General features: G+C 65.9%; 49 protein-coding genes and 1 riboswitch (2 of these 50 running past the window's edge). Of the genes, 36 read left to right on the plus strand and 13 right to left on the minus strand.

What is annotated here, in order from left to right:
* The 3 genes from AB5S05_RS05075 to AB5S05_RS05085 all read right to left on the minus strand — a co-directional run.
* Positions 1 to 919, minus strand: partial view of an HD-GYP domain-containing protein gene (locus tag AB5S05_RS05075; RefSeq protein ID WP_369286400.1) — the 5' portion only. The gene continues 332 nt to the left of window position 1, outside the view; the window shows 919 of its 1,251 coding nt (coding positions 1-919); the start codon lies at positions 917 to 919; its stop codon lies beyond the left edge, outside the window.
* Positions 920 to 1,005: 86 nt separating this feature from the next.
* Entirely contained in the window at positions 1,006 to 1,653 is a 648-nt protein-coding gene (gene msrA / locus AB5S05_RS05080; protein ID WP_369286401.1) for a peptide-methionine (S)-S-oxide reductase MsrA, read from the minus strand.
* 63 nt (positions 1,654 to 1,716) lie between these two features.
* Positions 1,717 to 4,338: a putative bifunctional diguanylate cyclase/phosphodiesterase gene (locus AB5S05_RS05085; RefSeq protein WP_369286402.1), complete on the minus strand. Its 2,622-nt coding sequence runs from the start codon at positions 4,336 to 4,338 to the stop codon at positions 1,717 to 1,719.
* Positions 4,339 to 4,415: 77 nt separating this feature from the next.
* On the opposite strand from AB5S05_RS05085, the gene AB5S05_RS05090 reads away from it, so the two are divergent.
* From AB5S05_RS05090 to AB5S05_RS05110, 5 genes are all read left to right on the plus strand, one after another.
* Complete coding sequence (locus tag AB5S05_RS05090; RefSeq protein WP_369286403.1) at positions 4,416 to 4,946, plus strand: hypothetical protein; 531 nt, start codon at positions 4,416 to 4,418, stop codon at positions 4,944 to 4,946.
* Positions 4,947 to 5,082: 136 nt separating this feature from the next.
* Positions 5,083 to 5,505, plus strand: coding sequence for an archease (locus AB5S05_RS05095; RefSeq protein WP_369286404.1), 423 nt, complete (start codon positions 5,083 to 5,085; stop codon positions 5,503 to 5,505).
* A gap of 20 nt (positions 5,506 to 5,525) precedes the next feature.
* Complete coding sequence (locus AB5S05_RS05100) at positions 5,526 to 6,956, plus strand: RtcB family protein (protein ID WP_369286405.1); 1,431 nt, start codon at positions 5,526 to 5,528, stop codon at positions 6,954 to 6,956.
* Positions 6,957 to 7,072: 116 nt separating this feature from the next.
* Complete coding sequence (locus tag AB5S05_RS05105) at positions 7,073 to 7,462, plus strand: DUF3775 domain-containing protein (protein ID WP_369286406.1); 390 nt, start codon at positions 7,073 to 7,075, stop codon at positions 7,460 to 7,462.
* Positions 7,463 to 7,576: 114 nt separating this feature from the next.
* Entirely contained in the window at positions 7,577 to 7,864 is a 288-nt protein-coding gene (locus AB5S05_RS05110) for a GYD domain-containing protein (RefSeq protein WP_369286407.1), read from the plus strand.
* Between the two features lie 19 nt (positions 7,865 to 7,883).
* On the opposite strand, the gene polX is transcribed toward AB5S05_RS05110, so the two are convergent.
* The 4 genes from polX to aceE all read right to left on the minus strand — a co-directional run bounded on the left by polX (position 7,884) and on the right by aceE (position 14,665).
* On the minus strand, positions 7,884 to 9,635 hold the full coding sequence (gene polX, locus AB5S05_RS05115; RefSeq protein WP_369286408.1) for a DNA polymerase/3'-5' exonuclease PolX: 1,752 nt from the start codon (positions 9,633 to 9,635) through the stop codon (positions 7,884 to 7,886).
* Positions 9,636 to 9,641: 6 nt separating this feature from the next.
* A complete protein-coding gene (locus AB5S05_RS05120) occupies positions 9,642 to 10,100 on the minus strand; it encodes a CBS domain-containing protein (RefSeq protein WP_369286409.1) in 459 nt (152 codons plus the stop codon).
* 240 nt (positions 10,101 to 10,340) lie between these two features.
* On the minus strand, positions 10,341 to 12,008 hold the full coding sequence (gene aceF / locus AB5S05_RS05125; RefSeq protein ID WP_369286410.1) for a dihydrolipoyllysine-residue acetyltransferase: 1,668 nt from the start codon (positions 12,006 to 12,008) through the stop codon (positions 10,341 to 10,343).
* 11 nt (positions 12,009 to 12,019) lie between these two features.
* Complete coding sequence (aceE, locus tag AB5S05_RS05130) at positions 12,020 to 14,665, minus strand: pyruvate dehydrogenase (acetyl-transferring), homodimeric type (RefSeq protein ID WP_369286411.1); 2,646 nt, start codon at positions 14,663 to 14,665, stop codon at positions 12,020 to 12,022.
* A 270-nt stretch (positions 14,666 to 14,935) separates the two neighbouring features.
* Here aceE and glnE point away from each other — a divergent pair, with 270 nt between their 5' ends.
* From glnE to AB5S05_RS05210, 16 genes are all read left to right on the plus strand, one after another.
* Positions 14,936 to 17,881 (plus strand): bifunctional [glutamate--ammonia ligase]-adenylyl-L-tyrosine phosphorylase/[glutamate--ammonia-ligase] adenylyltransferase, encoded by a 2,946-nt coding sequence (gene glnE / locus AB5S05_RS05135; protein WP_369286412.1) that lies wholly within the window; start codon positions 14,936 to 14,938, stop codon positions 17,879 to 17,881.
* A gap of 71 nt (positions 17,882 to 17,952) precedes the next feature.
* Positions 17,953 to 18,876: a branched-chain amino acid transaminase gene (locus AB5S05_RS05140; RefSeq protein ID WP_369286413.1), complete on the plus strand. Its 924-nt coding sequence runs from the start codon at positions 17,953 to 17,955 to the stop codon at positions 18,874 to 18,876.
* Positions 18,877 to 19,012: 136 nt separating this feature from the next.
* Positions 19,013 to 20,047, plus strand: a complete 1,035-nt coding sequence (waaF, locus tag AB5S05_RS05145) for a lipopolysaccharide heptosyltransferase II (RefSeq protein WP_369286414.1) — start codon at positions 19,013 to 19,015, stop codon at positions 20,045 to 20,047.
* Position 20,048: 1 nt separating this feature from the next.
* Complete coding sequence (gene waaC, locus AB5S05_RS05150) at positions 20,049 to 21,050, plus strand: lipopolysaccharide heptosyltransferase I (RefSeq protein WP_369286415.1); 1,002 nt, start codon at positions 20,049 to 20,051, stop codon at positions 21,048 to 21,050.
* Positions 21,050 to 22,171: a glycosyltransferase family 4 protein gene (locus AB5S05_RS05155; RefSeq protein WP_369286416.1), complete on the plus strand. Its 1,122-nt coding sequence runs from the start codon at positions 21,050 to 21,052 to the stop codon at positions 22,169 to 22,171. Before waaC ends, AB5S05_RS05155 begins: the two co-directional genes overlap by 1 nt.
* Positions 22,168 to 22,989 carry a lipopolysaccharide core heptose(I) kinase RfaP gene (gene rfaP, locus AB5S05_RS05160; RefSeq protein WP_369286417.1) on the plus strand — a complete coding sequence of 274 codons (822 nt, stop codon included), beginning with the start codon at positions 22,168 to 22,170 and terminating at the stop codon, positions 22,987 to 22,989. The genes AB5S05_RS05155 and rfaP overlap by 4 nt, the downstream gene beginning before the upstream one ends.
* On the plus strand, positions 22,989 to 23,723 hold the full coding sequence (locus AB5S05_RS05165; protein WP_369286418.1) for a lipopolysaccharide kinase InaA family protein: 735 nt from the start codon (positions 22,989 to 22,991) through the stop codon (positions 23,721 to 23,723). Before rfaP ends, AB5S05_RS05165 begins: the two co-directional genes overlap by 1 nt.
* Positions 23,720 to 24,466 (plus strand): lipopolysaccharide kinase InaA family protein, encoded by a 747-nt coding sequence (locus AB5S05_RS05170; RefSeq protein WP_369286419.1) that lies wholly within the window; start codon positions 23,720 to 23,722, stop codon positions 24,464 to 24,466. The genes AB5S05_RS05165 and AB5S05_RS05170 overlap by 4 nt, the downstream gene beginning before the upstream one ends.
* On the plus strand, positions 24,463 to 25,932 hold the full coding sequence (locus AB5S05_RS05175) for a lipopolysaccharide kinase InaA family protein (protein WP_369286420.1): 1,470 nt from the start codon (positions 24,463 to 24,465) through the stop codon (positions 25,930 to 25,932). The genes AB5S05_RS05170 and AB5S05_RS05175 overlap by 4 nt, the downstream gene beginning before the upstream one ends.
* Positions 25,933 to 25,944: 12 nt before the next feature.
* On the plus strand, positions 25,945 to 27,699 hold the full coding sequence (locus AB5S05_RS05180; protein WP_369286421.1) for a carbamoyltransferase family protein: 1,755 nt from the start codon (positions 25,945 to 25,947) through the stop codon (positions 27,697 to 27,699).
* Positions 27,686 to 28,807: a glycosyltransferase gene (locus AB5S05_RS05185; RefSeq protein ID WP_369286423.1), complete on the plus strand. Its 1,122-nt coding sequence runs from the start codon at positions 27,686 to 27,688 to the stop codon at positions 28,805 to 28,807. The genes AB5S05_RS05180 and AB5S05_RS05185 overlap by 14 nt, the downstream gene beginning before the upstream one ends.
* Positions 28,808 to 28,809: 2 nt before the next feature.
* Entirely contained in the window at positions 28,810 to 29,694 is an 885-nt protein-coding gene (locus AB5S05_RS05190; RefSeq protein ID WP_369286425.1) for a DUF6625 family protein, read from the plus strand.
* Positions 29,695 to 29,696: 2 nt separating this feature from the next.
* A complete protein-coding gene (locus tag AB5S05_RS05195) occupies positions 29,697 to 30,944 on the plus strand; it encodes a CDP-glycerol glycerophosphotransferase family protein (protein ID WP_369286427.1) in 1,248 nt (415 codons plus the stop codon).
* 49 nt (positions 30,945 to 30,993) lie between these two features.
* Positions 30,994 to 31,722, plus strand: coding sequence for a glycosyltransferase family 25 protein (locus AB5S05_RS05200; protein ID WP_369286428.1), 729 nt, complete (start codon positions 30,994 to 30,996; stop codon positions 31,720 to 31,722).
* Between the two features lie 179 nt (positions 31,723 to 31,901).
* Positions 31,902 to 32,639: a glycosyltransferase family 32 protein gene (locus AB5S05_RS05205; protein WP_369286429.1), complete on the plus strand. Its 738-nt coding sequence runs from the start codon at positions 31,902 to 31,904 to the stop codon at positions 32,637 to 32,639.
* A gap of 163 nt (positions 32,640 to 32,802) precedes the next feature.
* A complete protein-coding gene (locus tag AB5S05_RS05210) occupies positions 32,803 to 33,498 on the plus strand; it encodes a CatB-related O-acetyltransferase (protein ID WP_369286430.1) in 696 nt (231 codons plus the stop codon).
* 30 nt (positions 33,499 to 33,528) lie between these two features.
* Here AB5S05_RS05210 and AB5S05_RS05215 read toward each other — a convergent pair whose 3' ends face one another.
* Positions 33,529 to 34,149 carry a lipopolysaccharide kinase InaA family protein gene (locus AB5S05_RS05215; RefSeq protein WP_369286432.1) on the minus strand — a complete coding sequence of 207 codons (621 nt, stop codon included), beginning with the start codon at positions 34,147 to 34,149 and terminating at the stop codon, positions 33,529 to 33,531.
* A 35-nt stretch (positions 34,150 to 34,184) separates the two neighbouring features.
* Here AB5S05_RS05215 and msbA point away from each other — a divergent pair, with 35 nt between their 5' ends.
* The 4 genes from msbA (at position 34,185) to hldE (ending at position 39,771) form a co-directional block, all read left to right on the plus strand.
* Positions 34,185 to 35,975, plus strand: a complete 1,791-nt coding sequence (msbA, locus tag AB5S05_RS05220; protein WP_369286434.1) for a lipid A export permease/ATP-binding protein MsbA — start codon at positions 34,185 to 34,187, stop codon at positions 35,973 to 35,975.
* On the plus strand, positions 35,975 to 36,871 hold the full coding sequence (locus AB5S05_RS05225; RefSeq protein ID WP_369286435.1) for a GNAT family N-acetyltransferase: 897 nt from the start codon (positions 35,975 to 35,977) through the stop codon (positions 36,869 to 36,871). The genes msbA and AB5S05_RS05225 overlap by 1 nt, the downstream gene beginning before the upstream one ends.
* A 2-nt stretch (positions 36,872 to 36,873) precedes the next feature.
* Positions 36,874 to 38,268, plus strand: coding sequence for a PIG-L deacetylase family protein (locus AB5S05_RS05230; RefSeq protein WP_369286436.1), 1,395 nt, complete (start codon positions 36,874 to 36,876; stop codon positions 38,266 to 38,268).
* Positions 38,269 to 38,349: 81 nt separating this feature from the next.
* Positions 38,350 to 39,771, plus strand: a complete 1,422-nt coding sequence (gene hldE / locus AB5S05_RS05235; RefSeq protein ID WP_369286437.1) for a bifunctional D-glycero-beta-D-manno-heptose-7-phosphate kinase/D-glycero-beta-D-manno-heptose 1-phosphate adenylyltransferase HldE — start codon at positions 38,350 to 38,352, stop codon at positions 39,769 to 39,771.
* Between the two features lie 13 nt (positions 39,772 to 39,784).
* Here hldE and AB5S05_RS05240 read toward each other — a convergent pair whose 3' ends face one another.
* The 4 genes from AB5S05_RS05240 to AB5S05_RS05255 all read right to left on the minus strand — a co-directional run bounded on the left by AB5S05_RS05240 (position 39,785) and on the right by AB5S05_RS05255 (position 43,164).
* Positions 39,785 to 40,738, minus strand: a complete 954-nt coding sequence (locus AB5S05_RS05240) for a metal ABC transporter ATPase (RefSeq protein WP_369286438.1) — start codon at positions 40,736 to 40,738, stop codon at positions 39,785 to 39,787.
* Positions 40,739 to 40,775: 37 nt separating this feature from the next.
* Positions 40,776 to 41,594 carry an aldo/keto reductase gene (locus AB5S05_RS05245; protein WP_369286439.1) on the minus strand — a complete coding sequence of 273 codons (819 nt, stop codon included), beginning with the start codon at positions 41,592 to 41,594 and terminating at the stop codon, positions 40,776 to 40,778.
* Positions 41,594 to 42,766 carry an FAD-dependent oxidoreductase gene (locus AB5S05_RS05250; protein WP_369286440.1) on the minus strand — a complete coding sequence of 391 codons (1,173 nt, stop codon included), beginning with the start codon at positions 42,764 to 42,766 and terminating at the stop codon, positions 41,594 to 41,596. The genes AB5S05_RS05245 and AB5S05_RS05250 overlap by 1 nt, the downstream gene beginning before the upstream one ends.
* Positions 42,767 to 42,831: 65 nt before the next feature.
* Positions 42,832 to 43,164, minus strand: coding sequence for a DMT family transporter (locus AB5S05_RS05255; protein ID WP_369286441.1), 333 nt, complete (start codon positions 43,162 to 43,164; stop codon positions 42,832 to 42,834).
* Positions 43,165 to 43,251: 87 nt separating this feature from the next.
* On the opposite strand from AB5S05_RS05255, the gene AB5S05_RS05260 reads away from it, so the two are divergent.
* The gene (locus AB5S05_RS05260; RefSeq protein ID WP_369286442.1) at positions 43,252 to 44,136 is read left to right on the plus strand and encodes a LysR family transcriptional regulator; all 885 of its coding nucleotides are present in this window, start codon (positions 43,252 to 43,254) and stop codon (positions 44,134 to 44,136) included.
* Between the two features lie 57 nt (positions 44,137 to 44,193).
* Entirely contained in the window at positions 44,194 to 45,486 is a 1,293-nt protein-coding gene (gene waaA / locus AB5S05_RS05265; RefSeq protein ID WP_369286443.1) for a lipid IV(A) 3-deoxy-D-manno-octulosonic acid transferase, read from the plus strand.
* A gap of 87 nt (positions 45,487 to 45,573) precedes the next feature.
* Here waaA and AB5S05_RS05270 read toward each other — a convergent pair whose 3' ends face one another.
* Positions 45,574 to 47,010 (minus strand): TolC family outer membrane protein, encoded by a 1,437-nt coding sequence (locus AB5S05_RS05270; RefSeq protein WP_369286444.1) that lies wholly within the window; start codon positions 47,008 to 47,010, stop codon positions 45,574 to 45,576.
* A 219-nt stretch (positions 47,011 to 47,229) separates the two neighbouring features.
* Positions 47,230 to 47,359, plus strand: a riboswitch (TPP riboswitch).
* A 103-nt stretch (positions 47,360 to 47,462) separates the two neighbouring features.
* Here AB5S05_RS05270 and thiC point away from each other — a divergent pair.
* The 9 genes from thiC to parC all read left to right on the plus strand — a co-directional run.
* Complete coding sequence (gene thiC, locus AB5S05_RS05275; protein WP_369286446.1) at positions 47,463 to 49,361, plus strand: phosphomethylpyrimidine synthase ThiC; 1,899 nt, start codon at positions 47,463 to 47,465, stop codon at positions 49,359 to 49,361.
* 81 nt (positions 49,362 to 49,442) lie between these two features.
* Positions 49,443 to 50,042, plus strand: coding sequence for an NUDIX domain-containing protein (locus AB5S05_RS05280; RefSeq protein WP_369286447.1), 600 nt, complete (start codon positions 49,443 to 49,445; stop codon positions 50,040 to 50,042).
* Entirely contained in the window at positions 50,033 to 50,485 is a 453-nt protein-coding gene (locus tag AB5S05_RS05285; RefSeq protein ID WP_369286448.1) for a DUF1249 domain-containing protein, read from the plus strand. The genes AB5S05_RS05280 and AB5S05_RS05285 overlap by 10 nt, the downstream gene beginning before the upstream one ends.
* A gap of 131 nt (positions 50,486 to 50,616) precedes the next feature.
* Positions 50,617 to 51,432 carry a 3',5'-cyclic-AMP phosphodiesterase gene (gene cpdA / locus AB5S05_RS05290; RefSeq protein WP_369286449.1) on the plus strand — a complete coding sequence of 272 codons (816 nt, stop codon included), beginning with the start codon at positions 50,617 to 50,619 and terminating at the stop codon, positions 51,430 to 51,432.
* 62 nt (positions 51,433 to 51,494) lie between these two features.
* Positions 51,495 to 52,142: a YqiA/YcfP family alpha/beta fold hydrolase gene (locus AB5S05_RS05295; RefSeq protein WP_369286450.1), complete on the plus strand. Its 648-nt coding sequence runs from the start codon at positions 51,495 to 51,497 to the stop codon at positions 52,140 to 52,142.
* Positions 52,120 to 54,018, plus strand: a complete 1,899-nt coding sequence (parE, locus tag AB5S05_RS05300; protein WP_369286452.1) for a DNA topoisomerase IV subunit B — start codon at positions 52,120 to 52,122, stop codon at positions 54,016 to 54,018. The genes AB5S05_RS05295 and parE overlap by 23 nt, the downstream gene beginning before the upstream one ends.
* A complete protein-coding gene (locus AB5S05_RS05305; RefSeq protein WP_438943542.1) occupies positions 54,018 to 55,004 on the plus strand; it encodes an esterase-like activity of phytase family protein in 987 nt (328 codons plus the stop codon). Before parE ends, AB5S05_RS05305 begins: the two co-directional genes overlap by 1 nt.
* Positions 55,001 to 55,525: a retropepsin-like aspartic protease family protein gene (locus tag AB5S05_RS05310; RefSeq protein WP_369286454.1), complete on the plus strand. Its 525-nt coding sequence runs from the start codon at positions 55,001 to 55,003 to the stop codon at positions 55,523 to 55,525. The genes AB5S05_RS05305 and AB5S05_RS05310 overlap by 4 nt, the downstream gene beginning before the upstream one ends.
* Before the next feature lie 7 nt (positions 55,526 to 55,532).
* Positions 55,533 to 56,961 carry the 5' portion of a DNA topoisomerase IV subunit A gene (gene parC / locus AB5S05_RS05315; RefSeq protein WP_369286455.1) on the plus strand. 830 nt of this gene lie beyond the right edge of the window, so the window shows 1,429 of its 2,259 coding nt (coding positions 1-1,429); its start codon is at positions 55,533 to 55,535; its stop codon lies off the right edge, out of view.

A 56,961-nucleotide genomic window follows, 5' to 3' on the forward strand; every position in this document is an offset into this window, starting at 1 on the left:
CGAACATCCTCGACAGCGCCTCGTGCGGGTTGAGGGCGTCTTCCAGCCTGAGCGGGTTGCACAGGTTGTCGAACTGGTTGGTGATGCACACCAGGCGGCTGAGGCGGCCGATATCGGCCTCGCGCAGCTGGCGCGGGTAGCCGCTGCCGTCGCAGTACTCGTGGTGCTCGGCGATGATCCGCAGCACCTCGTCATCGAGCATCAGGCGCTGGCCCATGCGCAGGCCGAACTCGGTGTGCAGTTGCAGCAACTGCAACTCGGGACGGGTCAGCGGCTCGCTCTTGAGCAGCACCTTGCTCGGTACCTCTAGCTTGCCGATGTCGTGTAGTAGTGCGCCCAGGCCGAGGACGTGAATGGCTTCGGCGTCGAGGCCAAGCTGGCGTCCCAGCAGCATGGCCAGCACCGTGACGTTGAGGGTGTGGGAGTGGGCCTGTTCGGCGGCCTTGCCGGTGATGGTGTGCAGCACCACCTCATGATCGCCGCACAGGGCCTCGACCAGCCCGCGCACCACCTCGCCCGCCTGCTGGATGGCGTGCTCGGGCTGGCCGCGCAGGGTCTGGTTGAGGCTCTTGACCTGCTGGCCGGCCTTGAGGAAGCGCTTGTCGACCTCGGCCAGGCGCTTGCGCAGGGCGCGCAGGGTGTCGGCGCGGGCCTGGCGCGCCGCTGCCTCGGCATCCACTGGCGGCGGCTGCGGCGCCGCCGCGGGGGCGGCCGTCGGCAGCGGCAAGGGTTCGCAGTCGCTGCGCGCCGGGTCATAGCGCAGGCGCTCCAGGCCCAGGGCGCGCAGGGCGTCGATCTGGCCCCGGTCCTTGATCTTGAAGCTGCTGCGGGCAAAGCCGTGTTGCCACCAGCTCAGGTCGAGCTGGACGAACAGGCCGATGCACAGCTGTTCGGGGCGAATATGCGGGTGCTCGGTCATGCGGGCTCGCGGGAGGCGCTAATGGCTAATGGCCAGGGAGTATATCCCCTGGCCTTGGCGCCGAATCAAGCCTGTCGGCTGGCCCTTCACGCCGGCAGGCACACCCCGGTGCCGCCCAGGCCGCAGTAACCGCCGGGGTTCTTCGCCAGGTACTGCTGGTGGTAGGCCTCGGCGTAGTAGAAGGGCGGCGCCTCGCGGATCTCGGTGGTGATCGGGCCGAAGCCGGCCTTCTCCAGTTCGGCCTGGAAGCGCGCCTGGCTGGCCTGGGCCGCCGCCAGCTGCTCGGCGCCGTAGCAATAGATCGCCGAACGGTACTGGCTGCCGACGTCGTTGCCCTGGCGCATGCCCTGGGTCGGGTTGTGCGCCTCCCAGAACAGCTTGAGCAGCGCTTCGTAGCCGATCTGCTGCGGATCGAACACCACCAGCACCACCTCGGCGTGGCCGGTCAGGCCCGAGCAGGTTTCCTCGTAGGTCGGGTTGGGCGTGTGGCCGCCGGCATAGCCGACCGCGGTGGTCCATACCCCCGGTTGCTGCCAGAAGCGCCGTTCGGCGCCCCAGAAGCAGCCGAGGCCGAAGACCGCCTGTTGCAGGCCGGCGGGAAACGGGCCCTGCAGCGGGTGGCCATTGACGTAGTGGGCCGCGGGCACCGGCAGGGGCGTGTCGCGTCCGGGCAGGGCCTGTTCGGCGCTGGGCAGCTCGAGTTTGTGGGCGAGTATTTGCGAACGCAGAGCCATAAGCCATTTCCTCAATTGGGGTATCTCGGTAGACCGCGCAGCAGGCGCGCCGTTACAGGCCGGTCATTGTAGCGGGCGGCAGGGGTAGCGCCTGAGGCTGTTGAGCAGCTCGCCCCCGGCGATGGGCCGGTCGAACAGGTAGCCCTGGCCGATATCGCAGTGCTGGCGGCGGAGGAAGGCCAGTTGCGCGGCGGTTTCGACGCCCTCGGCGACCACCTCGAGCTTGAGCTTGTGGGCCATGGCGATCACCGCCGAGGTGATCTCCATGTCGTCCTGGTTCTCCGGGATGTCCTTGATGAAGCTGCGGTCGATCTTGATCACGTCGATGGGAAACTTCTTCAGGTAGCTCAGCGACGAGTAGCCGGTGCCGAAGTCGTCCATCGCCAGGGTCAGGCCCAGGCTCTTCAGGTGGCTCAGCTGCTGGCGGGTGTCGTCGCTGGCTTCCAGCAGCAGGCTCTCGGTCAACTCCAGCTCGAGCTGGGCCGGGGCGAGCTGCTCCTCGCGCAGGATCGCGGCGATCGAGCCGACCAGGTCGGGGTCGGAGAACTGCTTGGGCGACAGGTTGATCGCCACCTGCAGGGTGCCGAGGCCGGCGGCGCTCAGCTGCTTGCTCATGCGGCAGGCCTGACGCGCCACCCACTTGCCGATGGGGATGATCAGCCCGGTTTCCTCGGCCACGCCGATGAACTGGTCGGGGCCGATCATGCCTTTCTCCGGGTGGAGCCAGCGCAGCAGCGCCTCCAGGCCGACCAACTGGCCGCTCTTCAGGCACAGCTTGGGTTGGTAGAACACCTGCAGCTGGTTCTGGGTCAGGGCGCGGCGCAGGTTGCTCTCGACGAACAGCTTGTTGTCGGCCTCGGCATTCAGCGCCTCGGTGAACACCTGCAGCTGGTGCTTGCCGTTGGCCTTGGCCTTGTGCAGCGCCAGGCCGGCATGCTTCATCAGGGTCTGCGGGTCGTGGCCGTGCTCCGGGGTGCAGGCCAGGCCCACCGAGCCGGTAACGCTGATCAGCTGGTTGTCGACGAACAGCGGCTTGTCCAGGGTGCTCAGTACCAGGCGGGCCAGTTGCTGGGCCCGGGGCAGGTCGGCGCCGGGCTGGAGGATGGCGAATTCGTTGCTGGCGAAACGGGCGATGATGTCGTCGGCGCCGAGGCTGTTGCGCAGGCGCCGGGACAGGCTGACCAGCAGCTTGTCGCCGGTCTGGTGGCCGAGGCTGTCGTTGATCCGCTTGAAGTTGTCGATGTCGACCAGCAGCAGGCTGATCGGACGCTGGTCGGCGGCGGCGAAGCGATTTTCCAGGGCGCGGATGAAGGCGTAGCGATTGCCCAGGCCGGTGAGGTTGTCGGTGAAGGCCAGGTGCTCGATGCGTTGCTGGGCCTGATGGCTCTCGGTGACGTCCTCGTAGATGCCGATATAGTGGGTCAGGTTGCCGTCCTGGTCGTGCACCTTGGACAGCGACAGCTGCCCCCAGTAGGGCTGCAGGTTCTTGCGCCGGCACTGGAAGCCGCCCTGCCAGCTGTTGTGCTGGGACAGGTTGGCGTGGGCGTCGAACAGCAGGTCGGCGAGGTTCTCCAGGGCCGGCAGCTCCGACAGGCGGCGGCCCTGGACCTCGTCGGCGCTGTACAGGGTGATGGCGGTGAAGCTGGGGTTGACGTACTCCACCCGGCCATCGCGATCGACCAGGATAAAGGCGCTGGCGCTCTGCTCCACGGCACGCTGGAACAGATGCAGGGAGCTGGCCGCCGAACGCCGTTGCTGGTCGTTGAGAACCTGGGCGTATTGATCGGCCAGCTCGCCGGCGAAGGCGATTTCGTCCGCCTGCCAGGCGCGCGGGGGGCCGACGTGTTCCAGGCAGAGCACGCCCACGACTTCGCCGCCGACGCGGATGCTGGCGTCGAGCAGGGCGCCGATGCCCTGGGGTTCCAGGTAGTCCTCGCGCAGCTCGCGGGTGCGCGGGTCGCGCCAGGCATCGTCGGCGTCGATCGCACGGCCGTCCTGCAGTGCCCGCAGGTAGGCCGGGTAGGCGCAGGCGGGGATCGGTGGCGGCGCTTCGTGGCTGGCGCTGTCGCTGCGGTAGAGGGTGACCGGGCTGAGGCTGCCGCCGGACAGCGTCCAGATGCTGGCGCGGGCCACCGCACAGGTCTCGCAGGCGCTGCGGGTGATCAGCTCGGCGGCCTCCAGCAGCGGGTCGGCGCTGCTGTAGCGGTGGCGCGCCAGCTGCAGGATCTGCTGTTGCTGGTCGCGCGCGCGTTGTTGATAGTCCTGCTGATCCTGCTGCGCGGCGGCCAGGGCTTCGTCACCAATCAGCAGGTAGCCGCGCAGCAGGTGGCGGCCATGCTGCTTGAACGGCTCGCCCAGCTCCAGCAGGTCGAGCGCACCGAGCGGGGTGTGCAGGCGGTAGCGCACCCGATAGTGCCCGGCCTGCGCCAGTTGCAGCTGGATGGCGTCATGCAGGCGGTAGCGCACCGCCGGTTCCATCAGGCTGGCGTAGGGCGAGTCGATCAGGGCGCAGAGCCCGCTGGCGCTGACGCCGAGCTGGCGATCGCAGGCGGGGTCGAGATAGAGCAGGGTCCAGCTGGCCTCGTTGAGTCGCTCGAAGCGCAACAGGCCGAGCTGGGTGGGCACTGGCAACTGTGTCACAACCTCGGCCGCAAACTGGCTTGCGGCATCGGGACGGCTTTTCATTGGGCGGCTGGCTTCCAGTATGCTGGACGGGTCGAACTTTCGGCCTACGTCACTACCGAGTCGAGTAAGGGTGCATGATGGCAATGCGACTGACAAGAAATCTACTGCCTGCCCTGCTGTTGGGTGCCTGCCTGGGGGGCACCCCGCTGTTGGCCGCCGAGCCGGCGTCGGGTTTGAGCGGCGGTGAGCAGGCCGGCTACCTGGCCGAGCTGAAGCGCCTCTATCTGACCCAGAACGAGCGCCAGGCGCTGCTCGCCCACAGCAACGACCTGCTGCGCACCTATGCCCTGCGCGCCGCCTACCAGGTCGGCCAGGCGCAGCGCCAGGACCTGCTGTATCAGCTGCGCGTGGACAGCCCCGGCGAGCTGCTGGTGCGCGAGCAGATCGGCGATCCGCAGAGCGGCGATGTCGCCGTGCACAATAGGCGCATCAGCCTGTTCGGCGTCGACCCCTTCATTCGCTACGACTGCCCGCCGAGCGGCATCAGCTGCGTGTTCTATCACCCGGCCGATGGCAGCCCGCTGCTGACCATAGTGCGCGACCACCAGGGCGCTGCCGAGTTGGCCAAGGCCCTGAGCTTCCTGATCCGCAACCTGCAGAAGGGCTGAGCGAAGCCTGTCGACTTGATGCACATCAATGCCGTCCGGCGCCGCTTTGCTCCAATGACAGGCAGAGGATTGGTTTCGACCGGCTGGCGCGGGTCGCAGCGGGCCGGTGTCCTCGCTCGACGCGGAGGGACGCTGCATGGCGCAGCCCTGTTGGCAGCACCTCGAGCACGGCGCCGATATCGGCGTGCGCGGTTGCGCCGACTCGCTGCCCGAGGCATTCGCCCAGGCGGCGCTGGCGCTGACCGCCTTGATCACCGAGCCGGCGGCCATCGTCGAGCGTGAGGCGGTGCGCATCGATTGCCGCGAGGCCGATCCGGAGCTGCTGCTGTACGACTGGCTGAACGCGCTGGTCTATGCGATGGCCACCCGCGGGCTGCTGTTCGGCCGCTTCCAGGTGAGTATCGAGGCGGACCACCTGCAGGCGACGGCCTATGGCGAAGCCGTGGACCGCCAGCGCCACCGCCCGGCGGTCGAGGTCAAGGGCGCCACCATGACCGGCCTCCAGGTGCGACCGGCCACGCCGGGAGGCTGGATCGTCGAATGCATCGTTGACGTCTGAACCGGCGGAGGTGGACGACGATGGATATGCACAGGCTCGAGGCTCTGAACGACTACAGCTGGCGCATCCCCCGGCAGGGCGCGATGCGCGTGCCGGCGGTGATTTTCGCCAGTGGCGCGCTGATCGAGGCCATGGATGACAAGGTCTGCGAGCAGGCCAGCCGGGTCGCCGCCCTGCCGGGCATCGTCGAGGCCGTCTATGTCATGCCCGATGCGCACTGGGGCTATGGCTTCCCGATCGGCGGTGTCGCCGCATTCGACGCCGAGGCCGGGGGCGTGGTCTCCGCCGGCGGCGTCGGCTTCGATATTTCCTGTGGGGTCCGTATGCTGCACACCGGGCTGGTGGCCGACGACATCCTCGGCGTCCAGCCAGCCCTGGCCGATGCGCTGTTCCGTGACATCCCCGCCGGGGTCGGCAGCCATGGCGTGTTACGCCTCGGGGCCAAGGCGATGGAGGCGATGCTGCGCGGTGGCGCCCGCTGGGCGGTGGAGCAGGGCTTCGGCACGCCCGAGGACCTGCCGTTCATCGAGGAGCATGGTTGCCTGGACGGCGCCGACCCGGCGGCGGTCTCGGTGCAGGCCAAGCGCCGACAGCGCGACGAGATGGGCACCCTGGGCTCGGGCAATCACTACCTGGAGGTGCAGCGGGTGGTGCAAATCTTCGATAATGACCTGGCGCAGGCCTTCGGCGTGCACCTGGGCGATATCAAGCTCAGCATCCACTGTGGCTCGCGTGGCTTGGGGCATCAGATCGGCACCGAGTTCCTGCGGCGCATGGCGGTGGCCGCCGCCGACTTCGGCATCCACCTGGCCGACCGCGAACTGGCCTGCGCGCCCATCGCCGCCGACCTCGGCCAGGAGTACCTGGGGGCGATGCGGGCCGCCGGCAATTGCGCCCTGGCCAACCGCCAGATCATCACCAGCCTGGCCCGCGAGACCTTCGCCCGGGTGCTGCCCAAGGCCCGGCTGAGCCTGCTGTTCGACGTGTCGCACAACACCTGCAAGCGCGAGACCCACAGCGTCGACGGCCGCCCACGGCAACTCTATGTACACCGCAAGGGCGCTACCCGGGCCTTCGGTCCGGGCCACCCGAGCCTGCCGCCGGTCTACCGCGCCGCCGGCCAGCCGGTGATGATCGGTGGGACCATGGGCACCGCCTCCTACCTGCTGGCCGGTACCGTCATGGGCATGGCGCGGGCCTTTGGCAGCGCCTGTCATGGCGCCGGGCGGGCCATGAGCCGGCGCCAGGCCGCCCGCCTGTGGAGTGGCGAGCGCCTGCGTGACGAGCTGGCCGCCCGCGGCGTGCTGATCCGTAGTCCGTCCTGGCGCGGCGTCGCCGAGGAGGCGCCGGCGGCCTACAAGGATGTCGACGCGGTGGCCGAGGCCGCCGAACGGGCCGGCCTGGCGCAGCGCGTCGCGCGTCTGCAACCGATGGTCTGTATCAAGGGATAGCGACGCGCGTGCGGTGGCAAATCGCCCCGGGTTGATTTCGATCAACACGGGCGGGCGGCGATGCTCCGCACTATGGTTCAAGGCCTGCGAGCCACCTCTGACCCACAGGGGAGAACATGCATATGCTCAACGTCAATCCCGATACCGTGTGCCGCCTGATCGCCCTGGCCCATGTGTTTCACGCCAAGGAGGCGGTGGTGATCCCCGAGGAGCCCACCAGCCCCAGCGATGACTGGGCGCGGCAGGTGCTCGCCGACCACGCCGACGATGAGGTGTTCCAGGAGTTCCGCTCGATCATCGAGGACCTGGAACCCGATCAGCAGCAGGAAGTCGTGGCCCTGCTCTGGCTGGGCCGGGGCGATGCGGCCCTGGACGACTGGGCGGGCCTGCTGGTGCAGGCGCGTGATGACTGGAATCCGCGCACGGCCGAATACCTGATTGCCCATCCATTTCTCGCCGAGCACCTGCAGGAAGGCCTGGATCTGCACGGCTATGCCTGCGACTGAGGCGTTCGCGGGGCGACGGTTCGACGATTCGACGCTGCGACGGGGTAACGCTGCGGCCAGCGCGGCAGCGGCCAGTTCCTGCGTGGCGGCAATTCAAACGAGGAGGGACTGCAAATGGCGACCTATATCATGCTCAGTCAGGCGGCCGCGGGGACCTTTGCCTCGCCCCAGGAATTCAAGCGGATGGCCGACGACGTGTCGGAGCGGATCAAGCGCGAATGCCCGGATGTGATCTGGGGCCAGAGTTTCTCCACCCTGGGCCAGTTCGATGTGGTCGATATCATCGAATCGGATGATCCGCTGCAGGTCGAGAAGGCGGCGATGATCATCCGCGCCTATGGCAAGGCCAATACCCAGACCCTGGTGGCCACGCCCTGGCGCGACTTCCTCGCGGCACTCTGACTCGACCGCGGGCGCCGAGTCAGCGCAGCAGGCGCCGCAGCTGCGCCAGGCTGCGGCTGTTGAGCGCGTCGGCCGCTTCCAGGCAGCCGCGCCGGGCCTGGCCGATGCCGAACTCGAGCAGGTCGAAGTCGCTGGCGCGGTGGGCATCGGAAGCGATGCTCAGGAGCACGCCCTGGTGCTTGGCCAGCCGGCAGCAGTGGTCGTCGAGGTCGAGGCGTTGCGGCTGCGCGTTGAGTTCCAGGAAGCAGCCGCGCTGCTTGGCATGCGCGATGACCCGTTCGATATCCAGCGGGTAGGGCTCGCGCTGCAGCAGCAGGCGCCCGCAGGGGTGGGCGAGGATGTTGAAGTGCGGCGAGTCCATGGCCCGCTGCAGGCGAGCGGTCTGTCGCGCCCGCGACAGCTGGTAATGGCTATGGACCGCGCCGACCACGATATCCAGGCGCGCCAGCAGCTCATCCGGCAGGTCCAGGCTGCCGTCGGCGAGGATCTCGACCTCGATTCCCTTGAGCAGGGTCAGGCCGTGCAGCTCGTCATTGAGCCGGTCGATCTCATCGAGTTGCCGTAGCAGGCGATCGGTGTCCAGGCCATGGGCAACGCTCAGGCGCCGCGAATGCTCGGTGATGGCCAGGTACTGCCAGCCACGTCGCTGGGCGGCCAGGGCCATCTGGCGCAGGCTGTCGTGACCATCGCTGGCGTTGGTGTGGCAGTGCAGGTCGCCGCGCAGGTCGTCCAGTTCGATCAATCGCGGCAGGCGGTTGTGCTCGGCGGCGTCGATTTCGCCGCTGTCCTCGCGCAACTCCGGGGGAATCGGCGGCAGGCCGAGCGCCTGGTAGATGTCCGCCTCGTTGCGCCCGGCCAGCTTGTTGCCGTCGCGGAACAGGCCATATTCGTTGAGCTTGCAGCCTTGCGCCTGGGCCCGGCGGCGCAAGGCGATGCCATGGGCCTTGCTGCCGGTGAAGTACTGCAGCGCCGCGCCGAAACTGTCGGCCGCGACGATTCGCACGTCGACCTGCATGCCGCCGCGCAGGCCCAGGCTGGCGCGGGTCGCGCCCGAGGCGAAGACCTCGGCGATGGCTGGAAAGCGCAGCACCGCGGCCATCGCCTGGCCGTCCTGGGCATCGGCCTGGAGCAGCACGTCGAGGTCGCCGACGGTATCGCGTCGACGTCGGTAGCTGCCGGCGATCAGGGCGCGCTCGACCAGCGGCAGTTGCTTCAGGTAGTCCAGCAGCGGACCGGCCTGGGCGGCCGCCTGGGGCAGCAGGTAGCGCTGCTGGCCGCTCGTGCGGCTGGCGAGCGCCCGGCGCAGCTTGTCCTCCAGGGTGCGACCGAAGCCGGACAGCCGGCGCACCCGGCCGCCGGCCACGGCCTCACGCAGAGCGGCCAGGGAGTCGACGCCCAGTTCGTGATAGAGCTGATGGGCGCGCTTGGGGCCGATGCCGGGCAGCTGCAGCAGCTCGCCGAGCCCGGGCGGGACTTCCCGGCGCAGCCGATTGAGCAGCTGGCACTCGCCGCTGCGCGCCAGCTCCGTGATCTTCTCCGTGAGGTCGTGACCGATACCGGGCAACTTGGGGAGTGCCTGGCCGGCGGCGATCCGCTCGGCCAGGGGGTGTTCCTCGCCACGCAGGGTGCGCGCCGCATTGCGGTAGGCGCGTATGCGGAACGGGTTGGCGTCCTGCAGCGCCAGCAGCTCGGCAATCTCCTCGAACACCTCGGCGATCTGCTGATTGTCCACGCCGATGGGCAATCCGGCCGCCTTGGCTGGGGCCGACATGGGCTGCTACTCGGGCCGCAGGCTGGACTCCTGCTGGCCCTGGTAGGTCGTCAGGCGCGCCAGGTCCTGCAGGCCCTCGGCGAGCACCCCGACCAAGTCGTCGGCGGCGATGATGCCGGCCAGCAGACCGCGGTCATCGACCACCGGCAGCCGGCGTACGCCGGCCTGGCGCATCTTGGCGATGACCGCGAAGACGTCTTCCTGCTCGTGCACCGTCAGCAGTTCGCGGCGCTGCAAGTCGCCGACGGCGATGCGCGACAGATCGCCTTCAGTGTTGGCGATCAGGTCCAGGACGATGTCGCGGTCGGTGATGATGCCTACCGGGAGGAAGCCCTGGTTGTCGGTGGGTTCGACCAATACTAGGTCGCCGACGTGGTGCTCGCGCATCAGGCGCGCCGCCACCAGGACGGACTCGCTGGGGGTGATGGCGACGATTTCGCGGCAGCAGTATTCGCCGATGGCCATGGTGTCGTCTCCTCGCGCCCGCTGGGTGGCGCATCTGCCGATGGGTACTTCGTACAGTGGCCGGCTACCCGGACGGATGCTTTGATCTGCATCAGCCAACGCCGAATCGATTCGCTGCGGCTGCCGTGTGCTCGTCGCCAGGCTTGCCAGGCGCAAAAAAACCCCGCCAGAGGGCGGGGCTGAGGTACGAGCGTGGCGTGCTCGAATACGGCTTGAGGCGGCGTACAGCCGCCCCGGGTGTTACAGCAGCAGGGTGCGGATATCGGCCAGCACGTCGCCCAGGCGCTTGGTGAAGCGCGCGGCAGCGGCACCGTTGATCACCCGGTGGTCATAGGACAGCGACAGCGGCAGCATCAGCTTGGGCTGGAAGGCCTTGCCGTCCCAGACCGGCTGCATGGTCGCCTTGCTCACGCCGAGGATCGCCACTTCCGGCGCGTTGACGATCGGCGTGAAGCCGGTGCCGCCAATATGGCCGAGGCTGGAGATGGTGAAGCAGGCGCCCTGCATGGCGTCGGCCGAGAGCTTCTTGGTCCGCGCCTTCTCCGCCAGTTCGGCGGCCTCGGCGGCCAGCTGCAACAGGCTCTTCTGGTCGACGTTCTTGATCACCGGCACCAGCAGGCCGTCCGGGGTGTCCACGGCGAAGCCGATGTGCACGTACTTCTTGCGGATGATCGCCTTGCCGCTTGGCGCCAGCGAGCTGTTGAAGTCCGGCAGTTCCTTGAGCAGGAAGGCGCAGGCCTTGAGTAGCAGCGGCAGTACGGTGAGCTTGACCCCGGCTTTCTCGGCCACGGCCTTCTGGGCGACCCGGAAGGCCTCCAGCTCGGTGATGTCGGCGGAGTCGAACTGGGTCACATGGGGCACGTTGAGCCAGCTGCGGTGCAGGTTGGCGGCGCCGACCTGCATCAGGCGGGTCATGGCCACTTCTTCCACTTCGCCGAAACGGCTGAAGTCCACTTCCGGAATCGGCGGAATGCCGGCGCCACCGCTGGCAGCGGCTGCCGGCGCTTCCTTGGCCTTGTGCATCATGGCCTTGACGTAGGCCTGTACGTCTTCCTTGAGGATCCGGCCTTTCGGACCGCTGCCGCTGATGGCACCGAGCTCGACACCGAAGTCGCGGGCCAGCTGGCGCACCGCCGGGCCGGCGTGCACCTTGCTGCCGGGGGAGGGCGCCGGGCCGCCGGTCACCTGGGCGGCGGCGGCCGCCAACTTGGCGATGGCATTGACCTCGGCGGCCACTTCCGGGGCGGCGCCGGCCGGCGTGCGATGCACGGCCGGAGCGGCTTCGGCCTTGTCCTCGGACGGTTTGGCGGCTGGCGCTGCGCCTGCGACCTTGAGCTTGAGGATCGGGTCGCCGGTGCCGACTTCGGCGTCCAGCTGGACCAGCACTTCCTCCACCACGCCGGCGGCCGGCGAGGGGATTTCCATGCTGGCCTTGTCCGATTCCAGGGTGATCAGCGACTGGTCGACCTCGACCTTGTCGCCGACCTTGACCAGTACTTCGATGACCTTGGCCTTGGCGGCCGAGCCGATATCCGGAACCTGGATGTCCTGAACCGAATCGCCAGGCGCGGCAGGTGCTTCGTCCTTTTGCGCCGGCTTGGCCTCGTCCTGCTTCTTGGTGGCTTCCTCGGAAGCCTGCTCGGACTTTTCGGACTTTTCGTCGTCCTGGTCGGCCCCCTCGGTCTCCAGCTCCAGCAGCTCGTCGCCTTCCTTCAGGCGATCGCCCAGCTTGACCTTCAGGCTCTTGATCACCCCGGCCTTGGGGGCCGGAATTTCCATGCTGGCCTTGTCCGACTCGAGGGTCAGCAGGCTCTGCTCGGCCTCGATGCGGTCGCCGACCTTGACCAGCAATTCGATGACTTCACCCTCACCACTGCCGATGTCGGGTACGCGGATTAGTTCGCTCACAATGCGTCTCCTTAGCAGTCCAGGGGGTTTTGTTTTTCCGGGTCGATGCCGAACTTGGCGATGGCCTCGGCCACTACCTTGGGTTCGATATCGCCACGGTCGGCGAGGGCTTCCAGGGCCGCCAGGACCACCCAGTTGCGGTCCACTTCGAAGAAGTGGCGCAGCTTCTTGCGGCTGTCGCTGCGGCCGAAGCCGTCGGTGCCCAGGACCTTGTATTCCTTGCACGGTACCCACTGGCGGATCTGGTCGGCGAACAGCTTCATGTAGTCGGTGCTGGCCACGACCGGGCCGCGGCGGCCGCCCAGGCACTGCTCGACATAGGTCTTGCGTGGCTTCTGTTCCGGGTGCAGGCGGTTGTGCCGCTCGACGGCCAGGCCGTCGCGACGCAGTTCGTTGAAGCTGGTAACGCTCCATACATCGGAGCCGACGTTGTACTGCTCGCGCAGGATCTTCGCCGCCTCGCGCACTTCGCGCAGGATGGTGCCGCAGCCCAGCAGCTGGACGTGGTGGGCGGCTTCCTTCTTGTCTTCCTCGAGCAGGTACATGCCCTTGATGATGCCGTCCTCGATGCCTTCGGGCATGGCCGGCTGCTGGTAGGACTCGTTCATCACGGTGATGTAGTAGTAGATGCTCTGCTGCTCTTCGATCATCTGCCGCGTGCCTTCGCGGATGATCACCGCCAGCTCGTAGCCGTAGGTCGGGTCGTAGCTGCGGCAGTTGGGGATGGTCGACGCCAGCAGGTGGCTGTGGCCGTCCTCGTGCTGCAGGCCTTCGCCGTTGAGCGTGGTGCGTCCGGCAGTACCGCCGATCAGGAAGCCGCGGGCGCGGCTGTCGCCGGCGGCCCAGGCCAGGTCGCCGATGCGCTGGAAGCCGAACATCGAATAGAACACGTAGAACGGCAGCATCGGCTGGTTGTGGCTGCTGTAGCTGGTGCCGGCGGCGATCCAGCTGGACATGGCGCCGGCCTCGTTGATGCCTTCCTCGAGGATCTGGCCCTTCTTGTCCTCGCGGTAGAACATCACCTGGTCCTTGTCGACCGGCTCGTACAGCTGGCCGACCGAGGAGTAGATGCCGAGCTGGCGGAACATGCCTTCCATGCCGAAGGTGCGTGCCTCGTCCGGGATGATCGGGACGATACGCTCGCCCAGTTCCTTGTCCTTGACCAGCTGCGAGAGGATGCGCACGAAGGCCATGGTGGTGGAGATCTCACGGTCGCCGGAGCCGTCGAGGATGGCCTTGAGGGTATCCAGCGGCGGGGTCGGGATGCTCACGCTCTTGACCCGGCGCTGCGGCACGAAGCCGCCCAGGGCGGCGCGGCGCTTGGCCAGGTACTTGGCCTCGGCGCTGCCTTCCTCGGGTTTGAAGAACGGCAGCTTCTCCAGGTCTTCGTCCTTGACCGGGATGTCGAAGCGGTCGCGGAATTTCTTCAGGCTGTCGACGTCGACCTTCTTGACGTTGTGGGCGATGTTCTTCGCCTCGCCACTGCCGGTGCCGTAGCCCTTGATGGTCTTGGCCAGGACCACGGTAGGCTGGCCCTGGTGGTTGACCGCCTGGTGGTAGGCCGCATAGACCTTGTAGGGATCATGGCCGCCACGGTTGAGCTTCCAGATTTCCTCGTCGGAGAGGTCTTCGACCATCGCCTTGAGTTCCGGCGAGTTGAAGAAGTGCTCACGCACGAAGGCGCCGTCTTTGGCCTTGTAGTTCTGGTACTCGCCGTCGACCACCTCGTCCATCCGGCGCTGCAGGATGCCGTCGCTGTCCTTGGCCAGCAGCGGGTCCCAGAAACGACCCCAGACCACCTTGTTGACGTTCCACTGGGCGCCACGGAACACGCCTTCGAGTTCCTGGATGATCTTGCCGTTGCCGCGCACCGGGCCGTCCAGGCGCTGCAGGTTGCAGTTGATGACGAAGATCAGGTTGTCCAGCTTCTCGCGGCCGGCCAGGGAGATGGCGCCGAGCGATTCCGGCTCGTCGCACTCGCCGTCGCCCATGAAGCACCAGACTTTCTGCTTGCCGGCAGGGATGAAGCCGCGGCTTTCCAGGTACTTCATGAAGCGTGCCTGGTAGATCGCCTGGATCGGGCCCAGGCCCATGGACACGGTGGGGAACTGCCAGAAGTCCGGCATCAGCCAGGGGTGCGGGTAGGACGACAGGCCGTTGCCATCGACTTCCTGGCGGAAGTTGTCGAGTTGCTCTTCGCTGATCCGGCCTTCCATGAAGGCGCGGGCGTAGACGCCCGGCGAGGCGTGGCCCTGGAAGAAGATCAGGTCGCCGCCGTGTTCCTCGGTGGGGGCCTGGAAGAAGTAGTTGAAGCCGACGTCATACAGGGTGGCGCTGGAAGCGAAGGTGCCGATGTGGCCACCAAGATCCGGGTCCTGCAGGTTGGTGCGCATCACCATCGCCAGGGCGTTCCAGCGGACCAGCGAGCGAATGCGGCGTTCCATGAACAGGTCGCCGGGCATGCGTGCTTCGTGAGTCAGCGGGATGGTGTTGCGGTAGGGCGTGGTGATCGCGTAGGGCAACTGGGAGCCACTGCGGGTGGCCAGTTCGCCCATACGGGTCATCAGATAATGTGCGCGGTCTTCACCTTCACGGTCGAGGACGGATTCAAGGGCGTCCAGCCATTCCTGGGTTTCGACGGGATCGAGGTCTTGCATGGCTTGCTCCAGGGCGGAAAGGCTTCCAGAATCGGAGGCCAGGGGTTCGTGGCCGGCTTCGTGAGCGGGGCACGTGAATTCTTGGATTTACCGGGGGTAGGACCGGCTCCGTGTAGTTTTACTACATATGGACGCCAATTTCAGCCCTTCGGATACATTCTTTAGTAGCAAAACTACAATTAATTTAACTGCCCGCTGTACGCCTCACGCCTAAGTGCCGAGCTGGCTGGTTTTGCGCGTAGCGAGTGCAGCCGCAAAAAAGGATAGACCATGAGCCTGCCCGCGCTGGCCTGTTTGCCTGCCGTCCTCGAGCCCCTGGCAGTCGCTGCCGAGCAGTCCCTGCAAGGGGCATTCGCGCAGCTGTCTGCCGCCGCCGTGCAGGCATTCCTCGCCTGGCCCGAGGAGCGTCGCAGCGCCCTGCGGCGGGTGGCCGCGGCCAGCGATTTCGTCCTCCAGCAGGCCCTGCGCGATCCGCAGATGCTGCTGGATCTGGCCGGCTCCGGTGAGCTGGAGCGTTCGCTGCAGGCCGGTGAGCTGCGCGGCCAGCTGGCCCAAGTGCTGGCCGACTGCGACAGCGAGGACGAGCTGGGCCGGCGCCTGCGGCGTTATCGCAACCGCCAGCAGCTGCGGATCATCTGGCGCGACCTCGGTCGCCTGGCCGACCTCAAGGAAACCTGCGGCGACCTCTCGGACCTGGCCGATGCCTGCATCGACCTGGGGTATCACTGGCTCTATCCGCACCATTGTGCGCAGTTCGGCACCCCGATCGGCCGGCGTAGCGGTCAGGCGCAGCACATGGTGATCCTCGGCATGGGCAAGCTCGGCGCTCACGAGCTGAATCTGTCCTCGGACATCGACCTGATCTTCGGCTACCCGGAGGGTGGCGAAACCGAAGGGGTCAAGCGTCCGCTGGACAACCAGGAGTTCTTCATCCGCCTCGGCCAGCGCCTGATCAAGGCCCTGGATGCGATCACCGTCGACGGTTTCGTGTTCCGCACCGACATGCGCCTGCGCCCCTATGGTTCTTCCGGGGCCCTGGTGTTCAGCTTCAACGCGCTGGAGCAGTACTACCAGGATCAGGGCCGCGACTGGGAGCGTTACGCCATGATCAAGGCGCGGGTGGTTGGCGGCGACCCGCAGGCTGGTGCGCAGCTGCTGGAGATGCTGCGCCCGTTCGTCTATCGGCGTTACTTGGATTTCTCCGCCATCGAGGCGCTGCGCAGCATGAAGCAGCTGATCCAGCAGGAGGTGCGGCGCAAGGGCATGGCCGAGAACATCAAGCTCGGTGCCGGCGGCATTCGCGAGGTCGAGTTCATCGCCCAGGCCTTCCAGCTGATCCACGGCGGCCGCGACCTGAGCCTGCAGCAGCGTCCCCTGCTGAAGGTGCTGGCCACCCTGGAGGGGCAGGGCTATCTGCCGCCTGCGGTGATCGAGGAGCTGCGCGAGGGCTACGAATTCCTGCGCTACACCGAGCATGCCCTGCAGGCGATCGACGACCGGCAGACGCAGATGCTGCCCGACAACGAGCAGGACCGCGCGCGGGTGGCCTTTATCCTCGGCTTCGACGGCTGGCAGGCCTTCCATGAGCGGCTGATGCACTGGCGCGGCCGAGTCGACTGGCATTTCCGCCAGGTGATCGCCGATCCCGACGAGGACCAGGGCGCCGAAGCCGACGTGGTGATCGGCGGCGAGTGGCTGCCGCTGTGGGAAGATGCCCAGGACGAGGAGGCGGCCTGCCGGCAGTTGGCCGATGCCGGCTTCGCCGATCCGCAAACCGCCTGGCAGCGCCTGACCGGCTTGCGCGGCGGCAGTCAGGTGCGCGCCATGCAGCGTCTCGGGCGCGAGCGCCTGGACGCCTTCATCCCACGCCTGCTGGCCCAGGCGGTGGAGCACGGGGAGCCGGACCTGGTGCTGGAACGGGTCATGCCGCTGGTCGAGGCGGTCGCCCGGCGCTCGGCCTACCTGGTGCTGCTGACGGAGAATCCCGGTGCCCTGCAGCGCCTGCTGACCCTGTGCGCGGCCAGCCCCTGGATCGCCGAGCAGATCGCCCGCTTCCCGCTGTTGCTCGACGAACTGCTCAACGAGGGGCGCCTGTTCAAGCCGCCGCAGGCGCCGGAGCTGGCCGCCGAGCTGCAGGAACGGCTGATGCGCATTCCGCAGGACGACCTGGAGCAGCAGATGGAGGCGCTGCGTCACTTCAAGCTGGCCCACGGCCTGCGGGTGGCTGCCTCGGAAATCGCCGGCACCCTGCCGTTGATGAAGGTCAGCGACTACCTGACCTGGCTGGCCGAGGCGATTCTCGACCAGGTACTGGCCCTGGCCTGGCACCACACCGTGAGCAAGCACGGCACGCCAAGGCGCGTCGACGGCAGTCCCTGCGACCCCGACTTCATCATCGTCGGCTACGGCAAGGTCGGCGGCATCGAGCTGGGGCATGGCTCGGACCTGGACCTGGTGTTCATCCACGACGGCGATCCCCAGGCCGAGACCGACGGCGCCAAGCCCATCGATGGCGCGCAGTTCTTCACCCGCCTGGGGCAGCGAATCATCCACCTGCTGACCACCCAGACCAACTCCGGCCAGCTCTACGAGGTCGACATGCGCCTGCGGCCTTCCGGCGCGGCAGGGCTGCTGGTCAGCTCGCTGGGCGCCTTCGCGCGCTACCAGGAAAACGAGGCCTGGACCTGGGAGCACCAGGCGCTGGTGCGGGCGCGGGTGCTGGTCGGTTGCCCGCGGGTCGGCCAGGCCTTCGAGGCCGTGCGCGCCAAGGTGCTGGGGCGCGAACGCGACCTGGACAAGCTGCGCGCCGAGGTCAGCGAGATGCGCGCGAAGATGCGCGACAACCTCGGTACCAAGCTCACCGCGGCCGGCACCGCAGCCAACGCCTTCGAGGCCGCCTCGCCGTTCGATCTGAAGCAGGACGCCGGAGGTATCGTCGATATCGAATTTATGGTGCAATACGCGGCCCTGGCCTGGTCGTGGCAGCACCCGCAGCTACTCGAGTTCACCGACAATATCCGCATTCTGGAAGGTCTGGAGCGGGTCGGTCTGTTGCCGGGTGAGGACGCCCGACTGCTGCAAGAGGTCTACAAAGATTACCGTTCCGCGGCCCACCGCCAGGCACTGCAGAAGCAGCCGGGGGTGGTCGGCGGCGACCAGTTCCAGGCCGAGCGGCGCAGCGTGCTGCGGATCTGGCGGGAACTGGGGCTGGACTGAGAATTTCCGGCTGGAGGACGCAGGGCGCCTCCGGCGGTAGTGAACGAATCGAATCTGAGGAGCAGGCAACTATGTCGATGGCCGATCGTGATGGCGTGATTTGGTATGACGGCAAGCTGGTACCCTGGCGCGATGCCACCACCCATGTGCTGACCCACACCCTGCACTACGGCATGGGCGTGTTCGAGGGCGTGCGCGCCTACGATACCCCGGACGGCACCGCGATCTTCCGCCTGCAGGCGCACACCGATCGCCTGTTCGATTCGGCGCACATCATGAACATGCAGATCCCGTTCAGCAAAGACGAGATCAACGAAGCGACCCGCGCCGCGGTGCGCGAGAACAACCTGGAAAGCGCCTACATCCGCCCCATGGTGTTCTACGGATCCGAAGGCATGGGCCTGCGCGCCAGCGGCCTGAAGGTGCGGGTGATAGTGGCGGCCTGGAACTGGGGCGCCTACATGGGCGACGAAGCCCTGCAGGTCGGCATCAAGGTGCGCACCAGCTCCTTCACCCGTCATCACGTCAACATCTCGATGACCCGCGCCAAGGCCAACGGCAACTACATCAACTCGATGCTGGCCCTGCAGGAAGCCATCTCCGGCGGCGCCGACGAGGCCATGCTGCTGGACACCGAAGGCTATGTGGCCGAGGGCTCGGGGGAGAACATCTTCCTGGTCAAGAACGGCGTGGTCTACACCCCGGAGGTGACCTCCTGCCTCAACGGCATCACCCGCAACACCATCCTGACCCTGGCCGACGAGCTGGGCATCAAGGTGATCGAGAAGCGCATCACCCGCGACGAGGTATACATCGCCGACGAAGCCTTCTTCACCGGCACCGCCGCCGAAGTCACGCCGATCCGCGAAGTCGATGGCCGCGCGATCGGCGCCGGCCGCCGTGGCCCGGTGACCGAGAAGCTGCAGTCGGCCTATTTCGACCTGGTGACCGGCAAGACCCGCAATCATGCCGAATGGCGCACCCTGGTCAAATAAGACCGAGCCAGGCCTGTTGGCTGGTTCCGCGCACGGGGTAGGGCGTCGCGCTAGCGTTCGCCCGGCCAGCTGATCAGGCCGCAGTGCCGAGTGTGTCCGGGAGGCGAAAGCCTCCCTGGTTGTTTCTGGAATTCCCATGAAAATACTGATCGTAGGGCCCAGTTGGGTCGGTGACATGGTGATGGCGCAGACCCTGTTTCAGTGTCTGCAGCAGCGCCATCCCGGCTGCGAGATCGACGTACTGGCGCCCGAGTGGAGCCGGCCGATTCTCGAGCGCATGCCCGAGGTGCGTCGTGCCCTGAGCTTCCCGCTCGGCCATGGCGTGCTGCAGCTGGCGACCCGGCGCAGGATCGGCAAGTCCCTGGCCGGCCAGTACGATCAGGCGATCCTCCTGCCCAACTCGCTCAAGTCCGCGCTGGTGCCGTTCTTCGCCGGCACGCCTAAGCGCACCGGCTGGAAGGGCGAGATGCGCTACGGTCTGCTCAACGACGTGCGCCGCCTGGACAAGGCGCGCTATCCGCTGATGATCGAGCGCTTTATGGCGCTGGCGTATGAAGAGGGTGCCGAGATTCCCAGGCCCTATCCAAGACCGAGCCTGCGCATCGAGGCGCACAGCCGCGACGCGGCGCTGGCCAAGTTCGGCCTGATCCTCGATAGGCCGGTGCTGGCGCTCTGCCCCGGTGCCGAGTTCGGCGAGGCCAAGCGCTGGCCCAGCGAGCATTACGCCCGGGTCGCCGAGGCGAAGATACGCGCCGGCTGGCAGGTCTGGCTGTTCGGCTCGAAGAACGATCACGCGGTCGGCGAGGAGATTCGTGGGCGACTGATCCCCGGCCTGCGCGAAGAGGCGAGCAACCTGGCCGGCGAGACCAGCCTGGCCGAGGCCATCGACCTGCTGTCCTGCGCCGGCGCCGTGGTCTCCAACGACTCCGGCCTGATGCACGTGGCCGCGGCGCTGAACCGCCCGCTGGTGGCGGTCTATGGCTCGACCTCGCCGCAGTTCACCCCGCCGCTGGCCGAACAGGTCGAGATCGTCCGCCTCGGCCTGGAATGCAGCCCCTGTTTCGACCGAACCTGCCGCTACGGTCATTACAACTGCCTGCGTGAGTTGGCGCCGCGGCCGGTGCTCGAGGCGCTGGACCGCCTGGTGGCCGATCCGGTCGAGGTCGAATAGTGTGCGTGTACTGCTGATCAAGACCTCTTCGCTGGGCGATGTCGTGCACACCCTGCCGGCGCTCACCGATGCGGCGCGGGCGATCCCCGGCATCCAGTTCGACTGGGTGGTGGAGGAGGGCTTCGCCGAGATTCCCGCCTGGCATCCGGCGGTGGCCCAGGTGATTCCGGTGGCCATCCGGCGCTGGCGCAAGCACCTCTGGCAGACCCTGAAGAGCGGCGAGTGGCGCCGCTTCAAGGCGCGCCTGGGCGAGGTGCGCTACGACCTGGTAATCGACGCCCAGGGCCTGCTCAAGAGCGCCTGGCTGACCCGTTACGTCAAGGCGCCGGTGGCCGGCCTGGATCGCGATTCGGCGCGCGAGCCGCTGGCCAGCCGTTTCTATGACCGGCGCTACTCGGTGCCGCGAGAGCAGCATGCGCTGGAGCGTACCCGCCAGCTGTTTGCCCAGGCCCTGGGCTACCCGCTGCCGGCGGGCATCGGCGACTACGGCCTGAACCGCGCGCAGCTGGCGGCGGGCTCCGCGCAGCCCTACCTGCTGTTTCTGCACGGCACCACCTGGCCGAGCAAGCACTGGCCGGAGGCTTATTGGCGTGAGCTGGCCGAGCGCATGGTCGAACAGGGCTGGGCAGTGCGCCTGCCCTGGGGCAACGAGCAAGAGAAGGCTCGGGCCGAGCGCATCGCCGCCGGCCTGGAGCACGCCGCCGTATTGCCCAGGCTGAACATTGCCGGGGTGGCCAAGGTGATCGCCGGCGCCAGCGCCTGCGTGGCGGTGGACACCGGTCTCGGCCACCTGGCCGCGGCCCTGGATGTGCCGAGCATTTCCCTGTACGGCCCGACCCTGCCGGGCCGGGTCGGCGCCTATGGCCGCTCGCAGGTGCACCTGTGCGCCAGCGGCCCCAACGCCGGGCTCGGCGACCGGCACAAACCCTGCTTCGACGACCTGCGCCCCGAGCGGGTGCTCGGCGAGCTGCAGGCCCTGTTGCGGGCCGAGGAATGCGTCTGATGCAACTGGCTTTCATCCTCTACAAATATTTTCCCTTCGGCGGCCTGCAGCGCGACTTCATGCGCATCGCCCTGGAGTGCCAGCAGCGCGGCCATGCCATTCGCGTCTACACGCCGATCTGGGAGGGCGATGTGCCCGCCGGTTTCGAGGTGGTGGTGGTGCCGGTCAAGGCGCTGTTCAACCACAGGCGCAACGAGAAGCTCACCGCCTGGGTCGAGGCCGACCTGGCCCGACGTCCGGTCGATCGGGTGATCGGCTTCAACAAGATGCCGGGGCTGGACGTCTACTACGCCGCCGATGGCTGCTACGAGGACAAGGCGCAGACCCTGCGCAACCCGCTGTACCGCAAGTGGGGTCGCTACCGGCATTTCGCCGACTACGAGCGGGCGGTGTTCGCCCCCGAGTCGAAGACCGAGATCCTGATGATCTCCGAGGTGCAGCAACCGCTGTTCGTCAAACACTACGCCACCCCGGCCGAACGCTTTCACCTGCTGCCGCCGGGTATCGCCCTCGATCGCCGGGCGCCGGCCAATGCCGCCGAGATTCGCGCCGAGTTCCGCCGCGAATTCCAGTTGGCCGACGACGACCTGCTGCTGGTGCAGATCGGCTCCGGGTTCAAGACCAAGGGCCTGGATCGCAGCCTCAAGGCGCTCGCCGCCCTGCCGCCCGAGCTCAAGCGGCGCACCCGGCTGATCGCCATCGGCCAGGACGACCCCAAGCCCTTCCTGCTGCAGATCAAGGCGCTGGGCATCTCCGAGCAGGTACAGATTCTCAAGGGGCGCAGCGACATCCCGCGCTTCCTGCTCGGCGCCGACCTGCTGATCCACCCGGCCTACAACGAGAACACCGGCACCGTGCTGCTCGAGGCCTTGGTCGCCGGCCTGCCGGTGCTGGTCAGCGACGTCTGCGGCTATGCCCACTACATCGCCGAGGCCGATGCCGGGCGGGTGCTGCCCAGCCCGTTCGAGCAGCAGCGGCTCAATCGGCTGCTGGCCGAGATGCTCGGCGATGAGGCGCGCCGCGGCGAGTGGCGGCGCAACGGCCTGGCCTTCGCCGACAGCGCCGACCTCTATTCCATGCCGCAGCGCGCGGCCGATGTGATCCTGGCGGAGCGCCCATGAAGTTGCTGCTCGGCGAGCCGTTCAAGAGCCTGTGGGCCGGCCAGGATGCCTTCGCCGCGGTGGAGGCCCTGCAAGGCCAGGTCTACCGCGAGCTGGAAGGTCGGCGTACCCTGCGCACCGAGGTCAACGGCCGCGGCTACTTCGTCAAGATCCACCGCGGCATCGGCTGGGGCGAGATCGCCAAGAACCTGCTGACCGCCAAGTTGCCGGTGCTCGGCGCCGGCCAGGAGTGGCGGGCGATCCAGCGCCTGCAGCAGGTCGGGGTGGCGACCATGACTGCGGTGGCCTATGGCGAGCGCGGCGCCAATCCGGCCACGCAGCACTCGTTCATCGTCACCGAGGAGCTGGCACCGACCGTCAGCCTGGAAGACTTCAGCCTCGACTGGGCGAGAAATCCTCCGCAACCGGTGCTCAAGCGGGCGCTGATCGCCGAAGTGGCGAAGATGCTCGGCAGCATGCATCGCGCCGGGGTCAACCACCGCGATTGCTACATCTGCCACTTCCTCTTGCATACCGACAGGCCGGTCAGCGCCGACGACTTCAGGCTGTCGGTGATCGACCTGCATCGCGCCCAGACCCATGCCCGGCTGCCGCTGCGCTGGCGCAACAAGGACCTGGCCGCGTTGTATTTCTCGGCGCTGGATATCGGCCTGACCCGGCACGACAAGTTGCGCTTTCTCAAGGGCTATTTTCTCGCGCTCAATGGTCCGCAGCCACTGCGCCAGGTCTTGCGCGACGAGACCAGGCTGTTGGCCTGGCTGGAGCGCAAGGCGGGCAAGCTATACGCGCGCAAGCAGCGCTATGGGGATGCGCTCTGATGGCAGGCTGGTACCTGGATCCGCAGTACCGGCAGCTGGTCGCCGATTTCGGTAGCCTGGACGCGGTATTCGCCCTGCAGGGCGAGCGCCTGACCAAGGATCCGCTGTCCGAGGTGATCCGCATCGAGCGCGGCGGCGTGCGTTACTACGTCAAGCGCTACTGGGGTGCCGGCAAGGGCCTGCGACGCTATATCGGCCGGCCGCGGGTCAAGGCCGAATGGCAGAATCTCAAGTGCTTCGCCAAGTGGGGCATTCCCACTGCCGCCATCGTCGCCCATGGCCTCGAGCGCAGGGCTGGCGCCTTCGTGCGCGGCGCGCTGATCACTCGCGAGCTGGATCACACCGAGGACCTGGCCCTGCTGGCCAACCGAGACGATCCCCGCCTGGCGGAGCCTGGCTGGGTCGATGGCATCAGCCGGCAGTTGGCCCGGGCCACGCGGACCCTGCACGATCACCATTTCACCCACAACGATCTCAAGTGGCGCAACCTGCTGGTCAATGACCGGGGCGAGCTGTTCTTCATCGATTGCCCGACCGGCAGCTTCTGGTGGGGGCCGCTGCTGCGCTACCGCATCGTCAAGGACCTGGCCTGCCTGGACAAGGTGGCCAAACACAAGCTGTCGCGCAGCCAGCGCTTGCGCTTCTATCTGCAGTACCGCGGTCGGCAGCGGCTCAACGCCGCCGACAAGCGGCGCATCCGCCAGATCGTCGAATTTTTCGAGGGCCGTGAATGAAGGACTTTATCGCCGCCGAGGACCGTGAGGTCCTCGAGCGCCATGGACTGGCCAGCTTCGATGCGCTCTGGGCACTCGAATTGGAGGCGGTGGACGAGCCGAACACCGAACGTGGTGGCTGGAGCAGTGTCTATCGCCTGGAGCTGGGCGAGCGGGCCTACTACCTCAAGCGTCAGAGCAATCACCTGACCCGAACCCTGCGCCGCCCCATGGGGGAGCCGACCTTCGCCCGCGAGTTCCGCAATATCCAGCGCTATCGCCAGCTGGGCATCCCGGCGCTGCAGGCGGCCTTCTTCGCCCGACGTCGCCTGCCGGGCGAGCAGCGGGCGATCTTGCTGACCCGTGCCCTGGACGGCTGGCATGACCTCGAACACTGGCTGCAGGGCTGGGCGCGCCGCGACCAGGCCGAGCGTCAAGCGATCCTTCAGGCCTGCGGCGGGCTGGCCCGGCGCCTGCACGACGCCGGGCAGATGCATGGCTGCTTCTATCCCAAGCACATTTTCCTGAAGGCGGCCGGTGGCGCTTTCAGTGCCCAACTGATCGACCTGGAGAAGACCCGGCCGTTGCTGCTTGGCGAGCGCGATCGAATCAAGGATCTGGAGCCCTTGTTGCGTCGCGCCAGCCAGTGGAGCGATGCAGAGGTGGAGCAGTTGTTGAGCGCCTACCTGCCCCCAGGGGGGGATCTGCGGCGTTGGTCGCAACGTCTGGGCAGGCGTCGCCAGGACAAGGAGGGGCGTCGATGAGGCTGGCGGAACTGGCCCGTTCCGGGCGTGCGCCAGAGCTGCCGTTGCACATCGAGTTGGCGGATGCTGCGGGGCCGGCGACCCTGACCCTGTTGCGCTTGTTGCGGGTCTTGCCTGGCCAGCGCTACGTCGGGGTGGCGCAATGGCGCGGCCGCCGGGTGCTGGCCAAGTTGCTGGTGGGTGGCAAGTCGGCGCGGCATTTTGCCCGCGAGCTGAGCGGTGCGCGCCTGCTCGCCGAGCAGGGCCTGAGCACGCCGGCGCTGCTGGCCGATGGCTTGCGCGAAGGCGAGGGCGGCTGGCTGTTGTTCGAGTTTCTCGAGGAGGCGCAGAGTCTCGGCGATCTGTGGCGCCGCGTTGCGCATCAGCCGCTGCTGTCCGGCGCCCAGCAGGCGGTACTCGGCGAGGCCCTGGGGGCTATCGCGCGCCTGCATGCCCAGGGCTTGTGGCAGGAAGACCTGCACCTGGACAACCTGCTGCGCTGCGAGGATCAGCTGTTTGTGATCGACGGTGGCGGCGTGCGTGCGCAGCGCCCGGGCCAGGCGCTGGCGCGCGAGCAGGCGCTGGAGAATCTCGGGGTGTTCTTCGCCCAGTTGCCCATCGAGCTTGAGCCCTATATCGAAGAATTGCTGGTGCACTACCTGTTGGTCAACGGCGAGCATGCCCTGCCGCTGGAGGCCCTGCTCGAACAGGTGGGCAAGGTCAGGCGCTGGCGAGTGCGCGACTACCTGAAGAAGGTCGCCCGCGATTGCAGCCTGTTCAGCGCCAGGATCGGCGCGTTCGGTTTGCGCGTCATTCGTCGCGAAGCCATGGCGCCGCTGCAGCCCTGGCTGGATGAGCTGGACGGACGCATCGAAGCTGGCCATCTGTACAAGACCGGCGGCGCGGCCACCGTGGCTCGGGTCGAACTCGACGGCAGGCCGCTGGTGGTCAAGCGCTACAACATCAAGAACGTCGCCCACTGGCTCAAGCGCTTCTGGCGCCCTAGCCGTGCCTGGCACAGCTGGGTCGAGGGCAATCGCCTGGACATCCTCGGCATTGCCACGCCCAGACCCCTGGCCGTGCTGGAGCGCCGCTGGTGCTGGCTACGCGGGCGCGCCTATCTGATTACCGAATACTGCGGTGGGCAGGATATAATCGCGCGTTTTCAGCCCTACTTGGCTGAAGAACGGCCGCAATCTCCGCCCGAAGCCGACCTCTTGGCGCTGGATCGCCTGTTCGCCGCCTTGCTGCGCGAGCGCATCAGCCATGGGGATTTCAAGGGGCACAATTTGTTTTGGGACGAGCAGCGCCAGAGCTGGTCGCTAATCGATCTGGACGCCATGCAGCAGCACCACAGCATGCGCAGCTTCGCCCGGGCCTATGCCCGCGACCGCGCCCGCTTTCTGCGCAACTGGCCGGCCGATTCGGCCTTGTACCGGTTGCTCGACGAACGTTTACCGCAGGTGCCCGGCACCTGCCCTGAATAGAGGTTTTCACCTGTGGCACTGACGATTCTCGGCCTGTCCGGCGCCCTCAGTCACGACCCTTCCGCCGCCCTGTACATCGACGGCAAGTTGATCGCGGCGGCTGAAGAAGAGCGCTTCGTGCGCGACAAGCACGCGAAGAATCGCATGCCCTACGAGTCGGCCAAGTTCTGCCTGGAGCAGGCCGGGATCAAACCGTCCGACGTCGACGTGGTGGCGATTCCCTTCGCCCCCATCAGCCTGTTCGGTGAGGCCCGCTGGAAATACGCCAAGCGCTACTGGTACGCCCCGGACCGCGCCCTCGATGCGATCCTGATGGGCAACCGGCGCTACAAGCGCTACCGCAACAAGATCGTCTGGTGCCTGGAGCAGCTCGGCTTCGATGCCAAGAAGGTCAAGATCGAGCCGGTCGAGCATCACCTGGCCCACGCCGCCAGCGCTTACCACTGCTCGGGCTTCCAGGAGAAGACCGCGATCCTCGGCATCGACGGCAAGGGTGAGTACGCCACCACGTTCTTCGGCTACGGCGAGAACGGCAAGATCCACAAGATCAAGGAGTTCTTCGATCCGGACTCCCTCGGTGGCCTGTACGGGGCGATCACCGAGTTTCTCGGTTTCGAGATGCTCGACGGCGAATTCAAGGTGATGGGCATGGCGCCCTACGGCGATGCCAGCAAGTACGATTTCTCCCGCCTGGCCAGCTTCGAGAACGGCGAGTTGGTGATCAATACCGAATACGCCAACGTCATCGGCCTGCGTCGCTACAAGGAAAACGGCAAGGGCTTCTATTTCTCGAAGAAGCTGATCGAGTGGCTGGGCCCCAAGCGTGAGGGCGACATCGCCGATGATCCCTATATCCACTATGCCGCCAGCATGCAGGCGCTGTTCGAGAAGCTGGCGCTGCAGATGATGGACCACTACCTGGGCGACATCATCAAGCAGACTGGCAAGATCGCCTTCGCCGGCGGCTGCGCGCTGAACGTCAAGCTCAACCAGAAGATCATCGCCCGTCCCGAGGTCAAGGAGCTGTTCGTCCAGCCGGCCTCCGGCGACGCCGGTACCGCAGTCGGCGCCGCCGCCTATGTGTCGCACCAGCGCGGCGTGCCGGTGGAGAAGATGGAACACGTCTACCTCGGCCCCTCGTTCTCCAACGAGGACGTGATCGCCGCCTGTGCCCGCCACCCGAGCAAGCCGGTGTTCAAGCAGATCGACGACATGCCGCAGCGCATCGCCAAGATCATGGTCGACGGCAACCCGGTGGCCTGGTTCCAGGGCCGCATGGAGTTCGGTCCGCGCGCCCTCGGCGGCCGCTCGATCATCGGCTGCCCGAGCATTCCGGGCGTGGCCGACCGGATCAACGAGCAGATCAAGTTTCGCGAACGCTGGCGCCCCTTCTGTCCGTCGATGCTCGACACCGTCGGCCCGCAGATGCTCAAGGTCGATCACCCGAGCCCGTTCATGACCTTCACCTTCGAGGTCAACGAGGAGTGGAAGGAGCGCGTCGGCGAAGTGGTGCACGAGGACGGCACGTCCCGCGCCCAGGTACTCAAGCGCGAATACAACCCGCGCTACTACGACATGATGCTGGAGCTGGAGAAACTCACCGGCAACGGCGTGTCGCTGAACACCTCGCTGAACCGCCGGGGCGAACCGATGATCTGCTCGCCGACCGATGCGCTGAACATGTTCTACGGCTCGGACCTGCAGTACCTGATCATGGAAGACATCCTCGTGGTCAAGGACGGCAAGGGCTGGTATGAGCAGGCCTGAGGGGGTGTCGACCGATCGGCCCTGGGTGCTGCAGTTCTGTCACGGCTATGACGGTCCCTTCCTCGATTGCGCGCGGCAGTATGCCGCGCTGTTCGCCGGCACCGAGTATCGGGTGTGCACCGTCTACCTGACCGGCGCGCCGAGTGCCGAAGTGGAGGCAGGGTCGGCCTCCAATGAGGTGATCTTCCTCGACTATTCGAGCCGCGAGGTGCGTGGCCTCAAGCTCCGGGCGATTCGCGATTTCAAGCGCATCGCCGCCTCGCGCGACTTCAAGCTGTGCATCGCTCACCGCTTCAAGCCCATTTATATCGCGCTGCTGGGCAGTGAGCTGCCGGTGATCGGCGTGCACCATGCCTTCGGCGACTACCGGCGGCGCTCGCGCCAACTGTTCGCCAACTTTTTCAAGAAACGCCTGGCCTTGCTTGGCGTGTCCAATGCGGTGCGCGATGACATGCGCGCCTGCCTGCCGACCTGGCCGGCCGGGCGCATCGAGACCCTGTACAACCGCATCGATGTCGAGGCCGTGCAAGCCGAGCAAGTGTCCCGCGAAGCGGCTCGCGACCATCTGGGTTTGCCGGCGGACGCCTGGGTGATCGGTAACGTAGGCCGCCTGCATCCGGACAAGGACCAGGCCACCCTGATCCGCGGCTTCGCCCTGGCCTTGCCTGAGCTGCCGGCCGGAAGCCTGCTGGCGATCATGGGCAGCGGACGCCTGGAAGGTGAACTGAAGGCACTGACGTCCGATCTGGGCGTGGCCGACTCCGTGCGCTTTCTCGGTCAGGTGGCCAATGGTCGCCGCTATTTCAAGGCATTTGACCTGTTTGCCCTGACCTCCGACCATGAGCCTTTCGGCATGGTGCTGCTGGAGGCCATGGCGGCGGGGGTGCCGGTGATCTGTAGCGACTGTGGCGGTGGGCGCGAGGTAGTCGCGGGGGTCGGGCGACTGTTTCCGCTGGGCAATGCCGAAGCGTTGTGCACGCAGCTGAAACCGTTGTCCAGGTCCGAGTCGTCACCGCTATCCACCGAGGCAGCGCTAGCGCGTCTGCACGATACCTTTACCGATGGAGCGGTCGTATCCCGGTTCTGGGATATCTTCAGGAGGCTATAAGCGTGCGTAATCCACCAAGCATCATCTTTCTGATCCCGTATTTCGGTCAGTGGCCATTCTGGATGCCCTTCTTTATCGAGAGTTGCCGGTGCAACCCGGATATCGACTGGTTGTTGATTGGCGACTGCGCAGAGCTTGAAGAGCTGCCCAGCAATGTCCGGCAGCAGAGGATCAGCTTCGAGGCGTATTGCGATTTCGTCTCGACCAGGCTTGGCTTCGAGTTTGCCCCGATTAACCCCTACAAGCTGTGTGATCTGAAACCGGCGCTTGGTTTTATTCATGAGCCGGAGATTCAGGGCTATGACTACTGGGGGTTCAGTGACCTCGATCTGGTCTATGGCAACTTGAGGGCCTATTTCACGGCCGAAAAACTGCGCCGGTCCAAGTTTTTCTCCACCCATGAGCGACGGGTTTCAGGGCATCTGTGCCTGCTGCGCAACGAGCAGCCATTGCGCGAACTGTTCTGGCGAATTCCCGATTTTCAGAGGCGTGTGCAAGACCAGAAGAACCATGCGCTGGATGAGGGGGGGTTCACTCGGCTGTTCCTGTGGCGAAAGAATTTCCCCAAGCCGCTATTCCGATTGGTTGGCCTGTTTAACCCATGGCGACGAATGGCTGAGTTCAAGGAGGCGTTCAGCACGCCCAATACGGGCAGAGCGTGGACGGATGGCAGCATGAACTTCCCGCAGAGCTGGAGCTGGCATGCGGGGCGACTGCGTAACGACAGGGACGGCGCACGGGAGTTTCCCTATCTGCATTTCCTCGGGTGGAAAAGGGGCGCGTGGAAGGAGTTCGAATTCGCCTCCGAGCAGGCCCGCTCGGCGCTGGTGCAGTCTCGTGCCTGGCGTATAGATCAGCAAGGATTCCATCCGCTGAAGGAGCGCTAGCCGTGCAGCCAAATAGCTGGAGGACCAAAGCGTACGAACTCGATCGCTATCGCTGGAGCTTGCTGCGCGAGCGCTTTGGCAGGTTCGGCGCGGCTATACGTTTCCTTCGCGACGGTTTAGGCGATGCATTGTTCGGGGGGCTGGCGCGCTTTCGCTTGGCAAAAGATGGTGGTGGCTCAGTCGGATGCGACTTCCTCTTGCTTCAGTCGGCGCCGAAGGTGATCCCGCTGCAGCGCAAGAAGCTTCTCAAAGAGAGGTTGCGTAGCCGTGGTTCAAGTCTTGAGGAGACTGCCTTGCTGGAGCCCAGGCAGATCTTGGCCGAGCGCCGACTCAGGCGCCCGCCCGAATCTGTGCCGCTTCGTTATTATGGCTATGCGGCCTATGCCGAATGGCTTGTCTCCCACTACATGCCATCCATTCTGCTCAATGACCGCAATGGCAGCCTGTATTCGCCTTTTCTGCGCCTATCGCTAAACGCGCGCAGGCTGCTTCTGGTGCATTTGGCTCACGCCACTACCGTGGAGCGTTCGCGACGTCTGGGCATGAGCGACTACGACTACTATTTTCTGTTTGGCCAGAGTTCGCTGGACGCACTGAGTGGACGTCAATTGCGCTTTGGCTCGGCCAAGGTCGTCCTCGCTGGATCGCATATGATTGATCAGTCCTATGCAGTGCCGCCGGCACAGGTCGATAACCGGGTTCTGCTGGTTCTGGGCGTGGGGCCGGACAAGGAGAAGGAGGCTGGCTACCAGCGCTCATATGAACTGATCAGGGACTGGGCAGTGGCGCATCCGTACTATCAGGTGTTGGTCAAGGCGCATCCGCGTAGCAAGGTGGTCTTCTGGCAGGACGCTTCGGCCCAGGCGAAGAACATTCAGGTACTGCCGGCCACCTGCGGCTTGGCGGAGGCGATGAGCCGTGCCGGTATCGTGATCAATATCATGTCCAATGCCGTGATCGAGGCGGCATTGGCTAGACGACCGATTATCTATGTCAATCAGGGGCCTGATCGCGACATCTTCGATCAGGAGCGCTTCTTCGGTCGTCGCGTGGATTCCCTCGAGGAGTTGACGGACAGGGTCCATCAGATTTATGCCGACCACCAGCGCAGCCTCGAGTCTGCCAGCCAGTTCGCCAGCTTCCATCTGGTACATGGCGTGCAGGGGCTAGAGAGGAACATCGATTACCTGTGCGCATTGCTGCGGCGGGAAGAGATACCTCATCAGGTGCTTGAGGGAACTTGTCGGTGAACGCCAGTGGTAACAGTCAAAATGCCCCGTCAGGAACAGAATATCCCCTATGAGTTGGCCGTTTAAACATACCTGCGTCATCAACCTGGATAGCCGGCCGGATCGCTGGGCCCGGATCGAGGCGCACTTGGAGCGCCTGGGGATCGGGGCACAGCGATTCGCGGCCGTGTCTATGCACGATCTAGCCGATGACCAGCCTTGTGATGAACTCAAGCTGTTCCTATTGCGGACCGATGGTCAAAGCGAACAATCCGACCACAAACTCAGGGCCACTTGGGCTTGCATGCGCAGCCACCTCGCGGTGATTGCCAGAGCCAAGTCTCTTGGCTGGCCCGAGGTCGTGATTCTGGAAGATGACTGTGAGTTTGAGTCTTACGCGCCGGCGGTGATGCGGCATGTGCACAGCCAGTTGCAGGGGCGAGAGTGGAGCATGCTTTATCTCGGGGGCACGCCTAAGAAGGGAGGGGAGCAGCTGAAAGTCTCGAGAAATCTATTTTCGGTTAGCCGAGTCCGACTGGCCCATGCCTATGTGGTCAAGGCAGATCTGTACGAACGTATCCTGGAGGAGGCCCCTCGCTCCGGGTTGCCGCTCGACTGGTACTACTCGGAAGTGTTGCTGCCGGCAGTCAGAGGTCTCATGGTGTATCCAGAGTTGGCCAGGCAGAGGCTGATGGATGTGAGTGACATCGAGCAGGTCGTTCGCCTACCAAAACTTAAGACCCGGCAGCGCCTGCAGCGGTTTATCGCCAACCTGCGTTACGGTCGCATATTCCATTGAAGGTACGGAATTGTCTCTTGTACCTCGGGCGGTTCCAGTGCGCTCTGCTCGATACCAGTGTTTTTGCCAGCGTTTGTGGCCATGACTGGAAAGCAAAAAGGGTACGCATTTAGCTCTAGAGGCGCGAGCAGTCGTCGCCAATTATTCGGGTAACTATTGGAGCCTCTTGGGGTGGCGCTATGATCGAGCGAAAGATTCATTATTGCTGGTTCGGTGGCCGACCGCTTCCGTTGCAGGCAAAGCGTTGCCTGGCTTCCTGGGCCTATTACCTGCCGGACTACAAGGTCGTTCGTTGGGATGAGCAGAGTTTTGACGTCCACAGCCACCCTTTCACTGCAGCGGCGTATGCGGCCGGTCGTTATGCCTTCGTTGCGGACTATGTGCGGATGCTGGTTCTGCAGCGCCATGGTGGCATCTATCTGGATGTCGATGTTGAAATGTGCGGCCGATTTGATGGACTGCTCGAGCAGCGTTTCTTTATCGGCTTGGAAGACAGTAAGCGATTTGCAACCTCGGTGATTGGTGCCGTGGCCGGGCATTGGCTGCCAGCACACATGCTCGAGTTCTACGATTCGGCGGTCTTCGACGACGGCCGCCTCGCCGAGTTGGTAAACGTCAACGAGGTAAGTCGCGCGCTTCTGGCCAGAGGCTTCTCTGGAGAGGGCGGTTGTGAGGTGATTGATCGTGACCAGGTACTGCCAGTAGGGGTGTTCTCTGCAGCGAGACGGGGAACTGCTGGTCAGTCCAAGCCTATTGCCAGGCATCTATATGCGGGTAGTTGGCGCTCGCGCGACAAGAAGGGCTTGCTAAGCAATAGTTGGCGTTGGTTGCGCAAATTGCCGGAACAGATTTCTGCTGTAGTTCATCTTTTCGCTTATCGTATGGGGCGGGTTCTGCAAAAAAATAAAATAGTGTGAGATTGGTTGAGCGCAAGAGTGTTCGTTGGGGTGACATGTTTCGTGGGTTTATGTTGCCGGCTTTTCGCTGATTTGGGTGTCGTCTAAGTGTGGGGTTGAGGCTGTAAGTGTTTTTGTGTTTGTCATGTGCAGCCAAGAATTGGCTCCAAGGTGTTCATGGGGTATGAAGATAATTTTAGGTGCGTATTGGCGGCGCTGGCTCAAACGTCATGGCTGTAAGTTTGGTAAAGGTCCTGCTTCGGTGTGTCGAGGGGCGAGGATTTTCCTGGAGCCACGAGTTTCTGTGGCTGATGTTGAAATTGAGTCGAAAAATCTAAATATTGGTCATAGTACTTATATCAGGGATGGGGGAACGCTTGCTCAAGTTGATGCTATTGGCCGCTACTGCTCAATTGGTAAAAATGTGTATATTGGCCTTGCGCGAGATTTACATCCGATCCATTGGGTAACAACTCATCCTGTTGCCGAGGCTGGCGGGATGGCTAAACATCACGCCGTAAGTGCCAATGTTTCGATAGGTCATGATGTATGGATAGGGCGTGATGTTCTAATTATGGCAGGCGTGAAGATAGGCACTGGCGCTGTTGTCGCAGCGGGTTCTGTTGTGGTCAGGGATGTTTCGCCATATTCAATTGTCGGCGGTAACCCTGCTCGGACGATTAAGCAGCGTTTTAGTGATGATTTGATTGAGCGCTTACTTGCATCTGGATGGTGGGATATAGATTACGATGCGCTGGTATCATTGCCCATGAATGATCCTGATCATTTTCTTGATCTCGTCAAGGGGGTAAGGTCAAGTCGTGGTGAATATGCAAGGATTGAGATAACTCGAACGAGTTGTCGTTACGTCGGCTTGTAGGGTTTGGTGAGGATTTTTTGTGTTTGCAAATTATTCCACTCTCTTGCCGCTGTTAGCCGTTTCGTAAAGCTCAAGTAATCTTGCGAAGGGAAAATGGGTCAGCTTCTTTCTTCGTAGATAGCCCTCAAGGTGTCTGAGGTTGCGCTTTGTATGCCATGTGCTGAGTGGCAATGTATGGCGCTTCATATCCAGGAAGTCAATCAGGCCGAAACGATTGTCAGGCAGCAGAAGGATGTTGCCCAGGTGTAATGAGCGAAAGTAGATCCTTTTCCTATGCAGGCTTTTGATAAACGTGGCCAGGGAGGGCAGTAGAGTGTTGAAGGCGTCAGGCGCGGCGGCGTAGAGGTTCTCCAGTGAGTTTCCTGCTAATGGCTTGTATCGGCACCCACTCAATCCCGTTTGGGGTTCCAGCCAGAATGTTTCGGTAATGGTCGGGGTCGCGATACCGAGCCTGTTCAAGAGGTGCGCATTGCGGGCAAAACGCTTGGCGGCAGGTTGCAGGCGCGCCAGCAGCGGATGGCGGCGGGTGTAGAAAATCTTCAGGAACTCGCCATTGGGCAGAGCAACCACCTTTGGACCGCGTGCATCCTTTTCCAGAATCTCGCCGCTGGCCAGCCAGTTTTCCAGCTCCTGCGCTGATACAATCCGCATCTTGTTCCTCTAGCCAGTCGTACGGGGCTTGCCGAATGGCCAATTCCACACAGCAATCCAGTTTGAAAATCTACCTGCGGTTGCTGAAGTATGTCGTGCCCTATTGGGTTGCTTTCGCTGTCAGCATCGTCGGCTTTCTGCTGTTCGCCTCCAGTCAGCCGATGCTGGCGCATATGCTGAAGTTCTTCCTGGACGGATTGCAGAACCCCGAACACGCGACGTTGCTGGGGGTGCCGATGATCTATGGCGTACCGTTGCTGATTGTACTCATTGCGCTGTATCAGGGCATAGGCTCTTTCCTTGGCAATTACTACCTGGCCAAGGTGGCGCGGGGGGTGGTACACGATCTGCGCTGCGCCTTGTTCGACAGCCTGCTGACCCTGCCCAACCGCTATTTCGATAATCACAACTCCGGCCACCTGATCTCGCGGATCACCTACAACGTGACCATGGTCACCGGCGCCGCCACCGATTCGATCAAGGTGGTGATTCGCGAAGGGCTGACGGTGGTATTCCTGTTCGGCTACCTGCTGTACATCAATTGGCAGTTGACCCTGGTGTTGCTCGCGATATTGCCGGTGATTGCCCTGATGGTGGGGTCGGCCAGTCGCAAGTTCCGCAAGCAGAGTCAGAAGATCCAGGGCGCCATGGGCGATGTCACCCACGTTGCCTCGGAAACCATCCAGGGCTATCGGGTGGTGCGCAGTTTCGGTGGCGAGGCGTACGAGCAGCGGCGGTTCCACGACGCCAGCGCCGATAACATGAACAAGTCACTGAAAATGACTCGCACCCAGGCGGTTTACACGCCGATGCTGCAGTTGGTGATCTTCAGCGCCATGGCGATGCTGATGTACTTGGTGCTCTATATGCGCGGCGACGCCTCGGCCGGCGAGTTGGTCGCCTATATTACCGCCGCCGGTCTGTTGCCCAAGCCTATCCGCCAGCTTTCAGAAGTCAGCGCGACCGTGCAGAAGGGGCTGGCTGCTGCCGACAGCATCTTCGAGCAACTGGACGAGGCGCCGGAGGTCGATCACGGCACTCAGGAGCGCGAGCGGGTCAGTGGTCGTCTCGAGGTGCGCAACCTGAGCTTCCAGTACCCGGGGGCAGAAAAGCCGGTGCTCAACGATATTTCGTTCAGTGTCGAGCCAGGGCAAATGATCGCCCTGGTCGGTCGCTCCGGCAGCGGCAAGTCGACCCTGGCCAGCCTGATTCCGCGCTTCTATCACCATGAACAGGGACAGATCCTGCTGGATGGCCTGGATGTCGAGGATTTCACCCTGCGCAATTTGCGCCGGCATATCGCCCTGGTCACCCAGCACGTCACCCTTTTCAACGATTCGGTGAGCAACAACATCGCCTACGGCGACCTGGCCGGCGCGCCCTTGGATGACGTGCGCAAGGCGGCCGAGTCGGCCTACGCCGCCGAGTTCATCGAGCAGATGCCCCAAGGCTACGACACCCTGGTCGGCGAGAATGGCGTGCTGCTCTCCGGCGGCCAGCGCCAGCGCCTGGCAATCGCGCGGGCGCTGCTCAAGGACGCACCGCTGCTGATTCTCGACGAGGCCACATCGGCGCTGGATACCGAGTCCGAGCGGCATATCCAGGCGGCTCTGGACGAGGTGATGAAGGGGCGCACCACCCTGGTGATCGCCCATCGCCTGAGCACCATCGAGAAGGCCGACCTGATCCTGGTGATGGATCAGGGGCGGATCGTCGAGCGGGGAAACCACGGCGAGCTGCTGGCGCTGAATGGCTACTACGCCCGCCTGCATTCCCGTCAGTTCGAGGACGGCAGCGCTGAATTGGTGCTGGAGCAGGACGCCTGATGCTGAGTCGTCTACGCGCCTGGCGCGAGCAAGGCTGGACCTCTATCGATGCCGATGCCTATGCCGAGGCCTGGCAGCGCTTCGGCGGCAGCGTGGCCACCCACCCGCAGGTGATCGAGCGGCTGGCCGGGCTGGCCGGGATTCCCGTGCGCTACCTGGGCTGGTTGGAGCAGGGTGAGCTGAAGGCCGCACTTCCGACCTGGGGACGCCATCTGGCCCTGGCCAAGGACGTGCTCAAGCAGCAGGGCAAGCGCGCCCTGTTCGACCTCGGCAACGCCGAGGTGATCCTGCCGTTGGCTCCGGATGCACAGGTGCGTCTGCGCCACCGTGCCCGCTATGTCTCCGACCTCAATTCCGGGCGCGTCAGCACCCTGCGCGAGCAGCCTGAAGGCCTGGCGCTGGCCCGGGAGCCGGAGCAGTACAGCAAGAAGTTCCGCTACAACCAGCGCCGCGAACAGCGCCTGCTGGAGGAGGCTGGCGGGGTGATCCGGCCGATGCAGGAGCTGAGCGCCGGCGAGCAGGCGGCGATCTATGCCGATCTGTTCCAGCGTCGCTGGGGCTTCGAGGCCCCCGGCAAGGCGCAGCTGGCCGAGGTCTTCACCCTGCTGCGCGAGTTCATGACCGGCTCGCTGATCTACCTGAACGATGAGCCGGTGGCGATTCAGGTGCTCTATCGGGTCGAGGCGCCGCAGTGGATCAGCGTCGAGTACATCAATGGCGGCGTCGATCCGCAGAACCGCGAGTTCAGCCCCGGCAGCGTGCTCAGCTTCGTCAACACCCAGGCCGCCTGGGCCGAGGCGCGCGCGACCGGCAAGCCGCTGCGCTATTCGTTCGGTCGCGCCGACCGCGAATACAAGGATCGCTGGTGCAACCGGGTACCGGTCTATCAGGTGTAAGCATGGCTGGACGCAAGCAGCAGTTACTCAGGCGCCATCGCCGCAACAAGCGCATCGCCCTGTTGCTCGGGCTGCTGGCCCTGGGCGGGCTCGGCCTGCTGGTGGCCTGGTGGCTGGTCCCGCTGCTGCTGGTGCTGGGCTGGATCGGCCACGAGGCCTGGTTCGCCGACCACCTGTTCTATTCGCCACGGGACGACTACCGCTACGATTTCCCGGCGGATGCCCTCAGCCTGCCCGCGCGCATCGAGGGCGACCGTCTGCGGGTAGAGGGCAAGTTCGCCGCGGCCGATACGCTGGTGCTGCAAGTTCGGGTCCGGGCCACCTGGCTGGGGCGCTGGCTCGACCCTCGGGTGCTGATCGGCGATGACCGTCAGGATCTCGAGCGCGGAGTCGGCGGGCGACGCTACCTGAATCTCTCCGGCCAGGGCGAGGCCCTGGCAAGCGGTCAACTGCAGTTGCGTGGGCGCTTCTGTCGCCTGGACCCGTCGGCCACGCTCCATGTCATGCACAACGCGGATTACAGCCAGCGACGGCTGATGGTCATTGCGCCCCATGCCGATGACGCCGAGCTGGCCGCCTTCGGCCTGTACAGCCGGACTGCCGAGGCCAGTATCGTCACCCTGACCCAGGGCGAGATCGAAGCCGAGTCCTTGCGCCGGCTGGGGCTGAGCGACACCGAGGCGGCCCGGCTCAAGGGGCGTCTGCGTAGCTGGGACAGCCTGGTCATACCCCTGTGGGGCGGGGTGGCGCAGAGCCGCTGCGTGCAGCTTGGCTACTACTGCCTGCAGTTGCCGGAGATGGCCGCGCAGCCTGACCGGGATTTCGCCTCGCGCGAGTCGGGCGATAGCGACATTCGCAGCGTGCGCCGGCACAACCCGCTGGTGCTGCCGGGCGATGACGATGGACGGCCGCATTGGCGCAACCTGCTGGCGGACCTGGCGGCGCTGCTGGAGCATTTTCGTCCCGAGGTCATAGTCACGCCGCACCCCGAGTTGGACCCGCACAGCGACCATGTGGCCGCGACCCGCGCCTTGCTCGAGGCGATTCAGCTGAGCAGCTGGAAGCCCGAGACCCTGCTGCTCTACGCCAACCACCTGCACGACAACGACCGCTGGCCCATGGGCCCGGCCGGCGGGGGTGTCGCCTTGCCGCCGGCCATCGAGGGCTTGCCGGCCGATCGCCTGTGGAGCCCGAGCCTGAGTGCCGGCACCCAGCTGGACAAGGCCATGGCCCTGGCCATGCAGCACGACCTCCAGGGCCGGCTGCCGCTCAAGAGGCGCCTGCGTCGTTCGATCCAGCGGCTGTTGGCCGCTCGTCGCTGGCCGGCCAGCGGCGAGGACGAGTTCTTTCGCAAGGCGGTGCGCCGTCACGAGTTGTTCTGGGTGCGCCCCCTCTAGGGCTTCAGCCAACAAGACAGCAGGCCGCTATGGTCATCATGCTATGATCTGCGGCGATTTTTTGCCGTTGCCGGAGTCTCCATGAAGCTTTCCATGCCCCGATTCGACCAAGCCGCCGTCCTCGTGGTGGGCGATGTCATGCTCGACCGTTACTGGCATGGCGGCACGTCGCGGATCTCCCCGGAGGCGCCGGTGCCGGTGGTCAAGGTCGAGCAGATCGAGGATCGCCCGGGCGGCGCGGCCAACGTGGCGCTGAACATCGCCGCATTGGGCGCTCCGGCGCAGCTGATCGGCGTGACTGGCCGGGACGAGGCGGCCGCCAGCCTGAGCGCCAGCCTGCAGGCCGTGGGGGTGCAGACCTACTTTCAGCACATCGACAACCAGCCGACCATCGTCAAGCTACGGGTGCTGAGCCGTCATCAGCAACTGCTGCGCATGGACTTCGAGGAATCCTTCGCCACCGATGCCGACGCCATCGCGCGCGAGACCGAGGCGCTGCTGGCCGGGGTCAAGGTGCTGGTGCTGTCGGATTACGGCAAGGGCGCGTTGCGCAACCACCAGGTGCTGATCCAGGCCGCGCGGGCCAAGGGGGTCATGGTGCTGGCCGACCCCAAGGGCCGTGACTTTTCCATCTACCGTGGCGCCAGCCTGATCACGCCCAACCTGCACGAATTCGAGGCCATCGTCGGCCATTGCCACGACGAGGCCGAGCTGGTGGCCAAGGGCGCCGAGCTGATGCACGAGCTGGAACTCGGCGCCCTGCTGGTCACGCGCGGCGAGCACGGCATGACCCTGTTGCGCCCGGACCATGCGCCCCTGCACCTGCCGGCCCGCGCGCGCGAGGTGTTCGACGTCACCGGAGCCGGCGATACCGTGATCTCCACCCTGGCCGCCAGCCTGGCGGCCGATGAGGCGCTGCCGCAGGCGGTCGCATTGGCCAACCTGGCGGCCGGGATCGTGGTCGGCAAGCTGGGTACCGCCGCCATCAGTGCGCCCGAACTGCGCCGGGCGATCCAGCGCGAAGCGGGCTCCGAGCGCGGCGTGCTGGGCCTGGAGCAACTGCTGGTGGCCATCGACGACGCCCGCGCCCATGGCGAGAAGATCGTCTTCACCAACGGCTGCTTCGATATCCTCCATGCCGGCCATGTAACCTATCTGGAACAGGCCCGTGCCCAGGGCGACCGTCTGGTGCTGGCGGTCAACGACGACGCCTCGGTCAGCCGCCTCAAGGGCCCCGGCCGGCCCATCAACTCGGTGGACCGGCGCATGGCCGTGCTCGCCGGCCTGGGGGCGGTGGACTGGGTGGTGAGCTTCAGCGAGGACACCCCCGAGCGCCTGCTTGAACAGGTGCGCCCCGATGTGCTGGTCAAGGGCGGCGATTACGGCATCGACCAGGTGGTCGGCGCCGACATCGTCAGCGCCTACGGCGGCGAGGTGCGGGTGCTGGGGTTGGTGGAGAACAGCTCGACCACCGCGATCGTCGAAAAAATCCGCAGCAAGTAACGCCAGGCCCGCCTCAGCCGGGCTGCGCGGCATCCAGCTTGGGCGGCATGCCGGGCGGGGCGCCGGTGCTTGACTGCTTCGGCGCGGTGGGCCTGAGGTTCTGCTGGCTCACCCAATCCTTCCAGCGGATGTGTTCGTCCCGTACCAGCCAGCCGTCCTGCGCCGCGAAGCTCTCCGCCAGCCACAGGCCGCGGGTGCTGGCCGGGGTCAGGACGCCCTGCTGCAGGGTCAGCAGCTCCGCCGTCGGCCTTCCCTGTTCCAATGGGATCAGGTAGAGGTCGGGTCTGGCGCGGTCGAGGCGGGCGACCAGTTGCTCGCCTTCCAGGTGCTCGTCGGCGTGGTAGAGGCTGAGCTGCCTGGCCTCCTTCGGTAGCTGCAGGTTCAGGTCATAGACCAGTTGCAGGGATGCCGTCGGCAGGTGCACATAGGCACGCGGTCGTTCCAGCAGGGGCTGTTGACCGCAGCGCACCGGGCGCGCCGCGCCGGACAGTGGGCTGAGGCGAAATTGCACGTTCTCCCGGTAGCGTAGGATGTGCTCGTAGGGCGTTGGCAGCCAGGTTTCGCCGAAGCGTCCGGTCAACCAGCCTTCCGGGGTTTCCAGCAGGCATTCCTCGGCGACTTCCTGGACGGCGGTAAGCAGCGGCAGGTTCAGCTCCTGCGCCGGCACATAGCCGGAAATCAGTTTGAGCACCACATCGCCGCGATCCTGGCGGCGCTGGCGCACCAGCAGCCAGTAGTCGCGACCGCGCCAGCTCAGGGTCAGGCGCACCGAAACGCCCAGGTTGGCCAGTTCCACGGCGAAGCGCTGGCTGTCGCCGACGTCTACCGCCTGGCGTCGTTCGAGCATCTCGGCGAAATTCAGCGGCTGACCGAAGCCCTGGTAGCTCAGGCCGTCGGGCGTGGCCTCGACGAACAGCGGCAGGGTCTTGAAGGTGTGCGGGTCCTTGCGGATCAGGGTCAGCGACATCTCGGCTCCTCGTGGTCGGGTGGCCGCGACTGCGGGTTCAGGCGATGTCCTGGATCACGGCGGCCGCGGTCGCGACATTCTGCTCCAGGTGTTGCGGGTTGATGGTGCCGACGATCGCGCTGGTCACCGCCGGGTGGGCGAAAATCAGCTCGAAGCTGGCGCGCACCGGATCGACCCCGGGTTCCAGACAGGCATGCCCGCTGGCCAGGGCCTTCTTGATCAGGATGCCTTTGCCGTGGGTTTCAGCGTAGTCGAGGACCGGCAGCTCGCCCTGCTCGCCGAGGTTGTAGGTGACCATCGCGCAGTCGCCTTGTTCGAGGGCCAGCAGGCCTCCCTCGACGGTCTTGCCGGAGAGGCCGAAGGCGCGGATCTTGCCTTCGCGCTTGAGCTCGGCGAGGGTCTGGTAGATGCCGCTGTCCTGCAGGATAGCCATATCGTTGCCGTCCGAATGCACCAGAACCAGGTCGATGTAATCGGTCTGCAGGCGCTTGAGGCTGCGCTCGACCGAAAAGCGCGTGTGGGCGGGGCTGAAATCGAAGCGCGACTGGCCGGCGTCGAATTCCTCACCGGCCTTGCTGACGATTACCCAGTGGTCGCGCTGGCCGCGCAGCAACGGGCCGAGGCGCTCCTCGCTGTTGCCATAGGCCGGGGCCGTGTCGATCAGGTTGATGCCCAGGTCCTGGGCCAGGGCGAGCAGTTCACGCGCCGCGGTATCGTCCGGAATACGAAAACCACTGGGGTACTTGACCCCCTGGTCACGGCCGAGCTTGACCGTGCCCAGGCCCAGCGGCGAGACCAGCAGCTCGGTCGCGCCGAGCGGGCGGTGGAGATTGTGCAGGGTATGCAGGGCGTGCATCAGAACAGTTCCTCCCAGGCCGCGGGGGCGATGTGGGGGTGCGGCAGCGCGGGCAGTGGCGCATGCCGGGCGGGTTGGATGGCGTCGCGATCCAGCGCCGCCAGAACACGGTCGGCGAAGTCCGGGGCTAACGCCAGTTTAGTCGGCCAGCCGACCAGCAGCTTGCCATGCTCGGCGAGAAAGGCGTTATCCGGGCGGACCAGCCCGGATTGGGCGGGCTCGGCGCGTTCGACCCGCAGGGTGGCCCAGTGCAGCTCGCGCTGATCGACCCAGGGCAGCAGGTCGCCGATTTCCCGTTGCGCGGCGGCGATCTGCGCGGCCGGCTCGCGGGCTACGCCGTCGGCTTCGGCCAGGTCGCCACCGAGGTACCAGACCCACTGGCCATCGGCGGCCGGGTGGGTGGTGATCGTCACCCGTGGTTTGGGGCCGCCGCCCAGGCAGTGGGCGTACAGCGGCTTCAGCGCCGCGCCCTTGGCCAGCACCATGTGCAGCGGGCGCAGCTGCTGGGCGGGCTGGCTCAGGCCCAGCGCGGCGAGCAGCGCGGCGTTGCCGCGGCCGGCGCTGAGGACGATGCGCTGGGCTCGAATCTCGCGGCCATCGACCCTCAGCCCAATTAGCTCTCCCTGCTCCAGCAGCGGTTCGATCTGCGTGCCGGCCAGCAGGCCGTCGCCGGCCAGGTCGGCCAGGCGGGCGATCAGGCTCGGCACGTCGAGCACCAGCTCGGCCAGGCGGTAGACCTTGCCCTTGAACTTCGGGTGCTGCAGCGCTGCCGGCAACTGCTCGCCCTTGACTTGATCAACCCGGCCGCGCACCGCCTTGCTGGCGAAGAAGCTGGTGATGTTGCCGGCCAGGCTGCCGGGCGACCACAGGTAATGCGCATCGGACAACAGGCGCACGCAGCTGAGGTCGAGTTCGCCGCTGCCGGCCAGGGCCTCGCGCCAGCGCCGCGGCATGTCGGCGATGGCTTCCGAGGCGCCGGTCAGGGCGCCGTGCAGCGCGTACTTGGCGCCGCCGTGGATGATCCCCTGGGACTTCACGCTCTGACCGCCGCCCAGGCTGGCGCATTCCACCAGCAGGGTGGCGAAGCCCTGGCGGCGCAGGCGCGCATTCAGCCAGAGGCCGGCGATACCGCCGCCGACAATCAGAACGTCTGTGCTCAGAGCTTGGGACATGCGCGCGCCTCATGGAGTGTCAGGCGCGCAGTATAACCCGCCGACAGCGGCCTGCCCCGCGCCGGTCAGTGGCCGGCGGTGCGGGAGAACAGCTGGATCACCACCACCCCGCAGACGATCAGGCTCATGCCGAGGATGGCCGGCAGGTCCAGGCGCTGCTGGTAGAGCACGGTCGCGGCAATGCTCACCAGGACGATGCCGAGCCCGGCCCATACCGCGTAGGCAATGCCGACCGGGATGGACTTGACCACCAGGCTGAGCATCCAGAAGGAGAGGGCGTAGCCGGCCACCACCAGCACCAGTGGCAGGGGCTTGTTGAAACCGTCGAGCGCCTTCATCGAGGCGGTGGCGACGACTTCGGCGGCGATGGCGACGCTGAGGTAGATATAGCCGGACATGCAGGGTCCTCCTGTGCAATCTGAGGGAGATTCTAGGCCTTCTGGCGATGGGATAAACTTATTACCTATCTGATATGGAGATAGGTCATGCAGTGGAACCTGGAACAGATTCGCCTGTTTGTCGCGGTCGCCGAGGAGCGCTCGTTTTCCGCGGCCGCGCGCCGGCTCAAGCGCGTGCAGTCGGCGGTGAGCAACTCAATCGCAATGCTGGAGGCCGACCTCGGCGTGCAGTTGTTCGAGCGCAGCAGTGGACGCCAGCCGCGCCTGACCGAGGCCGCCGTGGCCTTGCTGGAGGAGGCGCGGGCGGTTCTGCAGCAGTGCGAACGCCTGGAGGGGCGGGCCATGGGCCTGGCCCGTGGCGAGGAGGCGCGGCTGCGCCTGGCCCAGGACGAGGCCATGCCCTACCAGCCGGTACTGGCCAGTCTGGAGGCGCTGGCTCAGGCCTTTCCGCTACTCGAGGTGCAGCTGGCCAGTGGCGCCCAGGGCGATGTGGCGCGCAAGCTGCTGGAGCGTCGTGCCGATCTGGGCCTGTTGTTCCACCATGAACAGATGCCCCAGGCCCTGGAGCGCCAGCGCCTGGGTACCATCGAGATGGTCACCGTGTGTGGCGCCGGGCACGCCCTGGCCGTCCAGCCCTATGCCGACCGTCGCGAGCTGGGGCGCCACCGCCAGCTGCTGATGGCGCCGCAGGACAGCCACTACCCGGGCGGCGAGCAGATCAGCCCGCTGGTGTGGCGCGCCGACAGTTTCTACGCCATGGCCGAGCTGCTGATGCGCAACCTCGGCTGGGCCTGGTTGCCGCGCCATGTGGCGCGCTACCCGGCCTACCAGGGCCAGCTGGTCGAGTTGCGCAGCGACTGGACGCCGCCGCCGCTGGTGGTGGAGCTGGTCTGTCGGCGCGACGAGGCGCTCGGGCCGGCGGCCAACTGGCTGGCCGGCAGCCTGGCCGAGCACCTGCAGCATATCGGCTAGGGCCGGCCACTGTGCCGGAGCTTGCAGCCTGGGGCCGCTTTGTTAAGCTGCGCCGCCATGAACCGTCATCTCTATACCCTGCTGTTTCATCTGGGCCTGCCGCTGGTTGCCGGGCGCCTGGCCTATCGCGCCTGGCGGGCGCCGGCCTATGCGCGGCGCATTGGCGAGCGTTTCGCCTTCGGCCTGCCGCGATTGGTGCCGGGCGGCATCTGGGTGCACGCGGTATCGGTGGGTGAAAGCATCGCCGCGGCGCCGCTGATCCGGGAGCTGCTGGCCCGCTATCCAGACCTGCCGATCACCGTCACCTGCATGACGCCCACCGGCTCCGAGCGGATCCAGGCGCTGTTCGGCGGAGCTGCCTACGGCGGCCGGGTGCAGCATTGCTACCTGCCCTATGACCTGCCCTGGGCCGCGGCGCGCTTTCTCGACCGGTTGCAGCCTAGGCTCGCGTTGATCATGGAGACCGAGTTGTGGCCCAACCATATCCATCAATGTGCCCGTCGCGGCATTCCGGTGGCGCTGGCCAATGCGCGGCTGTCCGAGCGTTCGGCGCGCGGCTATGCCCGCTTTGCCCGCCTGACCGCGCCGATGCTCGCCGAGCTGAGCCTGATCGCGGTGCAGACCGCCGCCGAAGCCGAGCGCTTCCGCCGGCTGGGCGCGCGGGCCGACAGCGTCGAGGTGACCGGCTCGATCAAGTTCGACCTGAGCATCGATGCCGAGCTGCCGGCGCGCGCGGCGGCGCTGCGCGAGCAGTGGGGCGCCAGTGGCCGTCCGGTATGGATCGCTGCCAGCACCCATGCCGGTGAAGACGAAAGCGTGCTGGCGGCGCACCGCGCGTTGCTCAAGCAGAGGCCGGATGCCCTGTTGATCCTGGTGCCGCGCCATCCCGAGCGCTTCACGCCGGTATACGAGTTGTGTCGGCGCGAAGGCTTCGCCACCCGCCGGCGTTCCTCCGGCGAGGCGCTGGCGGTGGCCGATCAGGTGCTGCTCGGCGACACCATGGGCGAGCTGCTGTTCCTCTATGCCCTGGCCGATGTCGCGTTCGTCGGCGGCAGCCTGGTGGCCAACGGCGGGCACAATCTGCTGGAGCCGGCGGCGCTGGGCAAGCCAGTGCTAAGCGGTCCGCACCTGTTCAACTTCCTCGAGATCGCCGCGCAGTTGCGCCAGGCCGGCGCCCTGGTCGAGGTGGCGGATAGCGCGGCGCTGGCCGAGCGGGTTGCCGAACTCTGGGGCGAGCCGGCGCGTGCCGAGCAGATGCGCGACGCCGGGCTGGCGGTGATGCGCGCCAATCAGGGCGCGCTGCAGCGCCTGCTGGCGGGGCTGGGGCGGCTGCTGCAGCCCCACCGATAGCCACGCGGCACGTCAAGCCTCTGCTGTGGCCAACAAAGAAGCCCGACTTGTGTCGGGCTTCTTTTTGATTGGTCGTACGCCAGTGGCTCAGTATTCCTGGCTGCCGCGCAGCTGCGCTTCGGCGGCCTTGGCCAGGTCCGGTGGCAGGAAGTCCTGGTCCGGGTCGTAGTCCGGTTTGAGGAAGTTGCCCAGGGCCTCCAGGTCAGCCGGGCTGAGGATGCCGGCGGCCTGCTTCAGGCGCAGGTTGTTGAGGATGTAGTCGTAGCGCGCGTCGTTGTACGTGCGCACCGAGTTGTACAGCTGGCGCTGGGCATCGAGTACGTCGACGATGTTGCGGGTGCCGACCTGGTAACCGATCTCGGTGGCCTCCAGGGCGCTCTGGTTGGAGATGATCGACTGCTTGCGCGCCTGCACGGTTTCCACGTCGGTGTTCACCGCGCGGTGCAGGTTGCGGGTGTTCTGTACCACCTGGCGGCGCAGGCTTTCGCGCAGCTGCTCCGTTTGGCTCAGGCGCTGGAAGGCCTCGCGTACCTGGGAGCTGGTCAGGCCGCCGCTGTACAGCGGAATGTTCAGTTGCAGGCCGATCGAGCGCTGCTCGACGTCGCCGCCGAAGCCCTGGCTGGCGCCGGAGTTGCTGAAGCCGAGGCTGTCGTTGTCGCCCTTCTGGTAGCTGGCCACCGCATCCAGGGTTGGCGCATGGCCGGACTTGCGCTGGCGCAGGGTCTCCTCGGCGGCTTCGACCGCGTAGTCGCTGGCCTGCAGGTTGAGGTTCTGGGCGGCGGCGGTATCGACCCAGGCCTTGGCGTCGTTGGGGGTGGGGGCGAGGATCGGCAGGCTGTGGAGGATACCCTCGAGCGCGCTGTGCTCGCGGTTGGTCAGGGTCATCAGGGCTTGGAAGGCGTCCTCTACCTGGCGCTGGGCGATGATCCGGTTGGCCCGCGCGGTGTCGAAGCCGGCCTGGGCTTCGAGCACGTCGGTCTTGTCCGACAGGCCGACGTCGAAGCGCTCGTTGGCCTGGTCGAGCTGGCGCTTGAACGCGGCCTCTTCGGCCTTGGTCGAGGCCAGGGTGTCCTGGGCGCGCAGTACGGCGAAGTAGGTCTCGGCGCTCTGCAGGATCAGGCTCTGCTCGGTGGCCGACAGTTCCAGTGCCGCCTGCTCGCTGCTGGCCTCGGCAGCCTGCAGCTGGAACCAGCGGTCGGCGCGGAACAGCGGCTGGCTGAGGTTGGCTTGGTAGACGATGCCGCTGCGCGAACTTGTGAGCGAAGGCGAGTCGAGCTTGGTACGGGTGTCGCTGGCATTGGCGCCAGCCGACAGATTCGGCAGCAGGCCGGCGCGCGCCTGCGGTACCACCTCGCGGCGGGCTTGGTAATCGGCGCGGGCGGCGGCCAGGTCGGCATTGTTGCTGGCGGCTTCCTGGTAAACCGTGACCAGGTCGGTTTTGGTGGGCAGCGGGGCTTGTTCGGCCCAGGCGAGTCCGGCGGAAGCGGAGGCCACGGCAAGAGCCAGGGAGAGTCTGCGCAACATTAGGGCGATCCTAGATTTGGCGGTAATCGGCAAGGCTAAGGGCCACTGCCGAGGGGGTCAAGGCGCTGCTATGACGGCTTGAGTGTAGATTGCAACAAGCTATGTTGCCTGGGTGCAACAATCTTCTCGATCGGGCTCTTGGCGTCACTATCCGACGCGCGGGTCATGGTTTTTTGACTTGCCGGTTGGTTTTATCGCCATGCCTTGATTAGACTGCTCGGGTTCTTGTCGGGGTGCCCTGAGTCTCTGCGTTCGTGCGCAGTGTTAAGGAGGGCTGAGATCGGATGTTCCGGATCCCGTTGAACCTGATCAGGTTAAGGCCTGCGTAGGGAACAAGATGTCTTCGCCCGTTGCTCGGCGACTGTTCTCAGCACCGCCCTCGGTGCATCCGCGCTCGTATCCGCCCCTGCTCAGGCTCACTCCGACATTTCACTCCAGGAGAGCGCCAGCCGATGAGCACACAAGAAAAGAACCTGAACCCGATTCTGAGCGAGTCGGCCCAGGTCGACCAACAATCCATCCAGCCCTTCCCGCGTTCGCAGAAGATCTATGTGCAGGGCTCGCGTCCGGACATCCGCGTGCCAATGCGCGAAATCAGCCTGGACGTTACCCCCACCGACTTCGGTGGCGAGATCAACGCGCCGGTGCTGGTCTACGATACCTCCGGCCCCTACACCGACCCGAACGTGACCATCGACGTGCGCCAGGGCCTGGCCGACGTTCGCAGCGCCTGGATCGAGGACCGCGGCGACACCGAGCTGCTCGACGGCCTGAGTTCCAATTTCGGCCAGGAGCGCCTGGCCAATCCCGAGCTGACCGCGATGCGCTTCGCCCACGTGCGCAACCCGCGCCGGGCCAAGGCTGGCAAGAACGTCAGCCAGATGCACTACGCGCGCCAGGGCATCATCACCCCGGAAATGGAATACGTTGCCATCCGCGAGAACATGAAGCTGCAGGAGGCGCGGGCGGCGGGGCTGTTGAATGAGCAGCACGCCGGCCACAGCTTCGGCGCCGCGATTCCCAAGGAGATCACCCCGGAGTTCGTCCGCGAGGAAATCGCCCGCGGCCGCGCCATCATCCCCGCCAACATCAACCACGTGGAGCTGGAGCCGATGATCATCGGCCGCAACTTCCTGGTGAAGATCAACGGCAATATCGGCAACTCGGCGCTGGGCTCCTCCATCGAGGAGGAAGTGGCCAAGCTGACCTGGGGCATCCGCTGGGGCTCGGACACGGTGATGGACCTGTCCACCGGCAAGCACATCCACGAGACCCGCGAGTGGATCATCCGCAACTCGCCGGTCCCGATCGGCACCGTGCCGATCTACCAGGCGCTGGAGAAGGTCAACGGCGTGGCCGAGGACCTGACCTGGGAGCTGTTCCGCGACACCCTAATCGAGCAGGCCGAGCAGGGCGTGGACTACTTCACCATCCACGCCGGCGTACTGCTGCGCTACGTGCCGCTGACCGCCAAGCGGGTCACCGGCATCGTCAGCCGCGGCGGCTCGATCATGGCCAAGTGGTGCCTGGCGCACCACAAGGAGAATTTCCTCTACACCCATTTCGAGGAAATCTGCCAGATCATGAAGGCCTACGACGTCAGCTTCTCGCTGGGAGATGGCCTGCGTCCCGGTTCCATCGCCGACGCCAACGACGAGGCCCAGTTCGGCGAACTGGAAACCCTCGGCGAGCTGACCAAGATCGCCTGGAAGCACGACGTCCAGGTGATGATCGAAGGCCCCGGCCACGTGCCGATGCAGCTGATCAAGGAGAACATGGACAAGCAGCTGGAATGCTGCGACGAGGCGCCGTTCTACACCCTCGGCCCGCTGACCACCGACATCGCCCCGGGCTACGACCACATCACCAGCGGCATAGGCGCGGCGATGATCGGTTGGTTCGGCTGCGCCATGCTCTGCTACGTTACACCCAAGGAGCATCTGGGCCTGCCGAACAAGGACGACGTCAAGACCGGCATCATCACTTACAAGATCGCCGCTCATGCCGCCGACCTTGCCAAAGGTCACCCGGGAGCGCAGATTCGTGACAACGCCTTGAGTAAGGCGCGCTTCGAGTTCCGCTGGGAAGACCAGTTCAACTTGGGCCTGGACCCGGACACCGCGCGCAGCTACCACGACGAGACGCTGCCCAAGGACTCGGCCAAGGTGGCGCACTTCTGCTCCATGTGTGGGCCGAAGTTCTGCTCGATGAAGATCACCCAGGAAGTGCGGGTGTATGCTGAGGAACAGCGAATCGCCGCACTGGAACTGGATCAGGAGGTCGAGCAGGGCATGCAGGCCAAGGCCGAGGAGTTCAAGGCGCAGGGCGCGCAGCTCTATCACAAGGTGTGATGGGGGGCAGATGCAGCAGCGTGCATCTGCGGTGTGACCAGGACGGGCCTTCGGGCCCGTTCGTGTTAATAGGGGGTAATCATGCAACAGGACGATGTCGAAATACTCGAGCGTGAAGCCTGCTTTCGCGGCTTCTACCGGCTCGATCGCCTGCATCTGCGCCACCGCCAGTTTTCCGGCGAGATGGGGCCGCCACTCAGTCGCGAGCTGTTCCTGCGTCACGATGCGGTCTGCGTGCTGCCCTACGATCCGCAGCGCGATGCGGTGGTGTTGATCGAGCAGTTTCGCGTCGGCGCCCTGGAGAAGAGCGCCAATCCCTGGCTGCTGGAGCTGGTCGCCGGGCTGATCGACCAGGACGAGCAGCCGGAACAAGTGGCCCGCCGCGAGGCCATGGAAGAAGCAGGCCTGGCCTTGAGCTCGTTGTGGCCGATCACCCAGTACTACCCCTCGCCGGGCGGCTCGGACGAGCGGGTGCACCTGTTCATCGGCCGCTGTGACAGTGAGGGGGCCGGCGGGGTGCACGGCCTGGAGGAGGAAGGCGAGGACATCCGGGTGCACGTGTGGCCCCTGGAAGATGCCCTGGACGCGGTGAAAGACGGACGCATCGACAATGCGGCGAGCATCATCGCCCTGCAGTGGCTGGCGCTCAATCGCGCCGAGGTCCGGGGGTTGTGGTCGTGAACCTGCTGCGCGAGCGCTACCGGGTCGACCTGGTCGAACTGCAGGCCGTCTGCGAGGCCAACTATGCGCGGCTGATGCGCCTGTTGCCGGCCATGCGCGAGCAGGCGGGCGCGCGCCGGGTGGCGCTGAGCCAGGGCGAACAGTTGCTCGGCGTGCTGGCCCTGGAAGTGCTGGAAACCTGTCCCTACACCTCGACCCTGCAGATACGCCAGGAGCACAGCCTGCCCTGGTTGCCGGTGCCGCGCCTGGAAGTGCGCGTCTACCACGATGCACGCATGGCCGAGGTGGTCGGTGCCCAGAGTGCGCGTCGCTTCCGCAGTATCTACCCGTATCCGAATGCGGCCATGCACCAGCCGGACGAGAAAACCCAGCTCAACCTGTTTCTCGGCGAATGGCTGAGCCACTGCCTGGCCTGCGGGCACGAGCTGGAACCGGTGGTGTAGGCTTGTCTCTGTGTTGATGGCCCTTGGCCATGCCTTGCGCATGCTTTCTGTGACCCATGCCCGCTTAGCGGGTTTACCGTTGGCCGAACTAGCCACCATAATCCTCATATTCCGCTCATGGAGACGGCCCCTTGCCGAGCGCGACCCCTTCCGCTGCTGATTCTTCGGTACTGCTGGTGCAGTTGTCCGATAGCCACCTGTTTGCCGACGCGGACGGCAAGCTGCTGGGCATGGAAACCCAGGACAGCCTGCAGCGGGTCATCGAGCGGGTGCTCGAGGAGCAGCCGCAGATCGACCTGGTGCTCGCCAGTGGCGACCTGTCGCAGGATGGCAGCGCCGCGTCCTATGTGCGGTTTCGCCAGCTGACCGCCGCGCTGCCGGCCCCGGCGCGCTGGTTTCCCGGCAACCACGATGAAATCCCGGCCATGCAGGCCGCCTGCGCCGGCAGCGATCTGCTGGAGCCGGTGATCGACCTGGGCAACTGGCGAATCATCCTGCTCGACTCCTCGATCCCCGGTGCGGTGCCCGGTTACATCGCCGACGCCCAGTTGGAGCTGCTGGAGCGTGCGCTGGGCGAGGCGCCGGAGCGCCACCATCTGGTGTGCCTGCACCATCACCCGGTCTCGATCGGCTGTCGCTGGATGGAGCCGATCGGTGTGCGCAACGCCGATGCGCTGTTCGCCGTGCTGGAGCGCTTCAGCCAGGTGCGGGCGCTGCTCTGGGGCCATGTGCACCAGGAATTCGACCAGCAGCGCGGCGACCTGAGGCTGCTGGCCTCGCCTTCGACCTGCGTGCAGTTCGCCCCCGGCAGCGAGGAGTTCCAGGTCGACAGCTCCGCGCCTGGCTACCGCTGGCTGCGCCTGCACGACGACGGGCGCCTGGATACCGGGGTGTCGCGGGTCACCGGCATCGATTTCGAGGTGGATTACAGCGTCAAGGGCTACTGAGCGGCCGCTGTCGCGCCTGCCCGCTTGCCGCTGGCGACCCAGTCCTTGTAGCCTGCCAGCCCATGACTCCAAGCATCCTCTATCTTCACGGCCTCAACAGCTCGCCCGCCTCACTCAAGGCCAGCCAGCTGTGGCGTGCTATGCAGCGCCTCGACCTGGCGCCGCAGTTGCGCGTGCCGGCCCTGCACCACCATCCGCGTCAGGCCATCGCCCAGGCCGAGGCGCTGATTGGCGAGCTCGGCCGGCCGGTGCTGGTCGGCAGTTCCCTGGGCGGCTACTATGCGACCCACCTGGCCGAGCGGTATGGCTTGCGTGCGCTGCTGATCAACCCGGCGGTGCGCCCGCACCTGTTGTTCGACGGCTACCTGGGCCCGCAACAGAATTACTACAGCGACGAAACCTGGGAGCTGACCGCCGAGCACGTGGCGGCGCTGGCCGAGCTGGAGGTGCCACCGCCGCAGGACCCCGCGCGCTATCAGGTGTGGCTGCAGACGGCCGACGAAACCCTCGATTACCGCCAGGCCGAGCGCTACTACCGGGCCTGCGCACTGCGCATCCAGGCCGGCGGCGACCATGGTTTTCAGGGCTTCGCCGAGCGCCTGCCGATGCTTTTCGCCTTCGCCGGTATCGACGCCACTCGCTGGCGCCATATCGACTTTTCCGACCTTCAAGACGATTCGAGACCCCATGGCCCAGCAGAACGCCTATAACGCAGACGCCATCGAAGTCCTTTCCGGCCTGGATCCGGTGCGCAAACGCCCGGGCATGTATACCGACACCAGCCGGCCCAACCACCTGGCCCAGGAAGTCATCGACAACAGCGTCGACGAGGCCCTGGCCGGCCATGCCAGGTCGATCCAGGTGATTCTGCATCAGGACAATTCCCTGGAGGTGCTCGACGATGGCCGCGGCATGCCGGTGGACATCCACCCGGAGGAAGGCGTACCCGGGGTCGAGTTGATCCTCACCAAGCTGCATGCCGGCGGCAAGTTCTCCAACAAGAACTACCAGTTCTCCGGCGGCCTGCACGGCGTCGGCATCTCGGTGGTCAACGCCCTGTCGACCCGGGTGGTGGTGACGGTCAAGCGCGATGGCAACGAGTACCAGATGAGCTTCGCCGATGGCTTCAAGGCCAGCGACCTGCAGGTCGTCGGCAGCGTCGGCAAGCGCAACACCGGCACCAGCGTGCACTTCTGGCCGGACGCCAAGTACTTCGACTCCTTCAAGTTTTCGGTCAGCCGCCTCAAGCACGTGCTCAAGGCCAAGGCCGTGTTGTGTCCCGGTCTGGCGGTCAGCTTCGAGGACAAGGCCAGCGGCGAGCGCGTCGAGTGGCTGTACGAGGATGGCCTGCGCTCCTACCTGGCCGATGCGGTCAGCGAGTATCCACGCCTGCCCGACACCCCCTTCTGCGGCAGCCTCAGCGGCAACAAGGAGGCGGTGGACTGGGCCCTGCTGTGGCTGCCAGAGGGCGGCGAAAGCGTGCAGGAAAGCTACGTCAACCTGATCCCCACGGCCCAGGGCGGCACCCACGTCAACGGGTTGCGCCAGGGCCTGCTGGACGCCATGCGCGAGTTCTGCGAGTTCCGCAACCTGCTGCCGCGCGGGGTCAAGCTGGCGCCGGAGGATATCTGGGAGCGCATCGCCTTCGTGCTCTCGACCAAGATGCAGGACGCCCAGTTCTCCGGGCAGACCAAGGAGCGCCTGTCCTCGCGCGAGGCCGCGGCCTTCGTCTCCGGGGTGGTCAAGGATGCCTTCAGCCTCTGGCTCAACGCCCACCCGGAGCTGGGCCAGCAGCTGGCCGAACTGGCCATCAGCAACGCCAACCGCCGGCTCAAGGCCGGCAAGAAGGTCGAGCGCAAGAAGATCACCCAGGGCCCGGCGCTGCCGGGCAAGCTGGCCGACTGCGCCGGGCAGGACCCCATGCGCTCCGAACTGTTTCTGGTCGAGGGGGATTCTGCCGGTGGCAGCGCCAAGCAGGCGCGGGACAAGGAATTCCAGGCGATCATGCCGCTGCGCGGCAAGATCCTCAACACCTGGGAGGTCGACGGCGGCGAAGTCCTGGCCAGCCAGGAGGTTCACGACATCGCCGTGGCCATCGGCCTCGACCCGGGCTCCAGTGATCTGACCCAGCTGCGCTACGGCAAGATCTGCATCCTCGCCGACGCCGACTCCGACGGCCTGCACATCGCCACCTTGCTCTGCGCCCTGTTCGTTCGCCACTTCCGCCCGCTGGTCGATGCCGGGCATGTCTATGTGGCGATGCCGCCGCTGTACCGCATCGACCTGGGCAAGGAGATCTTCTATGCCCTGGACGATGCCGAGCGTGACGGCATCCTCGATCGCCTGGTGGCCGAGAAGCGCCGCGGCAAGCCCCAGGTGACCCGCTTCAAGGGCCTGGGCGAGATGAACCCGCCGCAGCTGCGCGAAACCACCATGGACCCCAACACCCGGCGCCTGGTGCAGTTGACCCTGGATGACTTCGAAGGCACCCGGGAAATCATGGACATGCTGCTGGCCAAGAAGCGCGCCGGCGACCGCAAGTGCTGGCTGGAGTCCAAGGGCAACCTGGCCGAGGTCCTGCTCTGATGCGTGGCCTGGGCGCCCTGTTGGCCCTGTTGACGATGCCGGTGCTGGCCGCTTCGCCAGCGCTGGAGGAGCTGCAACTGCTCGAGGAACGGCCGGTCGAGGGCATCCCCGCCGGCAACCTGTCGGGCCTGGCCTGGTGCGACGGCGCCCTGTGGGCGGTGTCGGACCGCGAGGACGACCGCCTCTATCGCCTGAACAGCCAGGATGGCCTGTGGCAGGCCGAGGCCGAGTCATTCATCGCACCACCGGCGCCGCCTATTCCGCTGCCCTGGGGGGTGCGCATGCGCAGCTGGCTGACCGCCCTGGTGCGTGGCGGCGGCCTGGATTTCGAGGGGCTGTCCTGCGACGCGCAGGGCAACCGCTACCTGGTCAGCGAGGCGCGGGCGGCGGTCCTGCAGCTGGCGCCGTTCGGCCAGCCGCAGTGGCTGGCGCTGCCGCCGGGAATGGTGCGCCAGGCGCGGGCCAGTGGCATGCTGCTGCATTTCAATGCGCTGCTCGAGGGCATTGCCATCGACCCGGCCGGCGAGCGCCTGTGGCTGGCGGGCGAGCGCCAGCGCCGCGGGCTGCTGGTGCTGCACAAGCAGGCCAGTCGCTGGCACTGCAGCGGCGGCTGCGTATTGCTCAGCGAGGGCGGCAGCGAGCCGCTGCCGGCGCCGGCCGAGGGCGGCAAGCCAATGCCGCGGGATTTCTCCGGGCTGGCCTTCCACCGGGAGAAGCTCTTTACCCTGGAACGCCAGGCGCACCGCATCTGTCGCCGCCAGTTGAGTGATGGCGAACTCGAGCGCTGCTGGTCGTTCGCCGCCGAGGCGCTCACCGAGGCGCGGCATTATGACAAGCCCTATGGCATGGCCGAGGCTCTGTGGATCGACGAGGAGGGCGCCTGGATCGGCCTCGACAACGGTCGCAATGCCCGCGGCGATGGCGAGCTGCGGCCGATCGTCTGGCGTTTCGCCGCACCCAAGGGCGGCTGGGGAAGCACCCGGTGAGCCCGCCAGTACCCGGCCGCCGGGCCGGACGGGTGATGCTGGTGCTGGCCTGGGGCGCCGGCTTGCTGCTGGCCACGCGCTTCTTCGGCGACTGGGAAGACAACCAGCGTAATCCCAATCGCAGTCCCGAGTCGGTGCATGGCAGCGACTTCGTCGAGGTGCAGTTGGCCAGCAGTCGCCAGGGCCATTACCTGGCCGGCGGGCAGATCAACGGCGCACCCGTGACCTTCCTGCTCGACACCGGTGCCACCCAGGTGGCGGTGCCGGTCGAGCTGGCCCGACGCCTGGGCCTGCAGCCCGGTGCCCCTATCCTGATCAGCACCGCCAACGGCCAGGCCACCGCCCACCGGACCCGCCTGGGCAGCCTCAAGTTGGGCGATATCGTCCTGCGCGACGTCGACGCGCTGATCGCCCCCGGCATGACCGGCGAAGAGGTGCTGCTGGGCATGAGCGCCCTCAAACAACTCGAATTTACCCAGCGCGCGGGCACCCTGGTGCTGCGCCAATCCACCTTGCAATGAGACCCGCATGAGCGAATCCCTCGATTTGAGCCTGGACGGCGTTGAGCGCCGCTCCCTCGCCGACTTTACCGAGCAGGCGTATCTCAACTATTCGATGTACGTGATCATGGACCGCGCCCTGCCGCATATCGGCGATGGCTTGAAGCCGGTGCAGCGGCGCATCGTCTACGCCATGAGCGAACTGGGCCTGGACGCCGACTCCAAGCACAAGAAGTCAGCGCGCACCGTCGGCGACGTGCTCGGCAAGTTCCACCCGCACGGCGACTCGGCCTGCTACGAGGCCATGGTGCTGATGGCCCAGCCGTTCAGCTACCGCTATACCCTGGTCGACGGCCAGGGCAACTGGGGCGCGCCGGACGATCCCAAGTCGTTCGCCGCCATGCGCTACACCGAGGCGCGCCTGTCTCGCTACTCCGAGGTGCTGCTCGCCGAACTGGGCCAGGGCACAGTGGACTGGGTGCCGAACTTCGACGGCACGATGAACGAGCCGGCGACCCTGCCGGCGCGGCTGCCCAACCTGCTGCTCAATGGCACCACCGGCATCGCCGTGGGCATGGCCACCGACGTGCCGCCGCACAACCTGCGCGAGGTGGCGGCGGCCTGCGTGCGCCTGCTCGATCAGCCCGATGCCACGGTCGAGCAGCTCTGCGAGCACGTGCTGGGACCTGACTTCCCCACCGAGGCAGAGGTCATCACCGCGCGCGCCGACCTGCTGAAGATCTACGAGACCGGCCGTGGCTCGGTGCGTATGCGCGCGGTATACCGCATCGAGGACGGCGACATCGTGGTTACCGCGCTGCCGCACCAGGTCTCCGGCTCTAAGGTGCTGGAGCAGATCGCTGGGCAGATGCAGGCCAAGAAACTGCCGATGGTCGCCGACCTGCGTGACGAGTCGGACCACGAGCATCCGTGCCGCATCGTCATCATCCCGCGCTCCAACCGGGTCGACGCCGACGAACTGATGCAGCACCTGTTCGCCACCACCGACCTGGAGTCCAGCTACCGGGTCAATACCAACGTCATCGGCCTGGACGGCAAACCCCAGGTGAAGAACCTGCGGCAGATGCTGCGCGAGTGGCTGGAGTACCGGGTCGGCACCGTGCGCCGGCGCCTGCAGTTCCGCCTGGACAAGGTGGAGAAGCGCCTGCACCTGTTGGAAGGCTTGCTGGTCGCCTTCCTCAACCTCGACGAGGTGATCCATATCATCCGCACCGAGGACTCGCCCAAGCCGGTGCTGATGGCGCGCTTCGGCCTCACCGAGGTGCAGGCCGACTACATCCTCGACACCCGCCTGCGTCAGCTGGCGCGCCTGGAGGAGATGAAGATCCGCGGCGAGCAGGACGCGCTGGCCAAGGAGCGCGCCAAGCTGCTGGCCCTGCTCGGCAGCGAGGCCAAGCTGAAGAAACTGGTGCGCGACGAGATCATTCAGGACGCCG

The sequence above is a fragment of the Pseudomonas zhanjiangensis genome (assembly GCF_041027545.1).
GTDB lineage: Bacteria > Pseudomonadota > Gammaproteobacteria > Pseudomonadales > Pseudomonadaceae > Aquipseudomonas > Aquipseudomonas zhanjiangensis.

Bases quoted from the DNA above. Each gene is read 5' to 3' on its own strand.
- waaF (WP_369286414.1), top strand. From the start codon at position 19,013: ATGAAAATACTGATCGTAGGGCCCAGTTGGGTCGGTGACATGGTGATG.
- AB5S05_RS05245 (WP_369286439.1), bottom strand. From the start codon at position 41,594: ATGCACGCCCTGCATACCCTGCACAATCTCCACCGCCCGCTCGGCGCG.
- aceE (WP_369286411.1), bottom strand. From the start codon at position 14,665: ATGCAAGACCTCGATCCCGTCGAAACCCAGGAATGGCTGGACGCCCTT.
- AB5S05_RS05230 (WP_369286436.1), top strand. From the start codon at position 36,874: ATGGCTGGACGCAAGCAGCAGTTACTCAGGCGCCATCGCCGCAACAAG.
- AB5S05_RS05140 (WP_369286413.1), top strand. From the start codon at position 17,953: ATGTCGATGGCCGATCGTGATGGCGTGATTTGGTATGACGGCAAGCTG.
- msbA (WP_369286434.1), top strand. From the start codon at position 34,185: ATGGCCAATTCCACACAGCAATCCAGTTTGAAAATCTACCTGCGGTTG.
- AB5S05_RS05280 (WP_369286447.1), top strand. From the start codon at position 49,443: ATGCAACAGGACGATGTCGAAATACTCGAGCGTGAAGCCTGCTTTCGC.
- glnE (WP_369286412.1), top strand. From the start codon at position 14,936: ATGAGCCTGCCCGCGCTGGCCTGTTTGCCTGCCGTCCTCGAGCCCCTG.
- AB5S05_RS05260 (WP_369286442.1), top strand. From the start codon at position 43,252: ATGCAGTGGAACCTGGAACAGATTCGCCTGTTTGTCGCGGTCGCCGAG.
- AB5S05_RS05110 (WP_369286407.1), top strand. From the start codon at position 7,577: ATGGCGACCTATATCATGCTCAGTCAGGCGGCCGCGGGGACCTTTGCC.
- AB5S05_RS05170 (WP_369286419.1), top strand. From the start codon at position 23,720: ATGAAGGACTTTATCGCCGCCGAGGACCGTGAGGTCCTCGAGCGCCAT.
- AB5S05_RS05100 (WP_369286405.1), top strand. From the start codon at position 5,526: ATGGATATGCACAGGCTCGAGGCTCTGAACGACTACAGCTGGCGCATC.
- AB5S05_RS05185 (WP_369286423.1), top strand. From the start codon at position 27,686: ATGAGCAGGCCTGAGGGGGTGTCGACCGATCGGCCCTGGGTGCTGCAG.
- msrA (WP_369286401.1), bottom strand. From the start codon at position 1,653: ATGGCTCTGCGTTCGCAAATACTCGCCCACAAACTCGAGCTGCCCAGC.
- AB5S05_RS05295 (WP_369286450.1), top strand. From the start codon at position 51,495: ATGACTCCAAGCATCCTCTATCTTCACGGCCTCAACAGCTCGCCCGCC.
- AB5S05_RS05205 (WP_369286429.1), top strand. From the start codon at position 31,902: ATGATCGAGCGAAAGATTCATTATTGCTGGTTCGGTGGCCGACCGCTT.
- AB5S05_RS05240 (WP_369286438.1), bottom strand. From the start codon at position 40,738: ATGTCGCTGACCCTGATCCGCAAGGACCCGCACACCTTCAAGACCCTG.
- AB5S05_RS05095 (WP_369286404.1), top strand. From the start codon at position 5,083: ATGGCGCAGCCCTGTTGGCAGCACCTCGAGCACGGCGCCGATATCGGC.
- AB5S05_RS05200 (WP_369286428.1), top strand. From the start codon at position 30,994: ATGAGTTGGCCGTTTAAACATACCTGCGTCATCAACCTGGATAGCCGG.
- hldE (WP_369286437.1), top strand. From the start codon at position 38,350: ATGAAGCTTTCCATGCCCCGATTCGACCAAGCCGCCGTCCTCGTGGTG.
- AB5S05_RS05250 (WP_369286440.1), bottom strand. From the start codon at position 42,766: ATGTCCCAAGCTCTGAGCACAGACGTTCTGATTGTCGGCGGCGGTATC.
- parE (WP_369286452.1), top strand. From the start codon at position 52,120: ATGGCCCAGCAGAACGCCTATAACGCAGACGCCATCGAAGTCCTTTCC.
- AB5S05_RS05305 (WP_438943542.1), top strand. From the start codon at position 54,018: ATGCGTGGCCTGGGCGCCCTGTTGGCCCTGTTGACGATGCCGGTGCTG.
- AB5S05_RS05210 (WP_369286430.1), top strand. From the start codon at position 32,803: ATGAAGATAATTTTAGGTGCGTATTGGCGGCGCTGGCTCAAACGTCAT.
- AB5S05_RS05155 (WP_369286416.1), top strand. From the start codon at position 21,050: ATGCAACTGGCTTTCATCCTCTACAAATATTTTCCCTTCGGCGGCCTG.
- AB5S05_RS05085 (WP_369286402.1), bottom strand. From the start codon at position 4,338: ATGAAAAGCCGTCCCGATGCCGCAAGCCAGTTTGCGGCCGAGGTTGTG.
- waaA (WP_369286443.1), top strand. From the start codon at position 44,194: ATGAACCGTCATCTCTATACCCTGCTGTTTCATCTGGGCCTGCCGCTG.
- polX (WP_369286408.1), bottom strand. From the start codon at position 9,635: ATGTCGGCCCCAGCCAAGGCGGCCGGATTGCCCATCGGCGTGGACAAT.
- AB5S05_RS05105 (WP_369286406.1), top strand. From the start codon at position 7,073: ATGCATATGCTCAACGTCAATCCCGATACCGTGTGCCGCCTGATCGCC.
- AB5S05_RS05270 (WP_369286444.1), bottom strand. From the start codon at position 47,010: ATGTTGCGCAGACTCTCCCTGGCTCTTGCCGTGGCCTCCGCTTCCGCC.
- AB5S05_RS05175 (WP_369286420.1), top strand. From the start codon at position 24,463: ATGAGGCTGGCGGAACTGGCCCGTTCCGGGCGTGCGCCAGAGCTGCCG.
- thiC (WP_369286446.1), top strand. From the start codon at position 47,463: ATGAGCACACAAGAAAAGAACCTGAACCCGATTCTGAGCGAGTCGGCC.
- AB5S05_RS05090 (WP_369286403.1), top strand. From the start codon at position 4,416: ATGGCAATGCGACTGACAAGAAATCTACTGCCTGCCCTGCTGTTGGGT.
- rfaP (WP_369286417.1), top strand. From the start codon at position 22,168: ATGAAGTTGCTGCTCGGCGAGCCGTTCAAGAGCCTGTGGGCCGGCCAG.
- AB5S05_RS05120 (WP_369286409.1), bottom strand. From the start codon at position 10,100: ATGGCCATCGGCGAATACTGCTGCCGCGAAATCGTCGCCATCACCCCC.
- AB5S05_RS05215 (WP_369286432.1), bottom strand. From the start codon at position 34,149: ATGCGGATTGTATCAGCGCAGGAGCTGGAAAACTGGCTGGCCAGCGGC.
- AB5S05_RS05165 (WP_369286418.1), top strand. From the start codon at position 22,989: ATGGCAGGCTGGTACCTGGATCCGCAGTACCGGCAGCTGGTCGCCGAT.
- AB5S05_RS05225 (WP_369286435.1), top strand. From the start codon at position 35,975: ATGCTGAGTCGTCTACGCGCCTGGCGCGAGCAAGGCTGGACCTCTATC.
- AB5S05_RS05255 (WP_369286441.1), bottom strand. From the start codon at position 43,164: ATGTCCGGCTATATCTACCTCAGCGTCGCCATCGCCGCCGAAGTCGTC.